58 protein-coding genes (2 of these 58 running past the window's edge) are annotated in these 57,671 nt (G+C 36.2%); 43 read left to right on the top strand and 15 right to left on the bottom strand.

Annotation, left to right across the window (positions count from 1 at the left end):
• The 5 genes from DQM45_RS07525 to DQM45_RS07505 form a co-directional block, all read right to left on the bottom strand.
• A protein-coding gene (locus tag DQM45_RS07525; RefSeq protein WP_003083809.1) for a FecCD family ABC transporter permease crosses the window boundary here: on the bottom strand, nt 1-669 show its 5' portion. 333 nt of this gene lie to the left of the window's left edge; 669 of the gene's 1,002 nt are visible here — the first part of the coding sequence; it begins with the start codon at nt 667-669; the stop codon falls past the left edge of the window.
• Nucleotides 666-1,685 carry a FecCD family ABC transporter permease gene (locus DQM45_RS07520; RefSeq protein ID WP_003085839.1) on the bottom strand — a complete coding sequence of 340 codons (1,020 nt, stop codon included), beginning with the start codon at nt 1,683-1,685 and terminating at the stop codon, nt 666-668. Before DQM45_RS07520 ends, DQM45_RS07525 begins: the two co-directional genes overlap by 4 nt.
• Nucleotides 1,686-1,699: 14 nt before the next feature.
• Nucleotides 1,700-2,629: an iron-hydroxamate ABC transporter substrate-binding protein gene (locus DQM45_RS07515; RefSeq protein ID WP_003083065.1), complete on the bottom strand. Its 930-nt coding sequence runs from the start codon at nt 2,627-2,629 to the stop codon at nt 1,700-1,702.
• 25 nt (nt 2,630-2,654) lie between these two features.
• Nucleotides 2,655-3,437 carry an ABC transporter ATP-binding protein gene (locus DQM45_RS07510; RefSeq protein ID WP_003085385.1) on the bottom strand — a complete coding sequence of 261 codons (783 nt, stop codon included), beginning with the start codon at nt 3,435-3,437 and terminating at the stop codon, nt 2,655-2,657.
• Between the two features lie 300 nt (nt 3,438-3,737).
• Nucleotides 3,738-5,195, bottom strand: a complete 1,458-nt coding sequence (locus tag DQM45_RS07505) for a UDP-N-acetylmuramoyl-L-alanyl-D-glutamate--L-lysine ligase (protein ID WP_003082548.1) — start codon at nt 5,193-5,195, stop codon at nt 3,738-3,740.
• An 86-nt stretch (nt 5,196-5,281) separates the two neighbouring features.
• Here DQM45_RS07505 and DQM45_RS07500 point away from each other — a divergent pair, with 86 nt between their 5' ends.
• The 17 genes from DQM45_RS07500 to DQM45_RS07420 all read left to right on the top strand — a co-directional run bounded on the left by DQM45_RS07500 (nt 5,282) and on the right by DQM45_RS07420 (nt 19,119).
• Complete coding sequence (locus DQM45_RS07500; RefSeq protein WP_003085017.1) at nt 5,282-6,916, top strand: putative polysaccharide biosynthesis protein; 1,635 nt, start codon at nt 5,282-5,284, stop codon at nt 6,914-6,916.
• 228 nt (nt 6,917-7,144) lie between these two features.
• On the top strand, nt 7,145-7,774 hold the full coding sequence (gene upp / locus DQM45_RS07495) for a uracil phosphoribosyltransferase (RefSeq protein ID WP_003084317.1): 630 nt from the start codon (nt 7,145-7,147) through the stop codon (nt 7,772-7,774).
• A 225-nt stretch (nt 7,775-7,999) separates the two neighbouring features.
• On the top strand, nt 8,000-8,590 hold the full coding sequence (gene clpP / locus DQM45_RS07490; protein WP_003083781.1) for an ATP-dependent Clp protease proteolytic subunit ClpP: 591 nt from the start codon (nt 8,000-8,002) through the stop codon (nt 8,588-8,590).
• Nucleotides 8,591-8,877: 287 nt separating this feature from the next.
• A complete protein-coding gene (locus DQM45_RS07485) occupies nt 8,878-9,354 on the top strand; it encodes a YlbF family regulator (RefSeq protein WP_003086116.1) in 477 nt (158 codons plus the stop codon).
• Complete coding sequence (locus DQM45_RS07480) at nt 9,324-9,572, top strand: DUF2129 domain-containing protein (protein WP_003082879.1); 249 nt, start codon at nt 9,324-9,326, stop codon at nt 9,570-9,572. The genes DQM45_RS07485 and DQM45_RS07480 overlap by 31 nt, the downstream gene beginning before the upstream one ends.
• Before the next feature lie 161 nt (nt 9,573-9,733).
• The gene (locus DQM45_RS07475; protein WP_003084401.1) at nt 9,734-10,906 is read left to right on the top strand and encodes an ABC transporter substrate-binding protein; all 1,173 of its coding nucleotides are present in this window, start codon (nt 9,734-9,736) and stop codon (nt 10,904-10,906) included.
• A 42-nt stretch (nt 10,907-10,948) separates the two neighbouring features.
• Nucleotides 10,949-11,818 carry a branched-chain amino acid ABC transporter permease gene (locus DQM45_RS07470; protein ID WP_003083303.1) on the top strand — a complete coding sequence of 290 codons (870 nt, stop codon included), beginning with the start codon at nt 10,949-10,951 and terminating at the stop codon, nt 11,816-11,818.
• A gap of 2 nt (nt 11,819-11,820) precedes the next feature.
• Complete coding sequence (locus tag DQM45_RS07465; RefSeq protein ID WP_003084871.1) at nt 11,821-12,774, top strand: branched-chain amino acid ABC transporter permease; 954 nt, start codon at nt 11,821-11,823, stop codon at nt 12,772-12,774.
• On the top strand, nt 12,775-13,539 hold the full coding sequence (locus tag DQM45_RS07460) for an ABC transporter ATP-binding protein (RefSeq protein WP_003084650.1): 765 nt from the start codon (nt 12,775-12,777) through the stop codon (nt 13,537-13,539). It begins immediately after the preceding gene.
• The gene (locus DQM45_RS07455; RefSeq protein WP_003084069.1) at nt 13,539-14,249 is read left to right on the top strand and encodes an ABC transporter ATP-binding protein; all 711 of its coding nucleotides are present in this window, start codon (nt 13,539-13,541) and stop codon (nt 14,247-14,249) included. Before DQM45_RS07460 ends, DQM45_RS07455 begins: the two co-directional genes overlap by 1 nt.
• 58 nt (nt 14,250-14,307) lie before the next feature.
• Nucleotides 14,308-14,970 carry a CBS domain-containing protein gene (locus tag DQM45_RS07450; protein ID WP_003085226.1) on the top strand — a complete coding sequence of 221 codons (663 nt, stop codon included), beginning with the start codon at nt 14,308-14,310 and terminating at the stop codon, nt 14,968-14,970.
• An 80-nt stretch (nt 14,971-15,050) separates the two neighbouring features.
• The gene (gene tmk, locus DQM45_RS07445; protein WP_003084222.1) at nt 15,051-15,680 is read left to right on the top strand and encodes a dTMP kinase; all 630 of its coding nucleotides are present in this window, start codon (nt 15,051-15,053) and stop codon (nt 15,678-15,680) included.
• 21 nt (nt 15,681-15,701) lie between these two features.
• Nucleotides 15,702-16,577 carry a DNA polymerase III subunit delta' gene (locus DQM45_RS07440; RefSeq protein WP_003082707.1) on the top strand — a complete coding sequence of 292 codons (876 nt, stop codon included), beginning with the start codon at nt 15,702-15,704 and terminating at the stop codon, nt 16,575-16,577.
• Nucleotides 16,574-17,374 carry a regulatory iron-sulfur-containing complex subunit RicT gene (gene ricT / locus DQM45_RS07435; RefSeq protein ID WP_003084825.1) on the top strand — a complete coding sequence of 267 codons (801 nt, stop codon included), beginning with the start codon at nt 16,574-16,576 and terminating at the stop codon, nt 17,372-17,374. The genes DQM45_RS07440 and ricT overlap by 4 nt, the downstream gene beginning before the upstream one ends.
• Nucleotides 17,375-17,417: 43 nt before the next feature.
• A complete protein-coding gene (gene yabA, locus DQM45_RS07430) occupies nt 17,418-17,693 on the top strand; it encodes a DNA replication initiation control protein YabA (protein WP_050791098.1) in 276 nt (91 codons plus the stop codon).
• Nucleotide 17,694: 1 nt separating this feature from the next.
• Nucleotides 17,695-18,564: a 16S rRNA (cytidine(1402)-2'-O)-methyltransferase gene (rsmI, locus tag DQM45_RS07425; RefSeq protein ID WP_003085138.1), complete on the top strand. Its 870-nt coding sequence runs from the start codon at nt 17,695-17,697 to the stop codon at nt 18,562-18,564.
• 153 nt (nt 18,565-18,717) lie between these two features.
• A complete protein-coding gene (locus tag DQM45_RS07420; protein WP_003083763.1) occupies nt 18,718-19,119 on the top strand; it encodes a DUF5684 domain-containing protein in 402 nt (133 codons plus the stop codon).
• A 118-nt stretch (nt 19,120-19,237) separates the two neighbouring features.
• Here the strand turns inward: DQM45_RS07420 and DQM45_RS07415 are convergent, their stop codons facing one another.
• Nucleotides 19,238-19,870, bottom strand: a complete 633-nt coding sequence (locus tag DQM45_RS07415; RefSeq protein ID WP_003085476.1) for a copper homeostasis protein CutC — start codon at nt 19,868-19,870, stop codon at nt 19,238-19,240.
• A gap of 124 nt (nt 19,871-19,994) precedes the next feature.
• Between DQM45_RS07415 and serC the strand changes: the two genes are divergently transcribed.
• The 5 genes from serC (at nt 19,995) to DQM45_RS07390 (ending at nt 23,805) form a co-directional block, all read left to right on the top strand.
• Nucleotides 19,995-21,089 carry a 3-phosphoserine/phosphohydroxythreonine transaminase gene (serC, locus tag DQM45_RS07410; protein WP_003083841.1) on the top strand — a complete coding sequence of 365 codons (1,095 nt, stop codon included), beginning with the start codon at nt 19,995-19,997 and terminating at the stop codon, nt 21,087-21,089.
• Between the two features lie 23 nt (nt 21,090-21,112).
• Nucleotides 21,113-21,664 (top strand): GNAT family N-acetyltransferase, encoded by a 552-nt coding sequence (locus DQM45_RS07405; protein WP_003082703.1) that lies wholly within the window; start codon nt 21,113-21,115, stop codon nt 21,662-21,664.
• 54 nt (nt 21,665-21,718) lie between these two features.
• Nucleotides 21,719-22,897: a phosphoglycerate dehydrogenase gene (locus DQM45_RS07400; protein WP_039984906.1), complete on the top strand. Its 1,179-nt coding sequence runs from the start codon at nt 21,719-21,721 to the stop codon at nt 22,895-22,897.
• A gap of 62 nt (nt 22,898-22,959) precedes the next feature.
• Nucleotides 22,960-23,439: a methylated-DNA--[protein]-cysteine S-methyltransferase gene (locus tag DQM45_RS07395; protein ID WP_039984904.1), complete on the top strand. Its 480-nt coding sequence runs from the start codon at nt 22,960-22,962 to the stop codon at nt 23,437-23,439.
• 12 nt (nt 23,440-23,451) lie between these two features.
• On the top strand, nt 23,452-23,805 hold the full coding sequence (locus tag DQM45_RS07390) for an arsenate reductase family protein (RefSeq protein WP_003083509.1): 354 nt from the start codon (nt 23,452-23,454) through the stop codon (nt 23,803-23,805).
• An 87-nt stretch (nt 23,806-23,892) separates the two neighbouring features.
• Here DQM45_RS07390 and DQM45_RS07385 read toward each other — a convergent pair whose 3' ends face one another.
• From DQM45_RS07385 to DQM45_RS07360, 6 genes are all read right to left on the bottom strand, one after another.
• The gene (locus DQM45_RS07385; RefSeq protein ID WP_003085653.1) at nt 23,893-24,309 is read right to left on the bottom strand and encodes a VOC family protein; all 417 of its coding nucleotides are present in this window, start codon (nt 24,307-24,309) and stop codon (nt 23,893-23,895) included.
• Between the two features lie 10 nt (nt 24,310-24,319).
• Nucleotides 24,320-24,703: a glyoxalase/bleomycin resistance/extradiol dioxygenase family protein gene (locus DQM45_RS07380; RefSeq protein ID WP_003082772.1), complete on the bottom strand. Its 384-nt coding sequence runs from the start codon at nt 24,701-24,703 to the stop codon at nt 24,320-24,322.
• Nucleotides 24,704-24,793: 90 nt separating this feature from the next.
• A complete protein-coding gene (locus DQM45_RS07375; RefSeq protein WP_003084607.1) occupies nt 24,794-25,738 on the bottom strand; it encodes a LacI family DNA-binding transcriptional regulator in 945 nt (314 codons plus the stop codon).
• A complete protein-coding gene (locus tag DQM45_RS07370) occupies nt 25,735-26,547 on the bottom strand; it encodes a Cof-type HAD-IIB family hydrolase (RefSeq protein ID WP_003082664.1) in 813 nt (270 codons plus the stop codon). Before DQM45_RS07370 ends, DQM45_RS07375 begins: the two co-directional genes overlap by 4 nt.
• Before the next feature lie 95 nt (nt 26,548-26,642).
• Complete coding sequence (locus DQM45_RS07365; protein ID WP_003084253.1) at nt 26,643-27,305, bottom strand: DNA alkylation repair protein; 663 nt, start codon at nt 27,303-27,305, stop codon at nt 26,643-26,645.
• A gap of 1 nt (nt 27,306) precedes the next feature.
• Entirely contained in the window at nt 27,307-28,134 is an 828-nt protein-coding gene (locus DQM45_RS07360) for an exodeoxyribonuclease III (protein WP_003083343.1), read from the bottom strand.
• Nucleotides 28,135-28,654: 520 nt separating this feature from the next.
• Between DQM45_RS07360 and DQM45_RS07355 the strand changes: the two genes are divergently transcribed.
• The 9 genes from DQM45_RS07355 to DQM45_RS07315 all read left to right on the top strand — a co-directional run bounded on the left by DQM45_RS07355 (nt 28,655) and on the right by DQM45_RS07315 (nt 45,770).
• Entirely contained in the window at nt 28,655-30,175 is a 1,521-nt protein-coding gene (locus DQM45_RS07355) for an L-lactate permease (protein ID WP_003085505.1), read from the top strand.
• Between the two features lie 127 nt (nt 30,176-30,302).
• Nucleotides 30,303-31,472, top strand: coding sequence for an L-lactate oxidase (gene lctO, locus DQM45_RS07350; protein ID WP_003083895.1), 1,170 nt, complete (start codon nt 30,303-30,305; stop codon nt 31,470-31,472).
• Between the two features lie 181 nt (nt 31,473-31,653).
• Entirely contained in the window at nt 31,654-36,573 is a 4,920-nt protein-coding gene (locus DQM45_RS07345; RefSeq protein ID WP_003086035.1) for a S8 family serine peptidase, read from the top strand.
• Nucleotides 36,574-36,709: 136 nt separating this feature from the next.
• Nucleotides 36,710-38,356, top strand: coding sequence for a hypothetical protein (locus DQM45_RS07340; protein ID WP_003084419.1), 1,647 nt, complete (start codon nt 36,710-36,712; stop codon nt 38,354-38,356).
• Between the two features lie 235 nt (nt 38,357-38,591).
• Nucleotides 38,592-39,311, top strand: coding sequence for a YoaK family protein (locus DQM45_RS07335; protein ID WP_003082857.1), 720 nt, complete (start codon nt 38,592-38,594; stop codon nt 39,309-39,311).
• A gap of 125 nt (nt 39,312-39,436) precedes the next feature.
• Nucleotides 39,437-41,440 carry a methionine--tRNA ligase gene (metG, locus tag DQM45_RS07330; protein WP_003085322.1) on the top strand — a complete coding sequence of 668 codons (2,004 nt, stop codon included), beginning with the start codon at nt 39,437-39,439 and terminating at the stop codon, nt 41,438-41,440.
• 110 nt (nt 41,441-41,550) lie between these two features.
• Complete coding sequence (locus DQM45_RS07325; RefSeq protein WP_003085191.1) at nt 41,551-43,200, top strand: phosphatidylglycerol lysyltransferase domain-containing protein; 1,650 nt, start codon at nt 41,551-41,553, stop codon at nt 43,198-43,200.
• A gap of 225 nt (nt 43,201-43,425) precedes the next feature.
• Complete coding sequence (brnQ, locus tag DQM45_RS07320) at nt 43,426-44,769, top strand: branched-chain amino acid transport system II carrier protein (protein ID WP_003086025.1); 1,344 nt, start codon at nt 43,426-43,428, stop codon at nt 44,767-44,769.
• A gap of 86 nt (nt 44,770-44,855) precedes the next feature.
• Nucleotides 44,856-45,770 carry a magnesium transporter CorA family protein gene (locus DQM45_RS07315; RefSeq protein WP_003083899.1) on the top strand — a complete coding sequence of 305 codons (915 nt, stop codon included), beginning with the start codon at nt 44,856-44,858 and terminating at the stop codon, nt 45,768-45,770.
• A gap of 402 nt (nt 45,771-46,172) precedes the next feature.
• Here DQM45_RS07315 and DQM45_RS07310 read toward each other — a convergent pair whose 3' ends face one another.
• Nucleotides 46,173-46,880 (bottom strand): hypothetical protein, encoded by a 708-nt coding sequence (locus tag DQM45_RS07310; protein WP_003084500.1) that lies wholly within the window; start codon nt 46,878-46,880, stop codon nt 46,173-46,175.
• A gap of 516 nt (nt 46,881-47,396) precedes the next feature.
• Between DQM45_RS07310 and DQM45_RS07305 the strand changes: the two genes are divergently transcribed.
• From DQM45_RS07305 to DQM45_RS07270, 8 genes are all read left to right on the top strand, one after another.
• Nucleotides 47,397-47,633 (top strand): DUF2829 domain-containing protein, encoded by a 237-nt coding sequence (locus DQM45_RS07305; RefSeq protein ID WP_003083234.1) that lies wholly within the window; start codon nt 47,397-47,399, stop codon nt 47,631-47,633.
• Nucleotides 47,626-48,324 (top strand): 3-oxoacyl-ACP reductase, encoded by a 699-nt coding sequence (locus DQM45_RS07300; RefSeq protein ID WP_003083952.1) that lies wholly within the window; start codon nt 47,626-47,628, stop codon nt 48,322-48,324. The genes DQM45_RS07305 and DQM45_RS07300 overlap by 8 nt, the downstream gene beginning before the upstream one ends.
• Before the next feature lie 33 nt (nt 48,325-48,357).
• The gene (locus DQM45_RS07295; protein ID WP_003082888.1) at nt 48,358-48,867 is read left to right on the top strand and encodes a GNAT family N-acetyltransferase; all 510 of its coding nucleotides are present in this window, start codon (nt 48,358-48,360) and stop codon (nt 48,865-48,867) included.
• A 13-nt stretch (nt 48,868-48,880) separates the two neighbouring features.
• Nucleotides 48,881-49,846, top strand: a complete 966-nt coding sequence (locus tag DQM45_RS07290) for a Gfo/Idh/MocA family protein (protein ID WP_003085419.1) — start codon at nt 48,881-48,883, stop codon at nt 49,844-49,846.
• A 97-nt stretch (nt 49,847-49,943) separates the two neighbouring features.
• Entirely contained in the window at nt 49,944-51,323 is a 1,380-nt protein-coding gene (gene glmU / locus DQM45_RS07285) for a bifunctional UDP-N-acetylglucosamine diphosphorylase/glucosamine-1-phosphate N-acetyltransferase GlmU (RefSeq protein WP_003083743.1), read from the top strand.
• Between the two features lie 23 nt (nt 51,324-51,346).
• Nucleotides 51,347-51,898: an NUDIX domain-containing protein gene (locus tag DQM45_RS07280; protein WP_003085342.1), complete on the top strand. Its 552-nt coding sequence runs from the start codon at nt 51,347-51,349 to the stop codon at nt 51,896-51,898.
• Between the two features lie 2 nt (nt 51,899-51,900).
• Entirely contained in the window at nt 51,901-52,158 is a 258-nt protein-coding gene (gene macP / locus DQM45_RS07275; protein WP_003083800.1) for a cell wall synthase accessory phosphoprotein MacP, read from the top strand.
• A 12-nt stretch (nt 52,159-52,170) separates the two neighbouring features.
• Nucleotides 52,171-52,860 (top strand): 5'-methylthioadenosine/adenosylhomocysteine nucleosidase, encoded by a 690-nt coding sequence (locus DQM45_RS07270; protein WP_003084894.1) that lies wholly within the window; start codon nt 52,171-52,173, stop codon nt 52,858-52,860.
• A 30-nt stretch (nt 52,861-52,890) separates the two neighbouring features.
• On the opposite strand, the gene DQM45_RS07265 is transcribed toward DQM45_RS07270, so the two are convergent.
• Nucleotides 52,891-53,538 (bottom strand): metal-dependent transcriptional regulator, encoded by a 648-nt coding sequence (locus tag DQM45_RS07265; protein ID WP_003083221.1) that lies wholly within the window; start codon nt 53,536-53,538, stop codon nt 52,891-52,893.
• Between the two features lie 144 nt (nt 53,539-53,682).
• Between DQM45_RS07265 and DQM45_RS07260 the strand changes: the two genes are divergently transcribed.
• From DQM45_RS07260 to DQM45_RS07250, 3 genes are read left to right on the top strand one after another with little or no spacing between them, the layout of a single operon-like run.
• A complete protein-coding gene (locus tag DQM45_RS07260; protein WP_003083941.1) occupies nt 53,683-54,615 on the top strand; it encodes a metal ABC transporter substrate-binding protein in 933 nt (310 codons plus the stop codon).
• A 57-nt stretch (nt 54,616-54,672) separates the two neighbouring features.
• Complete coding sequence (locus DQM45_RS07255) at nt 54,673-55,395, top strand: metal ABC transporter ATP-binding protein (protein ID WP_003082598.1); 723 nt, start codon at nt 54,673-54,675, stop codon at nt 55,393-55,395.
• Entirely contained in the window at nt 55,396-56,235 is an 840-nt protein-coding gene (locus tag DQM45_RS07250) for a metal ABC transporter permease (protein WP_003083511.1), read from the top strand.
• 52 nt (nt 56,236-56,287) lie between these two features.
• Here the strand turns inward: DQM45_RS07250 and DQM45_RS07245 are convergent, their stop codons facing one another.
• Nucleotides 56,288-57,100, bottom strand: coding sequence for a peptidylprolyl isomerase (locus DQM45_RS07245; protein WP_003085825.1), 813 nt, complete (start codon nt 57,098-57,100; stop codon nt 56,288-56,290).
• 95 nt (nt 57,101-57,195) lie between these two features.
• Between DQM45_RS07245 and DQM45_RS07240 the strand changes: the two genes are divergently transcribed.
• Nucleotides 57,196-57,671 carry the 5' portion of a DNA translocase FtsK gene (locus tag DQM45_RS07240; protein ID WP_003084255.1) on the top strand. The gene runs 1,930 nt beyond the window's last position, so 476 of the gene's 2,406 nt are visible here — the first part of the coding sequence; its start codon is at nt 57,196-57,198; its stop codon lies off the right edge, out of view.

Here is a 57,671-nt window from a genome sequence, read left to right as displayed (position 1 = left end):
TAGATTCATAAGATTTAACTGGTAAGCCTGCCAATAACTAATTAACCATAGAATAATAAGAAGAGGCAAGATAACTTTGAGAGTTGGCCAATCATCTCCAGTGATGCGTCCGCTTAACCAAGTGACGATATAGTCGGTTTTATAACGATTAACATTTCCAACTAAAGCAATCATAAGACTAGAGAGCATCATAGAAAGTCCAACGCCTGTAATGATTAGAGTCACTGGGTTTAGAGGTCTATTTTTGATGTGGGACATGTGATAGACTAGGGTCACAGAAAGGCCTGATCCGATCATCGCAAAAAAAGGTAAAGAATAAAGAGATGTCGACGTCTCTAGAAAACCAAAGGCAGTGAAAATAGCAATTACAATACCAGCTCCAGCATTAATTCCTAGAATGCCAGAATCTGCTAGAGGGTTCTTGGTTAGTGTCTGTAGAATATTACCAGATAGTGCTAGAGATGCTCCACCAAAAAGTGCTGCTAGCAGACGAGGTAATCGTATCTTTGTTAGAATAAATACTGTTGTCGAATCAGCTTTGCCTAAAATAAGATTGCTAATGCCTTTAAGTGAGAAGCTAGAATCACCAATTCCAAGAGTAACGATACTCAAGAAAATAACAAGCAAAGTTAAAAGCAGAATTAGCTGAACTTTATTAAGATGTTTCATGCCTTACCCCCTTTTCTAACTAGCCACAAAAATGCTGGGAATCCTAAAAAGCCAATAATTGCAGTAAGCGGTGTTTCGAAGGGAGGATTCATAGTCCGACAAATTAAATCAACAGCTAAGAGAAAAGTTGCTCCTGCAAAAGCAATCAAGGGCAAACTTAGTTGATAATTTTGGGGAAGATAATTTTTAATGAGATGTGGAATAATCAAACCAACAAAAGCGATACTTCCTGCAATAGCTACCGAAGCTGAAGCTAAGAGTAAGACTAATCCTAAAAAAATAATTGTGAGCTTAGTTGTTGATTGCCCAAGGGCTTTTGACTGAGTTTCACTTAAACTTAATATGGATAACTGATAAGCTAATAGTTGAACGGTAATTAAAGAAAGAAGGATGATTGGTGCAATATAGGCTAACATCTGCCAATTAGTTCCGACCAAACCTCCAGCTTGCCAACCAATAATCGCATTAGCTAAATGAAAATAATTAGTGATTGCTCGACCTAATGCTGACAATAGAGTTGATACCATAGCGCCAGCCAGTATTAATCTTAATTGTTGGTAACCTTTTCCCACCCGATAGGAGAGACTAAAGATAATGATGCTAGCAAGGATGGAACCTGATAAACAGACTAAGATAATGACTGAGTAATGGAGATGATGAAAGAGTGCGTAAGCAATGACAAGTGCTAGTCCAGCTCCGCTATTAATCCCCAATAAGCCTGGATCAGCAATGGGGTTCCGCGTAATAGCTTGCATTAAGGCTCCTGATACAGCCAAGGCCGCACCAACAAGAATGGCAGCAAAAATTCTTGGTAATCTCATATCCCATATGATAGTCACTTGCCTCTGGTTAGAAGATTGATGGAGTAAAACTTGCATCAATTCTTGATGAGTCATTGATTTAGCTCCAAAACGGAGGCTTAAATAAAGGATCACCAAAAAAGTGAAACTGATAAGGGTAAAAAGAAGGAAAAAGTCTCTTTTTTGTTGAGACATGCGTGAATTTTTCAAGGCCATTGCTCAACTTCCTTTTAGTTTTTGTTTTCGAGGATTGCTTTTTTAAGAGTTTTTAACTCATGTTCTAAAGATAGAGGGTCAGTGAAGTAGAAGGTGTTGGCATTAACTTTTATGACGTGTTTTGCTTTGACAGCAGGAAGGTTTTTCCACATATCACTCTCATAAAGAGCAGAACCTGTTTTTTTATCTTCGGCAGCTACTATTACATAATCTCCGATATAGTCAGGTAAAACTTCTTGAGAGATAGAGAGGTAACCTTTTGGAAAAACATCTTTTTCAACTTTAGCTGGAGCTTTATAGCCGAAGGCCTGATGAATGATTTCACCACCACGTCCCCAATCTTTTCCGAAAAGATAGATTTCTTTTTCAAAGAGTCCCATCACGGTAAAGGTAGCTTCTTTACCTGTTACAGCTTTGACCTCTTTAGCTAATTTTTTTGTTTTGTTAGTCCAATTCTTTAACCATTTATCAGTTTCTTTAGTTTTATTAAAAACTTTACCAAAGTCTGAGAAGACTTGCAGGTAATCATGTTTACGGTATTCTACTGAAATTAAAGGTGCAATTTGAGCCAGTTGGTCACGTTTTTCTTCATTTGAGCCGACAATAATTAAGTCAGGTTTTAAAGCTGTGATTGCTTCTAAATCAGTTGGGGAAACAACTTTCGCCCCTTTAATGTATTTTTTCAATACTGGATTTTTTTGATCGTAAGAAGTGATACCTACAAGGTTAATGTCCAACTTAGCCAAGTAACCTGTGTAAGTAGAAGCTAAACTGACTACTCGCTTAGGATTCTCAGGGACTTGACCTTTATAAGTAAAACCAGAAATTTTTGGCATTTGTGAGATTTTCAGTTTATCTTGATTAGCTTTTTCTGTTTGCGTTGAGCAAGCTACCATGAGTAAACAAGCAATTAAAAGGGGCAACAACCTAAAGATTTTTTTCATAAATACTATTCTCCTAGTACAAAATTTATATTAGTTGATAGGTCAACATAATAGGACAGTGATGGATAGGGTCTTCCACAATTTGAGCATCAATAGCGAATATATTTTCAATATTATGTGGCGTCATTATTTCTGAAACGCTACCTTGATTAATAATCTTGCCATCTTTCATAGCAATCAAATAGTCGGAATAACGTGCTGATAAATTTAAATCATGTAGAACCATAATAATGGTTTTATGTGAAGTAACTTGTAGTTCTTTTAGTAAGTCTAAAACCTCTAACTGATGATTTAAATCTAAATAGGTAGTTGGTTCATCCAAAAAAATGGTATCGGTATCTTGGGCTAGGGCCATAGCAATCCAAACCCGCTGTTTTTGGCCACCAGATAGGGCGTCAACGCAGTGATCAGCTAAGTCTGTTAACTTCGTCATTGACAAGGCCCAGTTAATAATACGATGGTCTTCTTGACTGAGATGGCCCATGTGATTAAGGTGTGGATAGCGACCGTAAGACACGAGTTCATAGACGTTTATACCTGGAGAAGCTTCTTGAGATTGAGGCAACAAGGCTAATTTTTTGGCGATCTCTTTGGTGGGAAGTGAACTAATGTCTTGGCCGTCAATCAAAACACTACCAGATGCATGAGGAAGAATCCTTGTAAGTGCTTTAAGCAAAGTTGATTTACCACAACCATTAGCACCAATAATTGTTGTCATTTTTTGAGTGACTAGATTCAATGATAATTCTTTAATAATTGTTTTTTGATCACATTGAACAGTCATATTTTTTGCCTGAATGGTTGACATCGGGACCTCCTTACTTTTCATATTTTTGCTGAAAGCTCTCTCATTATAGCATAGAAGAATGGCTTGACAAAGGCTTTTTTTATTGAAATTCTCTTTTTATTCTAAGAAATTTAATTGTTTAGAATGGTTAAAAAGAGTAGCAATAACCATTCTAATTTATCAAGTTTTAAATGATACTATCTGATAATAGTACAAAGTTAAGAAAGACTGATTATTAAAGTTGAAGGAAGTAAGCTTCGCTTTGAAGGGAATGTTAATAATGAAAGACAGTTCTTACTGATGAAGTAAGAACTGTCGAGCTTAGTTTAACGTTTTTATGAAAGCTTTAGCGATTGTATAATCACCGGCGTAGTCTGTTTTTTGGCCATTAACAATTTGGTAAGCATCTGCACCTTTACCAGCAATAATAAGGGCATCTTCTTCTTCTTGACATGATTGCAATCCAAGTTTGATAGCTTGTTCACGCTCTACTTCAATAGTAAGTTGACGAGAGACATAGCTGGCAATTTCTTCTGAAATAGTTTGAGGATCTTCAAAGTTAGGATCATCAGCTGTTAAAATAACTGATAAGTTTGGATGATTATTAATCACTTTGGCAAAATCAGCACGCCGGCTCTCCCCTTTATTGCCAGTGGAACCAATTATTAATGTAATCTGACCTTTTTGATGTTCTTCAACCACAGAAACAAGTTTTTCTAAGCTATCTCCATTGTGAGCATAGTCAACAAAAACTTTTGCACCGCAAGGATGGTTGAGGACTTCCATCCTGCCGGGGACAGTTGTCTGTGCTATCCCCTTTTGAATATCCTCGTGGCTTGCTCCTAAACGCAAGCAGGCTAAACCAGCAGCAATAGCATTTTCTTGATTAAAGCGTCCAATCAGGAGTGTTCTGTAGTTGCCTGCTAATTTACCAGTGGCCTTAAATGTAAAAGCCTGACTATCAGTGATACTATTATCAGATGCTTGTCCATAAAAGTCATGATCTTGTTTGGCTACTTGCTCTTTTAGGATGTGGAAATGATCCATATCGCTATTAATAATAACTGCACGGCTATTTTCCATCAAAAGACGTTTGTGGTAAAAATAGTCTTCAAAGTTAGGATGTTCAATTGGTCCAATATGATCTGGACTAATATTTAGAAAAACGCCGACATCGAAAGTCAGACCATAAACCCGACCAACCAGATAGGCCTGACTGGAAACTTCCATAATCAAGTGGGTCATACCATTAGAAACACATTCAGCCATCATTTTGAAGAGGTCCAAGCTTTCAGGTGTTGTTAATTGTGACTTGAAAAAAGTTTGTCCATCCAAAGTAGTATTCATTGTGGATAGCATTGCTGTCTTATGAGATTGCTTTAAAATATGGTAAGCAAAATAAGCTGAAGTCGTTTTGCCTTTAGTTCCTGTAAATGCTAGTAACTTAAGTTTATCTTGTGGATTATCATAAAAAGCCATCGCAATAATAGACATGGCATGCTTGATGTCATTAACAATAATTGCTGGAATACCGACTTCATAGTCCACTTCAGAAATATAAGCTTGTAAGCCCTGATTTAGTGCTGATTGTAGGTATTCTCCCTTAAAATTAGCTCCTTTTACAAAAAATAAGGTCTGATTATCTGCATCACGGCTATCATAACTGAGTTTTGAAAAGTTTAAACCAGTGTAATGATAGTAGTAGCTATCTTCTGCAATGACCTCACGAAAGTTTTTGTCACCCTTTAATAAATCAATAATTGTTTCAATTCTTATCATAATTCTTATTTTATCTTTTATGTTTCAGATTTACAAGTAACTAGCAAAAGTTTATAATATATCTATTATATGAAGAAAGAATAGTTATGGATAAGAATAAAAATAAACTGACACAAGAAGAATTAATGTTGCAGGGAACAGTTTGGTCCACAGCGAGCAACTTTATCAGTCGTTTACTTGGGGTTATTTATATTATTCCCTGGTTAATTTGGATGGGGCAACACGCCACTCAGGCCAACGCACTCTTTAATATGGGCTATAATGTGTATGCCTATTTTTTATTGATTTCAACAACAGGGTTGAATGTTGCCATTGCAAAACAAGTTGCTAAGTATAATTCCCTTAATCAAAAAGAACATAGTTACCAACTAATCCGAACAACCTTGAAATTAATGATTATTCTTGGTCTGATTTTTTCGGTTACTATGTATATAACGTCACCTTTCTTTTCAACCTTATCTGGGTCGGACGGTCAGCTGATACCAGTTATGCACAGCCTGTCGCTCGCTGTTTTTATATTTCCTGTCATGAGCGTTATCCGCGGTATCTTCCAAGGCCACAATAATATAAAACCTTATGCTCTTAGCCAAATAGCAGAGCAGATTATCAGGGTGATTTGGATGCTAACAGCTACCTTTATGATTATGAAGATAGGATCTGGCGACTACCTGCACGCAGTTACTCAATCGACACTAGCTGCTTTCATTGGTATGATTGCGAGTATGGCTGTTCTAGTTTTTTATTTAGCAAAAGAGGGGCTCTTAAAGGCTATTTTAGCTAAACCAAAGCAAGATGTTCCAATTGATGCTAAGGGCTTGTTATTGGAAACGTTGAAAGAGTCAATTCCTTTTATTGTGATAGGGAGTGCTATCCAAGCTTTTCAACTGATTGACCAGTGGACCTATTCCAATACGATGCTTCTTTTCACAAATTATACTAAAGAGCAACTCTTGATTCAATTTGGTTATTTTAATGCTAATCCTGCTAAAATTACCATGATTTTAATTGCCGTGGCAGCTTCTATAGGTGGTGTTGGGATTGCACTTTTGACAGAGAACCATATCAAAAAGGATAGTCGTGCATCGGCAAAATTGATTATTAATAATGTGGTTATGTTGATGATATTTCTTTTGCCGGCGTTACTAGGTGCTATTATCTTGGCTCGCCCCCTTTATTCTGTTTTTTATGGTTTCAGTGAAGTTGAGGCGATTAACTTATTTAGGGCAGTTCTTTTTCAAACAATTTTATTAGCTCTATATACCTTATTAGCTCCAATGTTACAAGCTCTTTTTGAGAATCGTAAGGCTCTCTATTATTTTGCTTATGGTATCCTTACTAAACTTGTTTTACAAGTACCATTGATTTATCTTTTCCACGCCTATGGTCCCATTATTGCCACCTCACTGGGCTTACTAGTGCCTATTTATCTGATGTATAAGCGTCTTCACCAAGTCACTAAGTTCAATCGAAAACTATTACTGAAACAGCTAACTTTAATTGCTCTACTAACAGCTATTATGGGAATTGTGGTAGCATTTGCTAATTGGCTTTTAGGATTTGTTTTTATTCCAACCGGACGTCTATCTAGTCTCCTTTATCTCTTGATTATTGGTTTGATTGGAATCATAGTATACGGTTATTTAACTCTTGCGACACATCAGTTGGATAAGTTAATTGGTCATAAGGCAGAAAAACTTAGAGCTAGGTTAAAAATGCCCTGAGACCGCAAAATGTACAGAACAGACTAGCACTTTATAGTGAATTCTAGCTGTTCTTTTTTTAGTCTTCTGGAGAAATTCTTTTGCAGCTCTGCTCCAAAGAAAGTTTGTTTGACAAAGCTGATTATATTTTAAAAAGAATTACCTAAATATGAAAAATTCCCCAGCAAAGACTAATGATTTTTGGTATAATGTGGAAGGTAAAAAATTTTTAGAAGGAAGTATGTTATCATGGGAAAATGTCAAGTTATTTCACATCCACTTATTCAGCATAAACTATCAATCTTACGCAGAGAAGACACTTCAACAAAGAATTTTCGGGAATTAGTCAATGAAATTGCGATGTTGATGGGGTATGAAGTATCACGTGATCTTCCGCTTGAAGATGTAGAGATTCAAACACCAGTGGCAAAAACAGTGCAGAAACAACTTACAGGTAAAAAATTGGCTATTGTCCCAATACTTAGAGCAGGTATCGGAATGGTTGATGGCTTCTTAAGTTTAGTTCCAGCTGCGAAAGTTGGACATATCGGAATGTACCGTGATGAAGAAACTTTTGAGCCAGTTGAATACCTTGTTAAACTTCCTGAAGATATTGATCAACGTCAAATTTTTGTTGTAGACCCAATGCTTGCGACAGGGGGATCTGCTATCTTAGCTGTGGATTCCTTGAAAAAACGTGGGGCAGCTAATATTAAATTTGTTTGTCTCGTAGCAGCACCAGAGGGTGTGAAAAAGTTACAAGAAGCTCACCCTGATGTTGATATTTATACAGCAGCCTTGGACGAAAAGTTAAATGAACATGGCTACATTGTACCTGGTCTTGGTGATGCTGGTGATAGATTATTTGGTACAAAATAAAAGTTCCAAATGCTTTGATTCAACTCAAGCTCATGAATAATTTTCTAACAACGATCTTTGCTAATATGAGAGAAGGCTTTCTAGTAAGGACTGGAAAGTTTTTTCAAAAGGAAAGTTATTATTTGACCTTATTTGACCAATAGATTATAATGAGGACAGTCATTAAAAGATAAATCTATTGAGACTTATATATTAATAGATATTTTATTTAGATTGGAGAATACTATGATTCCTGTAGTTATTGAACAAACAAGTCGAGGAGAACGTTCTTATGATATCTATTCACGTCTCCTAAAAGACCGTATTATTATGCTGACTGGACCAGTTGAAGATAATATGGCAAATTCTATTATTGCACAATTGTTATTTTTGGACGCGCAAGATAATACTAAAGATATTTACCTCTATGTAAATACACCTGGAGGTTCAGTTTCAGCTGGTCTAGCAATTGTTGATACTATGAACTTTATTAAATCAGATGTTCAAACTATTGTAATGGGTATGGCTGCCTCAATGGGAACTATCATTGCATCATCAGGTGCCAAAGGCAAACGATTCATGCTACCAAATGCTGAATACTTAATTCATCAACCGATGGGTGGTGCTGGCAGTGGTACGCAACAAACGGATATGGCAATTGTTGCTGAACAGTTGTTAAAAACACGGAAACGTCTTGAAAAAATCCTTGCTGATAATTCTGGTAAGACGATTAAACAAATTCATAAAGATGCAGAACGTGACTACTGGATGGATGCCAAAGAGACTTTAGAATATGGCTTCATTGATGAAATTATGGAAAATAATGAATTAAAATAAACTAATAAAAGAACCGAAATAACTGTTTTCGGTTCTTTTTTTAAATTGAAGTGATTTTTCTAGCAATTTATAAGTATTGATACTATTCTGCTATCTAGGAATATAAAAAAGTCGAAAGCCAAGTTATAATACCATAAAGATCTATCTAGAATGCGGTGGGTAAAAATTAGGGAAAGGCTACCTTTTTAGAAAGGTAAAGACTTTTTTTAAATATGGTTATGGATGGTGAGGATGATTTTAATTCATAAAAACATGGTATTAGCTCTGGTTTATGATATAATCATTTTATGTTAGTCATTAACGAAGATCTATTTGCTATTGAAGACGCTATTGACCATTTAATAGAAGATATTAAGAAAACAGGGGAATTTCAAACTTATCGAAAAGTCTACAATGAGTTTAAAAAAGACCAGCAACTGCAATACGAAATTGAACAGTTTCAGAGATTACTCACTGATGTAGCAGATCAAAAAGACTACTTAAGGTATCGTCCCGACAGTAAATCCATTAATAAAGAAATCTTGCGTAAAAAGAGAGAGCTTGATTTACACCCTAAAGTGGTTGCATTGCGAATTGCAGAGGTTGATTTACAAACAATTTTAGCAGAGATTGCAAAGAGCATTGCTGAAATTGTGTCTTCAACTATCTTTATTGATACAGGGTTACCATTAGCTGAACGACGAGAAAGAATTGCAAAAGGAATTTATCGAAATATAAAAGAAGGAAATAGCGCATGTTTGAAAGACAAAGTAGAGTTGGAATAATCGTCTACCTTTATTACAATCGTGATGCCCGTAAGATTCAAAAATTTGGTGATTGTCATTACCATTCAAGAAAATCACGCTATATTATTCTATATGTTAATAAGGAAGAACTTGCTGACAAAGTTAAAGATATTAGCAAATTGAAATTTGTTAAAGAAGTTAAACTCTCTGAGCTTGATGCCATTGATCGTGACTTTGTAGGAAATCTTTACCGTTAAAACAATTTAATAAAGAGTATCGTTTCTTAAAGAGGCTAAGTGGCTAGGAATTAATGTCCTAGCCTTTTTTACATTAAAAACCAGTTTAAACTATTGACAATTTTCTGATAATTCTGTATTCTTAGATACATATTACTTTAGACTAGATGAGGAAATGATTTATGCAAAAGAAAATTTTTGCCACAATAGGCACAGGACTCGCTTTATTTTCATTAGCAGCTTGTGATGCGGCTCCCCCCAGTAGTACATCAAATGCTGAAGGAACCAAAATTGAGAAAACGGTGAAAATTGGCCTAAACTTGGAGCTGACAGGACCAGTTTCTGCTTATGGCAGTGCAGAAAAAGTTGGGGCAATGATGGCTGTTGCTGAAATTAATAAAGCTGGCGGCATCAATGGTAAAAAGATAGAAGTCATTTCGAAAGATAACAAATCAGAAAATGCTGAGTCTGCTACTGTAACGACTAGCTTGGCAACGCAAAATAACGTTAATGTCATTATCGGACCATCTACTTCAGGAGCGGCAGCAGCAGCATCACCTAATGCCACACAAGCAGCAGTACCGTTGATTACGCCTTCTGGGACGCAAGATGACTTAACGATTGCAAAAGACGGAAAAACGTACGATTATATCTACCGAACAACTTTTATTGATTCTTATCAAGGAGATGTTTTGTCAACATTTGCCAGCGATCATTTAAAAGCTAAAAAAGTGGCTCTCTTTTATGATAACTCTAGTGACTACGCAAAAGGCATTGCCAAACGATTTAAACGTGTTTACAAGGGTAAAATTGTTTCTGAGTCTACCTATCAGTCAGGGGATACGGATTTCCAATCAGCATTGACAAAAATAAAAAATCAAGATTATGATGCTGTCATTATGCCGGGTTATTATCAAGAAACTGGAACTATTATTAAGCAGGCGCGTGAAATGGGGATAAAAGTACCCATTGTAGGTCCTGATGGCTTTGCTGATGCTAAGTTAGTTGAACTTGGCGGAAAAGATAATGTTACAGATGTTTATTATCTTTCTGGTTATTCTGCATCCATATCTAAAAAAGCGGCCACTTTTGCTAAACATTATAAAAAGAAATATGGCAAAGAACCATCAATGTTTGCGGCCTTAGCCTATGATTCTGTGTACATGGTAGCAGAGGCTGCTAAAGGAGCAAAAACCTCGAAAGATATTTCTAAAGGGATTGCGGCATTAAAGCAATTTGAAGGTGTTACTGGAACGATGACTATTGACCACAAACACAACCCTATCAAATCTGTGACAGTCATTGGTTTAACCAAGGGGAAAGAAAGTTCAGCAACCGTTATTGCGGCAAAATAAGAAAAAAGACTGTTTAAGAAATGTAGAAAGATTGGTAAATAAATGCTTCAACAACTTGTTAACGGCCTGATTTTGGGCAGTGTCTATGCCCTTTTGGCCTTGGGTTACACCATGGTTTATGGTATTATCAAATTAATAAACTTCGCACATGGCGATTTGTTCATGATGGGCGCTTTTATAGGTTATTACTTAATTAATGTTTTTCATCTCAATATCTTTGTAGCTCTCTTACTAACGATGGTGATTACAGCTTGCTTAGGTATGTTGATTGAATTTTTAGCCTATCGTCCCTTACGTCAATCTACCCGGATTGCGGCACTCATTACTGCTATCGGGGTATCGTTTCTCTTGGAGTATGGAATGGTTTATCTCGTCGGGGCAGAAGCTAGAGCTTTCCCTCAAGCTTTAAAAACGGTTAAATATTCACTAGGTCCGGTAAGCATCAGCAATGTCCAAATTATTATTCTAGTGGTTTCACTCCTTTTAATGATTAGTTTACAGTTCGTTGTTAAAAAGACCAAAATGGGAAAAGCAATGCGCGCGGTGTCTGTTGACAGTGATGCTGCCCAATTAATGGGAATTAATGTCAACTCCACCATCAGTTTCACTTTTGCCCTTGGCTCTGCATTAGCTGGAGCAGCAGGGGTTTTAATCGGTTTATATTATAATTCGATTAATCCTTTGATGGGGATGACGCCAGGAATTAAAGCTTTTGTTGCTGCCGTTTTAGGTGGAATTGGGATTATACCAGGCGCTGCCTTGGGAGGTTTCATGATTGGTCTTATTGAGACTATTTCGGTTTCCATTGGCTTCTCAAGTTATCGTGATGCTATTGTTTACGCCGTCTTGATTCTGATTTTATTAATAAGACCAGCTGGGCTATTAGGAAAAAATGTAAAGGAAAAGGTATAAGGATGAGAAAAAATAAAAAATCCCTTGGAACTTGGTTGATTATGATGACCTGTCTTTTTCTTGCCCTTAGTTTTTTAATTAACGGTGGTTTACTTGGTCCTTATCATGTACAAATTCTAATGGGAATTGGTATTTCAATTATTATGGCTATGGGGACCAATCTAGTTCTTGGTTTTTCAGGCCAGTTTCCGTTAGGTCAAGCAGGTTTTATGGCAATTGGGGCCTATGCTACAGCTATTTTCACTAATTATATGCCAACTTATCTCGGGTTTTATATTTCCATGTTATTAGGTGTTTTGGTAGCGGGCGTACTTGCAATTATAGTTGGCTTCCCAACTCTACGGCTTAAAGGTGATTATTTAGCCATTGCGACCTTGGGTGTTGCCGAAATTATTCGTATTGCAATAGTTAACGGAGGAGATATTACAAATGGTGCAGCTGGATTGACAGGAATCTTGCGTTATAGTACGTGGCCGGTTGTGTTTGTCTTTGTAGTTTTTATTGCAGTGGCAATGCTCAATTTCTTACGTTCGTCAGTTGGTCGTCAAGTTATCTCGGTTCGTGAAAATGAGATTGCTGCAGAATCAATGGGTGTTAATACGACGAAAATAAAAGTTTTAACCTTCGCTTTTGCTGCGATGACAGCAAGTATTGCAGGTTCTTTATACGTTGGTTATATTGGAACGGTTGTCCCTAAAGATTTCACCATTATGCGGTCTATTGATTACTTGATTATTGCGGTACTAGGAGGTTTGGGATCAATGACAGGTACGATCCTTGCTGCTATTGTCTTAGGAGTACTTAATATGTATTTACAAAGTTTCTCCGATATTCGGATGATTATTTATTCTATAGCTTTAATCTTAGTAATGGTTTTCAAACCTGGTGGTCTTATGGGAACTAAAGAACTTGTCTTATCAGGCTTATTTTTTGACAAAAAGAAGGAGGGCAAATAAATGGCACTTCTTGAAGTTAATCATTTAACCAAAAATTTTGGTGGTTTGACGGCTGTTGGTGATGTCACGATGGAATTAAACCAAGGAGAACTAGTAGGATTAATTGGTCCAAATGGAGCAGGAAAAACCACATTATTCAATCTTTTGACGGGAGTTTACCTTCGGAGTGAGGGGACAGTAACCTTAGATGGAACTTTACTGAATGGAAAAGCTCCCTATAAAATTGCTGCTCTTGGCTTATCACGCACATTCCAAAATATTCGTCTTTTTAAAGATATGTCAGTACTTGATAATGTCTTAATTGGCTTAGCCAATCAGGAAAAAGATAATCTTTTAGCAAGTATCTTACGCTTACCAAGTTATTATAAAAAAGAGGCTGAGCTAAAAGAAAAAGCTCTTAAGCTCTTAGCAATTTTTAAATTAGACCAAGAAGCTAATACCTTAGCTAAAAACCTTCCTTATGGGCAGCAGCGACGTCTTGAGATTGTGCGAGCATTAGCCACTAAACCCAAAATTTTATTTTTAGATGAACCAGCAGCTGGAATGAATCCTCAAGAAACAGCAGAATTAACAGCATTAATTCGTCAAATTAAAAATGATTTTGGTATTACGATCATCTTAATAGAACACGACATGAGTTTAGTAATGGAAGTAACAGAAAGAATTTATGTTTTAGAATATGGTCGTTTGATTGCTCATGGGACGCCGCAAGAGATTAAAAATAATAAACGGGTCATCGAAGCCTATTTAGGAGGAGAACTGTAATGCCTATGTTATCAGTTGAAGACTTATCAATAAATTATGGTGCAATTGAGGCTGTTAAAGACATTTCTTTTACTGTTGAAGAAGGAGAAGTTGTTACTCTTATTGGAGCAAATGGAGCAGGAAAAACTTCCATTTTACGTACTATCTCTGGTTTGATCAAGCCCAGTAAGGGTAACATCTCTTTTTTAGGTCAATCCATTGAGAAGTTACCAGCACGAAAAATTGTAGCCCAAGATTTATCTCAAGTGCCAGAAGGTCGGCATGTCTTTGCTGGATTAACGGTGATGGAAAATTTAGAGATGGGAGCTTTCTTGATAAAGGATAAGACAGAAAATCAACGAACTTTAAAAATGATTTTTGACCGTTTTCCACGTCTCGAAGAACGTAAAAATCAAGATGCCGCCACTTTATCTGGTGGGGAACAACAGATGCTTGCAATGGGAAGAGCCTTGATGAGTAAACCCAAATTGTTACTTTTAGATGAGCCTTCTATGGGATTAGCACCTATTTTTATTAATGAAATTTTTGATATTATCCAAGATATTCAAAAACAGGGAATGACTGTCTTGTTGATTGAGCAAAATGCCAATAAGGCCTTATCAATAGCTGATCGGGCCTATGTTTTGGAAACTGGAAAAGTAGTTTTATCTGGTTCAGGTTCAGAATTGTTAGAATCAGATCAAGTAAAAAAAGCTTACCTAGGCGGTTAGAATGGTAAATCACCTAAGATATGTTATCTAAATAAAAAAGAGATTATGAGGAGTTGTTATGGCTGTTAAAGATTATATGACAAAAGATGTCGTCACTATTACACCCAATACAGGTGTGGCTCAGGCTGCTGATATTATGCGAGATCAAGGTATTCGAAGACTTCCTGTTATGGAAGATGATAGGTTAGTTGGTCTTGTCACTGCAGGGACTATGGCTGAAGCAACACCGTCAAAAGCGACCAGTTTATCTATTTACGAAATGAATTATCTCCTTAATAAAACAAAAATTAAGGATATCATGTTAAAAAAAGTGATAACGATCACACCAGAAGCTAGTCTCGAAGATGCTATTTATTTAATGCTAGAGCATAAAATTGGTGTATTACCAGTTCTTGATAATCATCAACTCTGTGGGATTATTACAGACCGAGATGTTTTTAAAGCCTTTCTTCATGTTTCTGGTTATGGAACTGAAGGAGTACGTGTTGTTTTAGAGGCTGATAATGTTGTTGGAGTCTTAGCTAAAGTAGCAGAATCTATTTCTAAAGCAAATCTTAATATTGGTCGTATTGTCGCTGATACACGAGCTACAGGCAAAACAGTTGTGGAACTCCAAATTGATGGAAATATAGATCGGTCTATCTTAACTGAAAAATTACAAGCTACAGGTGTGACAGTTATTTCAGTAGAGGCAACCCATCTTAAAGCAAACCTAGACTAATCTTTTACTGCCTTGACGAAAGGCAGTGTTTTTTTGTTTAAATTTTGGTAAAATAGTAACAGAAATGAAAAGGAACAGATATGGCAAAAGGTAAATTAATTACATTTGAAGGGCCAGATGGTGCTGGAAAAACGAGTGTTATAGAGGGACTAATTCCTCTCTTAAAAAATATAAATCAGACTGAAATGGTAGTGACGCGAGAACCAGGAGGAGTGGCAATTGCTGAGAGTATCAGAGAAGTTATTTTAGATATCCAAAATACGGCTATGGATCCTAAAACAGAACTCTTGCTCTATATTGCTGCCAGAAGGCAGCATTTGGTTGAAAAGGTACTACCTGCTTTAAATCAAGGCCAAATAGTTCTGATAGATCGCTTCATTGACAGCTCTGTTGCCTATCAAGGAGCAGGTAGAGGACTCTCAAAAAAGGATATTCAATGGTTAAATGATTTTGCAACAGATGGGGTCAAACCTGATTTAACCCTTTACTTTGATATTAGTCCCGAAATTGGTTTAGCTCGGATTGCAAAAAACAAAAAGCGTGAGATTAATCGTCTTGATATGGAAAAAATTGAGATGCACCAGCAAGTACGAAAAGGGTATTTAGAGCTAGCTAGTGAAGCTCCTGATAGAATTGTGACGATTGATGCTTCCAAGGCTCTAGATGACGTTATTGCGCAAGCTTTTGGCATTATCAAAGAAAAAATCTAAAGATAAGGAAAGGATGATTGGATGTCTATTGAAGAATTGGCCCCCCAAGCCTATAGATCTTTTCAAACTATATTAGCAAAAGAGCGTCTAAATCATGCTTATTTATTTTCAGGTGATTTTGCAAATTTTGAGATGGCCTTATACTTAACAAAAGCTATCTTTTGTCAGGATTTAAAAGACAAGCTTCCTTGTGGCCGATGCCGTTCTTGTCAACTGATTACAAAAAATGAGTTTCAGGACCTTACAATTTTGGAACCAACTGGACAAGTTATTAAAACAGAATCTATTCGAGAGATGTTAAAAAATTTTTCTCGGACTGGTTATGAAGGGGAGCAGCAAGTTTTTATTATTAGAGATTGCGAAAAAATGCATGTAAATGCTGCTAATGCTCTCTTGAAGCATATTGAAGAACCACAAAGTGCTTCTTATATCTTTTTATTGACTAACGATGATAACCAAGTTTTACCCACGATCAAAAGTAGAACTCAGATATTTCGTTTTCCTAAAAATGAAGATTATTTATCTAGGCAGGCTCAAAAAGCCGGACTACTGAAAAATCAAGCTGATTTAATGGCAAAATTAGCTAAAAGCCCTGATGACTTAGACAAACTCATTAAGGATTCTAAGATTTTAGAGTTTATAACTTTAAGTCAAAAATTTACAAAAAATCTACTAAGTAATCAGGAAAAAGCATATTTAGAAGTAAGTCGTTTAGCGACTTCGGCGCTAGACAAAAAAGAACAAGATATCGTTTTAAAACTTATTACCTATCATTTGGCCAATGATTATAATCAACCAAAAGCAATCCATTACCTGGACGGGCTCTATTTAGCAAGACAGATGTGGGAGAGTAATGTCTCCTTTCAAAATTCATTAGAATACATGGTGCTATCATGACAAGTACAATAGGTGTTAAATTTGTAGATTCGCCTGTAACAAGGTATGTTATATCAGAAAAAGATTTTCCACTTGGGACTTGGCTTGTAATTCAAAGTAGTAAGGGAGACCAACTTGGTCAAGTTACCCGTACTTTAAAAGAATTTAAAGAGACCCAATTACCCAAAGAGATGCCTCATGCTTTGCGTCAAGCAAATCAAATGGATATAAAGGCTTTTGTCACTAACAAAGATTTAGCCGAAAAATCAAAGGACAAAGTACGTGCTTTAATTGCCCAAAATCATTTAAATATGAAGCTAATTGATATCTTTTTTCCGTTAGATCGGAATTATGTCATGATTACATTTTCGGCGGAAGAACGTGTGGATTTCCGTCAACTCTTAAAAGACTTAGCGACATTATTTAAGACACGTATTGAGTTAAAGCAGTTAAATAGTCGAGAAGAAGCTAAGGTTTTTGGAGGTATTGGACCATGTGGCCGTCCACTTTGTTGTTCTAGTTTTTTAGGAGAATTTCCAACAGTGTCCATTAAGATGCTAAAAAATCAAAGTTTGTCATTGAACTCCGGAAAAAATTTAGGTTATTGTGGTAGACTTTTATGCTGCTTGCAATATGAAGATGACTTTTATAGTGAAAGTAAAAAGAAATTTCCAGATTTTGGTAGTATAGTCATGACAAATAATGGCCCAGCCCGTGTTCTTTCAATCAACATTTTTAGTGAGAGTTTAAAAGTCATTTTAGAAGATAAACAAACTGTTTTAACCTATCTATTAGAGGAGGTAACCATTGGTAAATAAAAGAGAACTATTTGATGCATTTGATGGATTTTCTCAGAACTTAATGATCACCCTAGCTGACATTGAAGCTATGAAAAAGCAAGTCCAAGGCTTAGTTGAGGAGAACACGGTCTTACGCCTTGAAAATACTAAATTGCGAGAGCGCCTCAGTCAACTAGAAAATGAAACTCTTGCTAAGACACCTTCTAAACAAGGAAATGAACATTTAGAAGGTATTTATGATGAAGGTTTCCACATCTGCAATTTCTTTTATGGCCAGAGGCGTGAAAATGATGAAGAATGCATGTTTTGCCGTGAATTATTAGACAGAAAGTTGTAATATGCAGATTCAAAAAAGTTTTAAAGATATCAAAACGACAGGTAGCTTGTACCTAGTACCTACACCGATAGGTAATCTTCAAGATATGACTTTTCGAGCAGTCGAAACCTTAAAAACAGTAGAATTTATTTGTGCTGAGGACACGCGTAACACGGGTATTCTTCTCAAGCATTTTGGAATTAATACAAAACAAATTTCTTTTCATGAACATAATGCTTTTGAGAAAATTCCACAACTAATAGAATTATTAGAAGATGGTCATTCGCTGGCTCAAGTATCTGATGCAGGTATGCCTTCAATTTCTGATCCTGGTCATGATTTAGTTAAAGAGGCTATAGCTCATAAGATCAGTGTCGTTGCCTTACCGGGAGCTTCAGCTGGGATAACGGGGTTAATAGCGAGCGGCCTTGCTCCACAACCACATCTTTTTTATGGTTTTTTACCACGAAAGGCAGGGCAGCAAAAAGCTTTTCTTGAAGAGAAAAAAAACTATCCGGAGACACAGATTTTTTATGAATCACCTTATCGTGTCGCCGATACCCTTTCCCATCTCTTAGAGGTTTATGGTGATCGTCAGGTTACTTTGGTCAGAGAGCTTACCAAGGTTTATGAGGAGTATCAAAGGGGATTAATATCTCAACTGCTAGAATATATCATTCAAAAGCCTTTAAAGGGAGAATGTCTTCTCATTGTTTCGGGTTATGATGCGAATCAGGATATAGATCAAGAAAAAGACGTTGACTATGTAGCTTTAGTGCAAGAAGAAATCAATCAAGGCTGTAAGCCAAATCAAGCAATAAAAAGAATTGCTAAAAAATATCAGCTTAGCCGTCAGGAACTTTATCAGACTTTTCACCAAAATCGAAGCTAATCCTACTTAGTTAGCCCTATTTATTAAAAAATGTATGGGTTTAGAATATTAATATAAAAGAATTATACTATTTTTACGGAAAACGTTTTTTGTTATAAAGGCTTTCAACATCAATACAAAAGTAAAATAAATTAAGGTATGAGGTGATCTAGGATGAGTCAAGATGAAGCAGTAGGATACATTTTTTTAGCAATTTACGGAGTTATTTTTATTATCGGAATGGTATCGCTTGTGATGTCTGCAATTGGGAACTGGCGCTTATTTCAAAAAGCAAATCAACCCGGGTGGTTTGCTCTGATTCCGATATTAGCTGGTTTTACCAAACATAAGATTACATTTGGTCAAGAGAACAGGTGGCTCTATTTTATAGGCTGGGTCATTTCTATCTATTTTTATTATACGCGCTTTTGCTTTGTTAGAGCTTTTGGTGGTTCAAGAGGACTAGCAGTTTTGAGTTTGTTTTTCCCAGGAGTTACAACTTTAATACTTGCTTTTGGCAAAGGATATCAACACAATACTTATCAACCGATTTTACATTTTTTGAGTAACAATTAAAAAAGCTAGTGGTGGGCGACTTTGCATTTGTTGCCTTACCACTGGCTTTTGTTATAAATCTTACTTGGGGTCTAAATTAACAGCGAATAGGAATTTGTGTGAACAAATGAGCAACCTCTTAAGCAATTTTAGTGCCATGAACAATAACAGTTCCTATTTTTTGGCTGAGGTCAAGAGCATTCTGAGCTGTAACACCGCCACCGATCATGATTTCAATTTTAGAAGCAGCATAAGAAACAATTTTCTTTAGGTGATTTATATTATCATAGATATCATTAGCTTCCATAGAACCATGCGTCAAAATTCTGACAAAACCGTAATCAATTAGCTGATCTATAGCATCAAATTGATCTTTTTCTGGAATATGATCAAAAGCCATGTGAAAAACTAAGGGTAGTCCCTGTGTCGCAGGTAGGAGTTGTTCAATAGCTTCAGTATCAAGTTGTCCCTCTTCAGTTAGTAAGCCCAAAACCAAGGCGTCTGAACCGGCTTCAACTGCTTTTATAATATCTTCTTCCATAGCTCTAAGTTCAATGTCATTATAAACAAAATTACCAGCTCTTGGCCTAATCATGGTTGCGACTGAAATAGACTTATCATGAAGTAAGTTACAAGCTTCTTTAATAATGCCAAAAGAAGGTGTCGTCCCACCGACAGCCAAGTTATCGCAAAGTTCAACACGATTAACCTCTAATCCATGTAATTGGTTTAAACTGGTTAGATTTTCTGCACAAAATTCTTTTATTAACATAACGTCCTCCTCTATCTATCTCAATTATATCATTTTTAGGAATAGGAAATAAGTTGGAAAAATCTTTGTAAAATTCTGAAAATTATGCTATACTCTGTATTATTATTCGATTCGGAGGTGTTTTATGACAATTTATAATTTCTCTGCAGGGCCTGCAGTCTTGCCAAAACCTGTACTGGAAAAAGCTCAAGCTGAAATGCTTGATTACCGATCCAGTGGCATGAGTGTTTTGGAATTGTCACACCGCTCCAAAGAATTTGAAGCAATCATTACAGAAGCAGAAAGCTTGCTTAGAGAACTAATGGGAATCCCTGATGATTATAAAGTTCTTTTTTTGCAGGGAGGAGCTTCAACACAATTTTCAATGATTCCTATGAACTTGGCCAAGGATAAGAAGGCTTATTATCACATAGCTGGTTCTTGGGGTAAGAAAGCTTACACAGAAGCGCTGAAACTAGCTAAAACAATTCCTTTTGAGCCTTTATTACTAGCTTCTTCGGAAAAAGACCATTTTACTAATATTCCCTTATATGATAAAGCGGTGATTGATCCTGAAGCTGCCTATGTTCACATCACAACAAATAATACTATTGAAGGAACAGCTATTTATGATTTACCAGATACAAATGGCGTGCCTATTGTTGCTGATATGTCTTCAAATATCTTGGCTGTTAGATACCAAGTCGAAGAGTTTGGAATGATTTATGCTGGCGCGCAGAAGAATATTGGACCAGCTGGTGTCACAGTTGTGATTATTCGTGACGATTTATTGAATCAAGAGCCGATGTTATCAAGCATGTTGGATTATAAGGTACATGTGGAGGCACACTCTTTATATAATACACCTCCTGTTTATAGCATCTATATTGCTAAAATGGTTTTTGAGTGGATCAAAGAGTTAGGAGGCTTAGATCAGATGGAACTTATTAACCGCGAAAAATCGGGCTTACTCTATACTTTTATTGAACAGTCATCCTTTTATAATAACCCAGTAAAAAATCCTAAGGAACGCTCGTTGTCAAATATACCTTTCACAACACCTTCTGAAGCTTTAGATCGTCTATTTATCAAAGAAGCTGAAAAGGCAGGCTTTAAAAATATTAAAGGTCATCGTAGTGTTGGTGGTATGAGGGCAAGTATTTATAATGCTTTTCCTAAAGAAGGCATTGTTGCTTTAGTCGACTTTATGGCTCAATTTGAAGCTCAAAATAGCAAGTAAATCGAGATGAAAAGAGGCAAAATATGGATATCAGACTAGCCTTTCCTAATGAAGTTGGTCCTATTATGGCAATTATTGAAGATGCTAAGACAGTACTGGCATCTTATGGAAGTGATCAATGGCAGGATGGCTATCCTACTGCAGATGTCATTATAGCCGATATTATTGATGGGGTTGGCTATGTGGCCTTAGAAGATGGTGACATTATTGCTTACGCAGCAGCAATTTTTGGCAATGAAGAAGCCTATAATGCTATCTACGATGGGGAATGGTTAACAGATAACAGACACTATGTTACCTTTCATCGTATTGCAGTTGCTAAAGACATCCAAGGGCAAGGTATAGCACAAACTTTTGTAGAAGGATTGATTGAGGGGTTTGATTATGACGATTTTCGTTGCGATACTCACGAGAAAAATTTAGCTATGCAAGCTATTCTGTCAAAATTAGGCTTTCACTTTTGTGGAAAAGTTCCCTTGTCTGGAGTGCGTTTAGCATATCAGAAACTCAAAAAAGAAGATGAAAAGGCGGTAAAATACCAAGAAATTGATGAAGACCGTCGTTACGATTTTTAGAAGCATAATCAGGAAGGAGTGCTGGAGAAGCAAGCCTTCCCAGTAAAAATAGATATGGTTTATAGTGTAAAAACTTTTAATAACATTAACCAAATTGGTTTAAAAGAACTTGGAAACCAATTTCAAATTGATGGTGATTTAGCAAACAATCCGGATGCCTATATTCTAAGGAGTGAGCAATTACACGGGCAGTTCTTTCCAAGTAATTTAAAGGCAGTAGCCAGAGCTGGTGCGGGAACAAATAATATTCCAGTTGACCAGGCTAGTTCAGAAGGGATTGTCGTTTTTAATACGCCTGGAGCAAATGCAAATGCAGTAAAAGAAGCAGTATTGGCAGCTATCTTAATGGCTGCTCGAGATTATATTTCTGCTAATCACTGGGCTAATCGATTACAAGGTGCTGATCTTGGTAAGCAAGTTGAAACTGGCAAGAAACAGTTTGCTGGAACAGAGATTAGTGGTAAAACGCTTGGAGTTATTGGTCTAGGTGCAATTGGGGGTAGAATCGCTAATGATGCCTATCGTTTAGGAATGAATGTTTTAGGTTATGATCCTTATGTCTCTATTGAGACTGCTTGGAGTATTTCAAGTCATGTTCAAAGGGTTAACGACCTCAAAGAAATATTTGCTAAATCTGATTATATAACGGTTCATGTCCCACTGACCCAAGAGACAAAAGCAACCTTTAATGCTGAGAGTTTTGCAATGATGTCAAAAGGAACAACTATTATCAATTTTGCGCGTGCAGAGTTAGTTGATCATCAAGCTTTGCTTGATGCAATTGAGACAGGCGTCGTTAAACGTTATATGACTGATTTTGCAAGTCCAGAACTTTTAAACAGGGAAAAAATTACTGTTTTTCCTCATGTTGGCGGTTCGACTAAGGAAGCCGAATTAAATTGTGCCATCATGGCAAGTCAAACCATTAGACGTTTTATGGAAACAGGGGAAATTACAAACTCAGTTAACTTTCCCAATGTTCACCAAGCCCTATCTGCTCCTTATCGGATTACTTTAATCAATAAAAACGTCCCTAACATTGTCGCGACCATTTCAACAGCAGTATCAGCTTTGGATATTAATATTGATAATATCATTAACCGCTCAAAAGGTGACTATGCTTACACCTTAATTGATTTAGACGAGGGCGACTTAGATAAGGTTAAGCAATTAGTAGAAGATTTTAAAGCTAGTGAGAATATTATTCGTGTGCGGTTGATTAAGAAGCCTTAAGATAAGTTCCTTGACCGTTGATGTTAAGGGATAAATTGAAACAAGGAATGGTTAGAAAAGTGATGAGCTTATCAAAAATAATTTATCATTCTCCCATTGGAGATATGTCCTTAATAGCAGATGAAGTAGGGTTAATTGGTGCTTGGTTTCAGGATCAAAAGTATTTCGAAGCCGGTATCTGTGAGGCTTCGCAACTTCAAGAGACTGTCGTGTTAAGGGAGGCATGTCAGTGGTTAGATACTTATTTCTATCAAACTCCACCCACAAAAGCTGATTTTCTTTCCATAAAGGGTTCAAACTTTCGTCAGAAGGTTTGGCGTTGCTTACAAGAAATTCCTTATGGAGAAACAAGAAGCTATAAAGAAATCGCAGAGATGGTTAATTGTGCTTCAGCACAGGCCGTTGGTGGTGCTGTCGGCCATAATCCCTTTAGTATTTTTATTCCTTGTCATCGAGTAGTAGGATCAGATGGACAGCTAACCGGATATGCTGGTGGTCTGGATAAAAAAATCTGGCTATTAGAGCATGAACAAGGTTTTTAGAAAGGATTCATTATGTACACTTTTTATGAATACCCTAAATGTTCCACTTGTCGTAAAGCAAAAGCTGATTTGAAGCAGTATCTATCTGATTTTGAGACAGTGGACATCAAGTCTAATCCTCCTAAGGCTGGGCTTTTGAAACAGTGGATGGAGAATTCAGACTTTACGATGAAGAATTTTTTTAATACTAGTGGCCATTCCTACAGAGAACTTGGTCTAAAAGATAAAATAGATCGTTTGACTCTAGAAGAGGCAACGCAGCTCCTTGCACAAGATGGTATGTTGATAAAGAGACCAATCCTAGTTAAGGATGGTAAAGTTCTTCAAATTGGTGCAAAGCAATCTTATGAGCGTTTTTTTAAATAAGAGTTGGGGAAGAAACTAACTCTTATCTTGACATTAAAAAAAGACCAAGTATTGAGTATATACTCAATACTTGGTCTTTTTTGGTCATTAGCTTGGTAATTCAGTGTTGATTTGCCACATGATACCGAATTGGTCGATAAAGTTAGCATAGGCTGGACTCCAGAACATTTCTTGGAGTTCCATAACAATTTCTTGGGCATTGACGGACAGTTTAGCATACAGGTCTTGAGCTTCTTCGATGCTATCAACAATAATTGCAGCAGACATGTTACCACCTGCTTTATACTCAAAGTCAGGATTTTCATCAGATAATTGAAGACGAATACCATTGAACTCCATTTGTGCATTCATCACGAGGTTTTCACGGTCTTTTGGACAATCTGGCACACCATCTTTCCAAAAGATTAAATTAGTGATTTCAGCTTTAAAGGCATTTTTGTAAAATTCAACAGCTTCTTTTCCGTTACCATTTGTAACTAAGTAAACATTCAATGCAGTAACCATTTTTTTCTCCTTAATTCAACGAGCTTGTTTGACGAATAGCGATGTAATGACCCTCGTTATCAGTGAAAGTGAAGTGAACCATACCTTGATATTCCATAATTGGGTTTGTATTAACCCCATTTTCAGTCAGGGTTTGGTACTCAGCTTCTAAATCATCAGTTTCCATCAAGAGTGAAGGAAATTCAAGGTTCATTCCAGGATTTGCCTGTGCTACTAAATCCTTATTGTGGATTCCAAATTTAGCAGCGGCATCATGTGAAGGTGCTACTTCATAAGATTTTATACCTTCAACATCTGTTTGATCAGTTATGACAAATCCCATCTTTTCTGTCCAAAAAGTCATTGCAGCTTCAGTGTCATTAACATAAAGCATTGTTGTTGATTTAGCAATCATTTTTTCTCTCCATTAATAATATATAGTTTTAGGTTATTATAGCCCTACTTTGGTAAATTAACAAAAAATTCGACTTGAAAACCTAGAATTTCAGTAACGTTTTTCTAGAAATTTTGATTTTATAACCTTATGTTTAACTGTTGAATCAATAGCCAAATGGAATGCTTGATACCCAAGCTGGAAGCTATGGTTATCAATACTGGGAAGATTTAAGATTTTTCCAGAGATTTGAGCCTCTTGGCTGACGACTAATGGTATCTTTTTTTTCTGTTGTTGGTAATATTGGATAACTCCTACGGCCACATCATCGCTATTAGTAATGATAGCATCAATCGTTTTATCCCCGAGAAAGTGTTTTGTAGCTTTATAGCCATCTTCATAGCTGGAAATATTGCCTAGACTATCAAAAGAAGAAGTATTGCCGAAGATGGACTCATAGGCAACTTTTGTTGATGTAAACGTTGCACTACTTTTTTCATTTCGTGTAAAGAGAAAGATAGGATGCTTTATGGGTTGGTTATGTTTTTTTAGAAACATCATCAGTTGAGAAAGCCCTATTTGACGGTCAATCGAAATACTTGAAAGAAAGGGTGAGTCTGTTTTTTCAAGCAGAACAATCTTACCGTACTTATGATAGGGTGCAATTTGGCTTATATCAAGATTTCGCGATGTAAAAATCAAAGCGTCAAATGCTTTGGCTCTGAGGCTATCAAGGTAAGCTAATTCTTTCTCTTTAAGATAATGTGAAGGAAGGAATTGCAGCTGGTAGTGGCTATCAAAAGCGGCTTCCACTAGACCTTTGATGATTTCAATAAAGTAAGGATGTTTTGTATGAGGAATAACCACTCCAACACGACTTGTTTTACCCCTGCTTAAATTTTGAGCATTTTGGTTAGGGTGATAATCAAGTTCTGCGATTGTTTTTTCAATCTTTTCTGCTGTTTCTTTGGAAACATAACCTGAATGATTGAGGTAGCGGGAGATAGTTGACGGTGCGACGCCAACAATTGTTGCAATGTCACGAATAGTTGTCATCGTTTTCCTTTCAAGTACTGCCATATACCATATGCTACACCATCTTGATCATTGGACTTTGTTACCAATTTAGCTTTTTTACGAATGTGTTCAGAAGCGTTGGCCATAGCAATGGCTGTTCCAACTTTTTCAAACATAGGTAAGTCATTATGACCATCTCCAAAAGCAGCAAGCTGGTGAGTTTGAAGATTTTCCAAATGTATAATATAGTCAATTCCCTTTGATTTTATAGCTTCTCTGCTAGTTATTTCTAAGTAGGCATGCCCGGACTGTTGAATCGTAATAGCCTCCAAACCTAATTGTATCAAATTTTCTCTCACAAGTTGCATTTCAAAAGGATCAAAGGTAATTAACATGATTTTAAAAATATTTTCGTTGGGATTTAAATACTTTTCTATTGGTAAAATTGAGGGTTTGAGCTGTGTTAATTGACTTTCAAAATCCAAGCCAGCATCAGTTTTAAAGCTGATCCAGTCATTTTTAAAATAATAAGATTGGCTAAGGTTGGGAAACTTTTCTTGAAGATATTTAATGAGGAAGTTGGCCTCAGTTTTTGGGATGTGCTCTTCTGAGAATGTTTCTAATTGGTCATTATGATAACGATAGATTAATCCTCCGTTAAAGCCAATTTGTAAGCCTTTCAATTCTAACGAGTCAATAGCTTCTTTCATCTCCATAGGCGCACGAGCAGAAACAAGAGTAATAGGAATTTCAGCCTTAAGAATAGCTTGAGCATTTGTTTCTGAGATGCGTCCTCTAGAATTAAGTAGTGTTCCATCCATATCTAAAAAAATTTTTGAGATTGTCATTTAGTCGTCCTCCAGAGATAATTTTTTTTTAGTATAATTTATGGAACCCATTCCATGTCAAGCTCAAAATAAAAAAAGAAGATTGTCTCTTCTTTTTAAAGATATTTACTGGCTTCTCGTATAGAAAGTGGAGCTAGTTTTTCCTGATGTTGTCTAAGAAAACCTCTAACCCAGTCAGGATTAGTTTTTGAATAATCTCTGAGGCTCCAGCCAATAGCCTTGTTAATGAAGAATTCTGATGTACCCAGATTATTTAAAATAATAGCTGCCAAGAGTTTGTGATTGGTTTTTTCTCTTTTTCCCAGTTGATGGTCGATGGCGATGCGTCTGATCCAAAGATCGTCAGACTGTGAGAAAGTGATCATTAATTCATCCCGTCTGGGATCAGAAATGCTGCCAAAAATATGATCAAAATGGTCTATGGTATCCCACCATTCATTACTGGAAGCATAAGCTAGCAATTTAGGCACATGGTCAAAGCTTAGCCATTTTTGCATAGCCTTAAGGTAATCACAGACAAAATAATGCATCTCCCGTTTAGGGTTTTTCCAAGCTAAATCTAGCAGTTCCCAATCAATGTTTTGAGCTTTTTTATCCTCTTTAATGATTTCTTTATAAATGAGCCGACGTGAGCTAGCTGGAATCCCGTAAAATACAAAATGATTTTTCATATAGGCTGCCATCTTTTGAGCTTGTTCAGGATTTGCCAAGGCTTGCATGTTTTCTTGTAAATGTATAAATCTTTCTTTTGAGGTCATTTTAGAGATCAATTTCAAGGAGAATTGGTGTATGGTCTTGACGAGCTCCAGAGTCAAGCATTTCGGATTTTAGGACCTTATCAGCTACTCTGTTTGACGTTAACCAGTAGTCAATTCTCCAGCCGGTGTTGTTCATTTTACTAGTCTTGCTTCGTTGGGCCCACCAAGTGTAGACATTTGGGATATCTCCGTGAAGATGACGGAAAGTATCCGTGAAGCCTTTTTCTAAAAGTGCGGTAAAGCCAGCTCTTTCTTCATCAGTGAAACCTGGAGAGCGACGGTTACTTGCTGGGTTGGCCAAGTCAATCTCTTTATGAGCGACATTATAGTCGCCTGTAGCTAGGACAGGTTTTTGAGCATCTAATTGCGCCAAATACTCAGCATACTTGATATCCCATTCTTGACGATCGGCTAGTCGTCTTAGGCCGTCACCAGCATTTGGTGTGTAAACTTGGGTAACAAAGAAGTCGTCGAATTCTAACGTAATAATGCGTCCTTCAGAATCCATGGTTGTTGGTGCTCCAATTTCTGGGAAAGTAACCACTGGATTTAGTGTTTGCTTATAAAGGAACATGGTTCCTGCATATCCCTTACGTGCGGGTTCAACAGAAGAACGCCAAACATGTAAGTAATTTGGAAAGTAATTTAAGATGCTTTCTAAGTGTTTTTTAGTAGGACCAGTGGCTGATAGTTTTGTCTCCTGGATAGCAATAATGTCAGCATCTTCACTGACTAGACGGTCAATAACGGCACGTGATAGTAGTGCACGTGGTGATTCTCCTGTTAAGGCAGCATTTAAGGAATCAATATTCCATGAGATGAGTTTCATATAATTCTCTTTCTGTAATTAAGTTAAGTCTATTTTAGCAAAAAATAGGCTAGCAAGCTATTTTTTTCAATCTCAAAACTATTTTAATCAGATTGGATAGACTTTGAAAGTAAATGGTTACTTAGATTATGACAATTTTTATACGGGATAAAAATCTAGATGCTTATTTTAAAAATTAATTTTTAAGTTTCACTCCACTTTTATAGTGTTTACGTTGAAAGTTGTGAAGCTGTTTGCTGAGCCAATGTTTACAAGAACAATGATATGATATATTCTTATTTTCTTCTCTAAATTGCTGTTCATATATAAAAAATTCACAAAGTTTTTTTCTAACATATTAAATAAACACTGTTAAGACAAGCTTTATATGGTCTTTTTATTATAAAAAGAAAAAGTTTGTGAAAAAATAAAGAGAATTTTCTTGACAGGTAGGTCTAATATTTATATAATATTAATATAAATTGAAAGCGCTAACAAATTATATTGATTTTATCTTGTAAAAAGAAAGGTTTTAGACTATATGTTTCAAGCAACATTAGCCGTTATTCCTATTTTATGGTTGATTCTATCTTTAGCAGTTTTCCGGATCCGAGGGGATTTGGCCTGTTTCATAGGATTAATCATCACACTTCTAACCAGTATTTTTGGTTTTCAGTTTAGCGTTGAGGATAGTTTAACCGCTGCTCTAGAAGGAGCGGTAATGGGCTTTTGGCCTATTATCTATATTATAGTAGCTGCTGTATTTACTTATAATTTGACCACAGCTTCAGGTGGAATGACTGTTATCAAACGTTTATTAATGACGATTACAGAAGATAAACGCGTTTTGGTGCTTATTTTAGCCTGGGGGTTTGGAGGCTTTCTTGAAGCTATAGCAGGATTTGGCACTGCGGTAGCTATTCCAGCAAGTATACTAGTAGCATTAGGAATGAAACCTTTACGGGCTGCATTGATCTGTTTAATTGCTAATACAACTCCCACGGCTTTTGGAGCTATTGGATTGCCTGTGACAACTTTGGCACAAGTCACTGGACTAGAGGTTAGGCAACTGTCAGTAATTGTTTCCTTGCAGCTCTTTATTTTGATTGTAGCTATTCCTTTTGTGCTCGTGGCTTTAACTGGGGAAGGTAAAGCGCCTATTAAAGGGGTGTTTAGTTTAACTTTAGCATCTGGCTTAGCTTTTGCTCTTCCTCAAGTTTTAGTTTCCCATTATTTAGGTGCAGAACTTCCTTCAATTATCGGCTCTCTCTTTTGTATCTTGGTCACTATTTTAATGGTGAAATATAGAGAAAGAGGAAGTCAGGCTAAGGTGGTAGATGAACCAGTTGCTCTAAAAGAGGGTTTTAAAGCATCCTTACCATTTATTCTTGTTTTTGTATTTATTATGCTGACCTCCTCACTGTTTCCAGCTATTAATAATGTGCTAGCCAAAGTTTCAACCACGTTATCTATTTATACCGGTGAACACGCAAAACCCTATACAATCAAATGGCTGACTTCACCAGGAACAATGATAATTCTGGCCACCTTTTTAGCAGGATTATTACAAGGCATGTCTTTTGGAGAAATTTTAAGAATTCTAGGAAACAGTATCAAACAGTTAACCAAAACGATGTTGACAGTAGCCTCAATTGTAGCTCTATCTAAGGTTATGAGCTACAGTGGAATGATCAATACAATCGCTATAAGCTTAGTGGCTGTAACAGGTGGTTTCTATCCTTTTATTGCGCCAGTTATAGGTACTCTAGGAACTTTCATTACTGGTAGCGATACCTCTGCTAATGTTCTCTTTGGTGAGTTACAGGTAAAAGCTGCTAATAACCTTAATATGAATCCCTATTGGATGGCTGCGGCCAATATGACGGGAGCGACAGCGGGTAAGATGATTTCCCCACAAAGTATTGCTGTAGCAGCAGTGGCTATTGGTTTAGAAGGTCAAGAAGGAAAGCTTTTAAAAGAAGTTATTAAGTATTGTGCACTCTATATTATACTAACTTGCTTTGTTGTTTTTGCTATTGGAAAAATGCTAGGATACTTATAATCAAACATGAGATTAATCTATTCCTAATAAAAAATAAGTGAGCATATATTTTGACATTAAAAAAGTGTTTTAATATAATTTAGTTATAATTTGTAAGCGTTATCAATTATTAAAAAGGAGAATATTAATGACAGATAATATTGAAATGGCAAATGCGGGTATTGAATTTAAAACGAGTAGTGCTGAAGGAAACGTTGACTTTGTGAATGTTTTTGATCTTGAAAAGATGGCGCAGAAAGTAATTCCTAAAGGGGCCTTTGGCTATATAGCAAGTGGAGCAGGTGACACTTTCACATTACATGAAAATATTAGATCATTTAACCATAAATTAATTGTCCCTCACGGATTAAAAGGTTTTGAAAATCCAAGTACGGAGGTAACTTTTGATGGAGATACCTTAACTTCTCCAATAATTATGGCACCTGTTGCAGCTCATAAATTAGCTAATGAGCAAGGAGAAGTTGCTAGTGCAAAAGGGGTTAAGGAATTTGGTACAATTTATACCACAAGTTCTTATTCGACTACTGATTTACCGGAAATTTCACAAGCACTAGGAGATTCACCACATTGGTTCCAATTCTACTATAGTAAAGATGATGGTATCAACAGACATATTATGGATCGCTTGAAAGCTGAAGGCGTGAAATCAATTGTTTTGACAGTTGATGCTACCGTTGGAGGAAACCGTGAAGTAGATAAGCGTAATGGTTTTGTTTTCCCCGTTGGCATGCCTATTGTTCAGGAATATCTCCCAGATGGTGCAGGTAAAACGATGGATTATGTTTATAAATCAGCTAAGCAGGCTTTATCACCAAAAGATGTTGAGTACATTGCTCAATATTCAGGTCTACCGGTCTATGTTAAAGGTCCACAGTGTGCAGAAGATGCCTTTCGTGCACTAGAAGCAGGTGCTTCAGGTATCTGGGTGACTAATCATGGTGGACGCCAATTAGACGGTGGTCCAGCAGCTTTTGATTCACTACAAGAAGTTGCAGAAGCAGTTGATCGTAGGGTACCAATTGTATTTGACTCAGGAGTCAGACGTGGTCAGCATATCTTCAAAGCTTTAGCTTCTGGAGCAGACCTTGTAGCTCTTGGCCGGCCAGTTATTTATGGTCTAGCAATGGGAGGTAGTGTTGGAACTAAGCAAGTGTTTGAACACTTAAATGATGAGTTGAAAATGGTGATGCAACTTGCTGGTACGAAGACAATTGATGACATTAAACATTTTAAATTGAGACATAATCCTTACGACTCTTCTATTCCATTCAGTCAGAATGCTTTAAAATTAGATTAAAATTCAACCTGCCCCTTTTTAAACGGGGCATTTTTTTAAACTCTATTAAAAAAATTGCCTTAGAACTTTGGCTACTATTCTCCGAAATCGATTGCATTTCCCTTAAATTTGTGATTAAATAAAAATTAATGTTCTATTGGAAAAATGATAGAAAAATATTAATTCAGGAGTTTAATTACAAGTGGAAAAGAAAGAACGATTTTCGTTAAGAAAATATAAATCAGGGACTGTATCTGTCTTAATTGGAACAGTCTTTTTTGTAGGAACGAGCCATGTTTCTGCAGAAGAAGCCTCAAGGATAACAACAGAGGAAATGCCGCAGTCACTGATTGCAAAAGAGTTAGTTCATTCAGATGAGCTTTCTAGTAATGAGGTTGGTGAAGAAGAACAACTTAAGGTTCTGACAGATGTTGGAACAGAAGGTTCAGACACTCAGGAGCTTAATCCAGAAAAAAGTGAAGTGCCTATAGAGGGCATTGAGCAAGAGTTACCTGCTTCTATTGAAGAGACTCCAATTAACACTGATACTCATGATTGGACGCAAGTGACAGGGGCTTGGGAAAAAGGCTATAAAGGGCAAGGTAAAGTGATTGCAATTATCGATACTGGAATTGATGCTAATCACAAAGCCATGAGAATTAGTGATATTAGCCGAGCAAAGTTCAAAGATGAAGAATCTATGAATCTACAAAAAGCTAAGGCAAACATTAACTATGGGAAATGGCTTAATCAAAAGGTTGTTTTTGCACACAACTATGTTGAAAATAATGATAAGGTTAAAGAGGTTAAATTTGACTTTGATTTAGACGATGCTTCTTTCCTAGATTCTATTGAGAGTACTATTATTCAAAGTGTAGATAAAAGAAGACGCCGTGTTTATCCGAGTTCAACTAGTGATAAACCTAAAGAAACAGTGATTCAAATTAATCCAGACGATTTTAGTCAGTTCATTGATTGGACAAGTGAAGATGATGATAGTCAGTATGAGTCTCATGGGATGCATGTTACCGGTATTGCTACCGGAAATCCCCTTGAATCATCGCCTACAGGAGAACGTTTCTTAGGGGTGGCGCCAGAAGCTCAAGTTATTTTTATGCGCGTCTTTGCTAATGACTTAATGGGGACAGGGGAAGCACTCTATATTAAAGCTATTGAAGACGCAGTAGCTTTAGGTGCTGATACTATTAATCTTAGTTTAGGTGGACCTAATGGTTCTTTCTTAGGAGGTAATGCTTCCTTAATGGCTGCTATTGAAAAAGCTAAAAAATCCGGCGTTTCGGTTATTGTAGCAGCAGGCAATGAGCGTTTATTTGGTTCTGATCATGCAGACCCTTTTGCGAGCAATCCGGACTATGGTATTGTTAACTCACCTTCAACGGGAAGAATTCCAACCTCTGTTGCAGCTGTTGATAACAAAATTGTAATTGAACGCTTAATGAAGGTTGAAGGTTTAGAAAATCGTGCTGATTTAGATCATGGAAAAGCCCTTTATACAGAATCGACAGATTATAAAAAAATCCAAGAAGAACTTTCTTTTGATAAAAATTATGATTTTGTTTATATTAATCAGCCAAGTGACGAAGCTTATGAAGGAAAAAACGTTACCGGTAAGATAGTCCTTATTGAGCGTAATCCTAAATATCTTTATGTGGAATTGATAGCACAAGCTAAAAAGCATGGTGCAGCTGGTATTCTTATTTTTAATCATATACCAGGTCAATCTAATCGTAAAATGCAACTAAGTAAAGAAGGACAAGTTCTCCCATCGGCTTTTATTTCACATGAGTTTGGTAAAGCGATGTCTCAACTAAATGGCTCTGGGACAGGACGCTTGAGTTTTGAAAGTAAACTATCAAAAGCAAGCAACCAAAAAGCTAATCAAATGAACCATTTCTCTAGCTGGGGTTTGACATCAGATGGCTATTTGAAACCAGATATCACGGCGCCTGGAGGAGATATTTATTCTACTTATAATGATGATCATTATGGCAGTCAAACTGGAACAAGTATGGCGTCTCCTTATATTGCAGGAGCAAGTTTACTTATCAAGCAATATCTTGAACAAGAACACCCAGATATTAAAGCAGAAGAAATGTCGGACCTTATTAAGAATTTGTTAATGAGTAATGCAAGCATTCATAAAGATCCTAAGACCGAATTAATAACGTCTCCACGTCGTCAAGGTGCTGGAATTATAAATGTGGATGCGGCCATAACAAGTGGCCTTTACATAACTGGTGATGATCATTATGGCAGTGTTTCTTTGGGGAATGTTGGAGAGAAAATCAGCTTTACAGTAACTGTACATAATATTTCCAATCAGGCTAAGAAGCTTCGTTATGTAACGGATCTAATGACAGATAAGATTGTCGACGGTCGTTTTGACTTAAATTCAGTACTTTTGAAATCATATCAAGGTCATATTATTGAAGTTCCTGCTAAGGGGAGACAGTCTGTTACGATTTCTATAGATGTTTCTGAGTTTACGAAAGCACTTACTGAACAGATGCCTAATGGGTACTTCCTAGAAGGTTTTGTGCGTTTTGAAAATGCTGAAAATCAAGTGAAAGATAAGATAAATATTCCATTTGTTGGCTTTAAAGGAGAATTCCAAAACTTAGCAGTTATTGAGGACTCTATTTATGACTTAAAAGCTAAGGGAGAAAAAGGTTTTTATTTTGAAGAATCTGAAACTCCTGACGAGGTATATGTTGGAAAACATTATACAGGCTTAGTGACCATTGGTGCAGATACTAATGTCTCAACCAAAACAATTTCTGACAATGGTCTTCATACTCTTGGAACATATCGAAATAAAGATGGCAAGTTTATCTTGACAAAAAACCAGTCTGGGAAAGTTGTTCTTGCAATTTCTCCAAATAGTGATAAAAATCAAGATTTTGTTGCCTTTAAAGGTGTCTTTTTAAGAAAATATAAGGGACTAAAAGCAAGTGTTTATCGTGCTGATGATCAGCAACGTCAGAACCTACTGTGGACAAGTCAACCACATAATGGTGATAAGAATTATAACAGTGATATTCGTTTCCCTAAATCGACAACCTTATTGTCAACTGATTTTTCGGGTAAAACTTTAAGTGGTGAGGATTTACCAGATGGCAAATATCAATACGTCGTTTCTTATTACCCAGATATCATCGGAGCAAAACGTCAAGAAATGGTGTTTGACATCATTGTCGACCGTGCAAAACCTTTACTGAAATCTGGTAGTTTTAATCCAAAAACAAGAGAATTCAAAGTTCTTGATGTTACTGATCGTGGTCAATCGGGTATACTTAGAGAAAGTGTTTTCTATTTAGAAGAAAAAGATGGCAAACCATATACTATTTCAATAAACCAGGGCTTTAAGTATGTATCTGTATCTGATAATAAAGTCTTTGTAGAAAAATCGAAAAATGGTGGCTTTATATTACCGCTTGATAAGGCAAAATTAGCTGATTTTTATTATATGGTAGAAGATTTTGCGGGTAATACTGCCATTGCAAAACTTGGTCAACAATTACCAGATCAGATTGGTGACGATATTATCACTATCCCGCTAAAAGATGGTAATTATCAAAGCATAGAAGATAATTTGGTGATGACTGATGGTGATTCTGGCTTAATCACTAATCAATCAGATATTATGATTACTAATCGTAATCGATCGCTTAGTCGTTTAGCTAAGGCTAATCAGGCTAAGATTATTCTGTCACCTAATGGTAAAGGTAATAGAGATTTCATCGCCTTTAGAGGGCTACCAGGTAAGGTTTATCGTGATCTAAGTGTAAGTGTCTATAGAGCGGATGATAAGGTAAATAGCTCTGCTATTTGGACAGCGCCTCAAAATGCTTCAATTGATGATTTAAGCACAACAAGCTGGAGTGGTCAAACGCAGTTAGGTGAGAAAGTTCTATCGGGTGCTTACCGTTACGTTATCACTTACCGTGATGCTTCAGGCCAACTCATAAAGCAAGAGCATGAGGTGTTTGTTAGTCATGAGGAACCTATTATTACTAAAGCTATTTTCCGTAAGGACGGTGACAAGGAGTTCTTTAAACCAGGGAAAGTCTTCGAACCTAACAATGTTGGCATAGCTCGAGAAGAAGTTTTCTATGTGTTAGAAAAAGATGGGCGTAAATATGATATTGATACAAGTAAAGATATTGTATCTATTAGTGATCGTCGTGTCCTTATTCCTAGAAATGAGGACGGTAGCTATACTATTCCTAAAATTGAAGGTGTAGCCGCAGCCGATTTTTATTATTTAGTTGAGGATAAGGCTGGTAATATTGTTTATTCAAGCTTGTTGCCAATGAGAAGTGTTTCTGATGGTCATGGTATTCTAGATATTTCTTTAGTTTATAATAACAGTGTTGATAGACCAAAAATTCCTATTACCTATCTAGTGAGAGATGAAAAAGGTCAAGCTCTTGATAAATTAACTTATTATGACGATCGCTCCCAAGTGCTGATATTACCTTTTGGCAAATATAGTTTGGAATTATTAACTTATGATCAAAATGTAGCAGAACTTATTTCTCCAAAAGTATTTACGTTTGAATTAAGTCAAAGTAATGACTTTGTTCATCACGCCTTTATCACAAGGAAATCTGAGTCTGGAATGGTTAGAGTCATTTTTGATAAGTTGTTACCAAAAGGAAGCAGTGTTTCCTTACAATCAGAAAATGGTCAACTTATAAATCTAGATCAATCATTATATGTGCCAACTGCCTACGGGGCTTCCGTTAGGGACGGTCATTATAACATTATTGTGACTTTACCAGAAGGCTACCAAATAAGTGGAACTACAAGTATTAAGGCTCTTCAAAATGACGTTATTGAAACGCATTTGCAAATCATGTCTAAGAGATCTCTTGTAACTGGTGGAACACATTTTGAGCTTCCAAATGAAGTATCTAAGCCGACTATTCAAAATAGGGTAGAAGCAGGTCAAAATACGGAGAAAGCTTCGCAAGCTAATGGGACAACTTGGCAGCTACCAACAACGGGAGATAAGCAATCTTTCCTAGCTATGCTGATGGGAATTATCCTTCTTTGGATGGCTAAGTTAGGCCTTTCTAAAAAAATGAAAGAAAAATAAAAAGTTTAACTAAATAGTCTATAAAAGGCTGGCATATTGCCAGTCTTTTATACTGCTTAATGCAGTAAACTTTCTGCAGGTATGGTATAATAAGATTCATGATAGTTTATCATTAAAAAATATTTAGGAGAATGAGATGAAAAAACAGGTTCAATCTTTAACGGGGTTACTCTCTCTACTAATCATTGTAGTCTATTACTGGGTAAAACTGCCTCCAATTAATCCCTTGAGTGGCGATTTTTGGGTCTTTCTTATTTTCCTTCTGTTTCTTTTAGCTGTTAATATTTTTGTCATGTCACTTACTAAAGGGTTGACAGAGCTATTTCAAAGGAAATATTCCCAAAATCAAGCTAAAGATGTCACTCGATATTTTAATTTCTTCTCAGGGACTGTGCGCTGGCTCATCCTTATTATCTTAGCTATCGCTATGGGGTTGGCCTTGATATCAGTGCTAAACTCAAGAGTTTTGCGGGCGAAGAGTTATGCTAAGGTGATTAAGGTTAAAGATGCTGATTTCAAAACAGATTTTCCAGAAAGTGATATTTCAACTTTAGCACTCTTAGATAGAGAGTCTGCAGAAAAAATTGGAGATACCTATTTAGGAACTATTGATAAAGTTTCACAATTTGGTATTTCAGATGAATACCGTCAGATTACTATTGGAAAGCAACCTTTTCGAGTATCCCCATTGGAATATAAAAGTTTTTGGAAATGGGTGACAAATCGTCAAGAGGGGATTAGTTACTATGTCAAAGTCAATCAAACTACTGGTAAAGCTGAGCTAGTAAAATTATCAAAACCGATGAAATACTCAAATTCTGAATTCATGTTCCGCGACACCATGCGTCATTTACGTTTTAGTCATCCATTTACTATTTTTTCTGATCCATCTTTTGAAGTAGATGATGATGGAAATCCCTTCTATATTGCAACCACTTATGCTCCAAAATTTGGGTTATCATCAATGGATCCAAATGGTGCAATCATTCTTGATGCTGTGACAGGAAAATCGCGTTACTATAGTTTAAAAGAGATTCCTAAGTGGGTTGATCGTGTCTACTCCGCTGAAAATGTTATCAAACGGGTAAATGATCATTATACCTATCAAAATGGTTATTGGAATACCATTTTTAGCCAGTCAGGTGTGAAAAAAACAACTGATAGTTACAACTATATTACAATAGGATCAGATATCTATTTATATACAGGAATTACTTCTGCTACAGCCGATTCCTCAAACCTTGGCTTTATCCTAGTTAATATGAGAACACGCCAAATTACTAATTACAGATTAGCATCGGCTACAGAGACTTCTGCCATGAAGTCAGCAGAAGGTGAAGTTCAAGAAAAGAACTATAAGGCAACTGCGCCAACACTTGTTAAATTGAATAATAAAGCCTTTTATCTTATTCCGCTGAAAGATGATGCTAGTTTGGTCAAATCTTATGCCTTAGTAGATGCAGAAGATTATCAGCAAGTAACTGTTAATAACGATATTTCGAGCTTAATTGCCCAATTTACAGACCGAGATACAAGCGGATTAACTTCCCTAGGAAGTTCGACTAAGAAAGTAAAAGTAATTCAAGGCCAAGTCCAAGAGGTAGCAAGTCAAATTGTCTCAGGAACAAGTATTTACTATTTGATTTCTGATGGAAAAATTTATAAAGTAAAAGCAAGTAGGGAAAGTTCAGATCAGCTTCCATTTCTTAAGGTTGGAGACCGCTTTAAAGCAGAGTTGGGAGAAGAGAACTTCTTGCAAAACTTCAAGATTGTCGAAAACTAATAGCAATCAAGGTGGATGAATTTTTCATCCACTTTTTCTGAAAATTTATCCTCAAGCTAATTGTTTTCTAAAATTAGCTGTGCTATACTAAATTTAATCTTATAAAAGCTTTCGGTATTTATCTAAAGAAAGAACTATGAAAGCTATTTGGGCTGAAAAGTGCCTCATATTCAAAACTTGTAAAAATACTGGCTAACAGTATTTTTATTTTGTTATTTGTGAAACGGAAGGGAAAATGTCAAATCAATCACGAAAAAACAAACGGAAAAGACACCAAGTCTATGAAGGAATTCGCTGTGCTTCAGCTTTGACTTTTATCAGTGGATATGTTAATACTTTCACATTTATGACTCAAGGAAGACGCTTTGCAGGTGTTCAAACTGGAAATGTGATGTATTTAGCTATTCGTATAGCCGAAAAAAACTACCTTCAGGCCTTGGATTTTTTAGTACCTATTTTCTTCTTTATGTTGGGACAGAGTTTTGCTTACTTTGCTCATAGATGGTCCAACAAACATCATCTGCATTGGCATTTACTGGCTAGTGCGACGCTTACTACCATAGCCTTAGTGACAAGTCTAGTGACGCCATTTACAAGCCAATTTATAACCGTAGCTGCACTGGCTTTTTTTGCATCAATCCAGGTGGACACCTTTAAGTCTTTACGAGGAGCCAATTATGCCAATGTCATGATGACGGGCAATATTAAAAATGCAGCTTATATATTAACTAAGGGGCTATATGAAGGAAATAAAGAGCTCATTCTTATTGGGCGTAATACTTTGATTATCATTATGACTTTTATTTTAGGAGTTATTTGCTCAACATTTTTATCTTATCAATTTGGTGAGCTGGCACTTATAGCCATGTTGCTTCCTTTAAGTTATGTCAATTATTTACTCTTAGCAGAGCATCTCTATATTCAACGAAAAATCAAACCAATTGTTGGCAGATAAGTTCCTGGACTTGGTTTTTTTGCCAATTAGAATATGCTATAATAAATTAATATCTCTTGAGAAGGTCGCTAAAACCGGTTAGAGAAGAAATTGATAAGGTTTCATTAGCCTTGAAAGGAAATCAAATGACTGATAAAAAACCATTTTATATTACAACACCTATTTACTATCCATCAGGAAAATTACATATTGGTTCTGCCTATACAACTATTGCTTGTGATGTTTTAGCTCGTTATAAGCGTTTGATGCATCATGATGTCTTTTATCTAACAGGACTTGATGAGCACGGTCAAAAAATTCAAACTAAAGCAGAAGAAGCAGGAATAACACCACAAGCATATGTTGATGGTATGGCGAGAGATGTTAAGAAACTTTGGTCTTTACTGGACATTTCTTATGATAAATTTATTCGCACGACAGATTCTTATCATGAAGAAGTAGTGGCTCAAGTTTTTGAAAAATTATTAGCCCAAGATGATATTTATTTAGGAGAATATTCAGGGTGGTATTCTGTATCAGATGAAGAATTCTTTACTGAAAGTCAATTAGAAGAAGTTTTCCGAGATGAAAACGGTAAAGTAATTGGTGGTATTGCTCCTTCTGGACACAAAGTTGAGTGGGTATCAGAAGAGTCTTACTTTTTACGTCTGAGTAAATATGCTGATAAGTTAGTAGCTTTCTTTAATGAACACCCTGAATTTATTCAGCCTAATGGTCGGATGAATGAAATGCTTAAAAACTTTATTGAACCTGGTTTGGAAGATTTAGCTGTCAGTCGGACAACTTTTACCTGGGGAGTCAAAGTGCCATCAAATCCAAAACATGTGGTTTATGTCTGGATTGATGCGCTTCTTAACTATGCAACGGCCCTTGGTTATGCTCAAGAAATGCATGAAGATTATGACAAGTTCTGGAATGGTACTGTCTTCCACATGGTTGGTAAGGACATCCTGCGTTTCCATTCCATCTATTGGCCAATTCTCCTCATGATGTTGGATATGAAATTGCCAGAACGCTTGATCGCCCATGGTTGGTTTGTCATGAAAGATGGTAAAATGTCTAAATCTAAGGGCAATGTTGTCTATCCAGAAATGTTGGTTGAACGTTATGGGTTAGATTCTCTTAGATACTACCTAATGCGTAGTTTACCTGTTGGTTCTGATGGTATGTTCACACCCGAGGATTATGTTGGACGGATTAACTATGAGCTTGCTAACGACTTGGGTAATTTACTAAACCGTACCATTGCTATGATTAACAAATACTTTGGTGGTCAAATTCCAACCTACCAAGCAGGTGTGACGGATTTTGACGCTGATTTAGAAGCAATTGTAGCTGCACAAATTGAAGAATACCATGTGCAAATGGAAGCAGTTGACTATCCTCGTGCTTTAGAAGCTGTTTGGACTATTATTTCTCGAGCTAATAAATACATTGATGAAACAGCTCCTTGGTTACTAGCTAAAGAAGATGGCAATAAAGAAGATCTAGCATCTGTCATGGCTCACTTGGCAGCAAGTCTGCGCGTAGTTGCACACTTGATTCAACCATTCATGATGGAAACCTCTAATGCTATCATGACTCAACTTGGTTTAGAAGCGGTAGCAGACCTAGAGGATCTTTCATTAGTTGGTATTGCGGCTCAAACCACAGTTATTTCTAAAGGCCAACCTATTTTCCCACGCCTTGATATGGAAGAGGAAATTGCTTACATCAAGGAACAAATGGAAGTCGGCTCTGTGCTTCCTCAGGAAAAAGAATGGATTCCTGAAAACGTTGAACTCAAAGCGGAAAAAGAGGAAATTAAATTTGAAACATTTGATGCTGTTGAGATTCGCGTAGCTGAAGTCAAGGAAGTTTCTAAGGTCGAAGGTTCGGATAAATTGCTACGCTTCCGTCTTGATGCAGGAGATGGAGAGGATCGTCAAATTTTATCTGGCATCGCTAAATTTTATCCTAACGAGCAAGAATTAGTTGGGAAAAAATTGCAAATCGTTGCTAATTTGAAACCTCGTAAAATGATGAAAAAGTATGTCAGTCAAGGAATGATCTTATCAGCGGAGCATGGTGATCGTCTGACTGTCTTGACAGTTGATCCGCAAGTTCCAAATGGGTCGGTGATTGGTTAAGTTGCAAGTCAAAAAAACTATTTCCAACTAGCAATGGTTGAAAATAGTTTTTTCTTAAGCATTCTTTAACCTTAAGCCGGTAGACTAAGCAAAAACTATAGGGAGTGAGTATGCCTATTTTTCGTAAATTTCAGTTCTTTAAGAATAAAAATAATTATCTTGTTTTGGAACTCATTAGAGCTGTTTTCTTTTATGTCATGGTTGGGCTTTTTTATCTATCTGGAATTATCTTGATATTGATGGTAACAAGTCATGATGCCATTATCAATCTACCTATTATCAAAGATCGTTTTTACGGTTTAGCCAGCATGGCCCTTATCCGTCAGGTTCCTAGTTTACTTTTAGGATTCTCGCTACTTATTTGTGGGCGAGCGATTGGAAATAGGAGTACTAAAGCTTTCTTTCCAACTCTGATTTTTCTGTGTTTAGCTATTTTATATACTATCTTTTTTTATAGAAGTTTTGCGCCAACGGCAGTCCTGATTTTTCTGGTGATATTACTCTGTATTAGTCGACCAAATCTCTATCGTCATCAGCTTATTATTAGTCATGAAGATGCTTTTCTTGATGGGATTATCTGGTCTTTTTTGGGGCTCTCCTATTTTATTTTAGGTTATACTAATTTGGTAGATGCACATCATAGATCGCGTATTTCTTTAGAAAAGCACTTTTCTGTCCCTACGTTTCATTGGTGGTTGATGGGCTTATTAACTTTATTTTTGATTACGATTAGTTTAACTGCTTTAATACTATTTTTAAAGTACCGAAGAGTCGAAATTGGGCAACCTTTTGATAAAGAGCGCTTTGAGCAAATTCTTAAAAAGGGTGATCATCATTATACTGGACTGGCTTACCTTCAAGACAAAAGAATTTGGTATTATCAGGCTCAAGGACAGGATCAAATAGCTTTGCAATTCAGATCGCAAGGAGATAAACTTCTCGTTATGGGAGATTTTTTTGGCAATCGTGATTATTTTGACGAAGCATTAGAATCCTTTATGAATGAGGCGGATTTGTATAATTATCATCCTGTATTTTATGAGGTGTCTGAAAAAGAAGTCATGGCAATTCATGACCATGGCTTTGATTTCATTAAATTAGGGGAAGAAGGAATTGTTGATTCAGTTCAATTTTCACTTTCAGGTAAGAAAAAGCAAAATTTAAGGTCAGTATCTAATCAGGTTGAAAAGGCTGGCTATAACTTTTCTGTTCTTGAGCCCCCTTACTCTAAGGAATTGATATCATCCTTAAAGGTGGTTTCTGATGAATGGCTAGCCGGTCGAAAAGAAATGGGATTTTCACTTGGTTTCTTTGACGACTTTTACTTAGGTCATAGTGATATTGCTATTTTAGAATCAATGGAGGGTGAAATTGTTGCTTTTGCTACTATTGAAAAATCTGATACAGAAAAGATGCTCTCAGTTGACTTAATGCGTTATTTGAATAAGGCTCCAAAAGGTGTTATGGATGCTCTTTTTATAAGATTAATAAACCATGCTAAACTAAAGGGAGTTGACTATTTTAATATGGGGATGTGCCCTTTGTCTAATGTAGGAAAAAATCGTTTTAGTTTTCTTAATGAAAAGTTGGGCTATTTACTCTATCAGTACGGCTCTCAAATTTACTCTTTTGATGGGCTAAGGCACTACAAGCAAAAATTCGCCCATAAATGGGTTCCTTACTACATAGCTTATCCTAAACAATGTTTGTTTTTATTTGTTATAGTTGCCTTAGTTCAAGTCTCCTATCGACAGAAATAGCTATTGTCATCTTGAAAGTAGAGAAAACTATTTACATAAAAATAAGGCCTTTAGGCCTTATTTTTATGTAAATAGTTAGAAAATTTTGAAAAAGGGCTAGTATAATCAAGCTTTTTTGTTATAATAGAAAGCACTTATTTATGGGGCAAGAATTAACAGATAGTTGACCCTTTAACAAAAAAATTAGAGGAAAGGTGTAAATTTAGGTTTACATAGAGGCACTTTATGATAAAAAAAGGATTTTTAACAGGATTGCTATTATTTGGCATTTTTTTTGGAGCTGGCAACCTCATTTTCCCACCGGCTTTAGGTGTGGCTTCGGGTCATCATTTCTGGCCAGCTATTTTAGGATTTTGTTTGTCCGGAGTTGGCCTAGCTATCATCACTCTATTAGTGGGAACTTTGACTAACGGAGGTTTTAAACATGAAATGGATCTTAAGTTTAGCCCTTGGTTCTCGCTCAGCTTTTTGGTTATTCTTTATTTAACTATTGGTCCGCTTTTTGCTATTCCAAGGACGGCTACAGTGTCTTTTGAAGTTGGTCTATCACCTCTTGTTGGTAATAGCCAGATGGCTCTCATGATTTTTTCTTTTTTCTTTTTCTTGGCTGCTTATCTACTTGCTAGTCATCCGACTAACATAATGGCTAGTGTAGGTAAGGTTTTGACTCCTATGTTTGCTTTGCTTATTCTCTCATTAGTAGTTGTAGGAGCATTTAAATATGGTCAAGCTGACAGTGGTACAGCTAGCGCCGAATACCTTACTAATGCTTTTGGTGGTGGCATTTTAGCGGGCTATAATACAATAGATGCTCTAGCCGCAGTTGCTTTTTGTTTAGTAGCAACTGAGACCTTAAAACAATTTGGTTTTGCTAATAAAAAAGAGTATTTATCAACGATATGGGTAGTTGGAGTAGTGACCAGCCTAGCTTTTAGCATTCTCTACATTGGTTTAGGCTACCTAGGTAACAAATTTTCTGTTCCAGAAAATGTACTGACTGATCCTTCAATCAATAAAGGGGCTTATGTTCTAGCGCAGGCTTCTTATCAGCTATTTGGTTCCTTTGGACGCTACTTCCTTAGTGTCATGGTCATTTTAACCTGTTTTACCACTACGGTCGGTTTGATTGTTGCGGTGTCTGAATTTTTTGCTAAACATTTTACCAAGCTATCATACAAAGTTTATCTCAGCCTCTTTACCCTTATTGGTTTTCTAATTGCCAACTTAGGGTTGAATGCCGTTATTGCTTTTTCGCTTCCAGTACTTTCTCTCCTTTATCCAATTGTTATCGTTTTAGTAGTCATTATCCTACTTAATAAGCTAATACCTTTGTCTAAAAGAGGCATGTCTTTGACCATAGTCATTGTGACCATCATTTCCTTTTTAGAAGTTTTAGCAGGCTTAATGCCTAAAACAGCTCTTGCGACTTTTGCTGATTATTTACCGCTTCACGCTATGTCAGTGGGTTGGTTATTGCCAACAATGTTTGGTCTTGTTATTGCTATGCTGTTACCAGATAAGATAAGAGGAGAAGTTTTTGATTTGAAGCAATTTGAAAAGGAAGCTTAACGGGAATTAGGGATAATCCCAATGAGAGCCATTTGGCTCTTTTTTTGATATACTGACAGGTAGTATAGACTGAAGGAGTAGAGGTTTTGAAAGAGATAAGTAAAGAAAAATTTAGCCTGTATATGGCAAATGCTGACAATTCAAAAGACCTTCTTTATCTGAAACATGAGCTGAAAATTGATTCTGAGATTCTAACTTATGCTGCAGATAAAAATGAGTTGTCCCATTTAGAATATGATCGTGACGAAAAAACCTTATTGTTGATTTATAATGTTTTAGATATTTATAAGCAGGATTACCATTATCAGACCGTTCCAATTACTTTCTTTGTTTATGGAAATCATCTCATTACAATTTATAAGGATAAAAGCAGTTATATTGTCAAACAAATGGAGAATTTGCTAGAGAAAAACAAGACCTTATCACTGTATAAATTTTTGTTTACAGTCCTTTACCTCATTTCCAAAAATTATTTTCCCACAGTGGACAGCCTTAATTCGGAACGAAATCGATTGAATAATCTATTGCGAGAAAGAACGAGTAAGAGAGAACTTTTGCAATTGTCAGACTTAGAAACGGGCTTAGTTTATATAGTCTCAGCCAGCAAACAAAATGTCCTCTTAATTGAGCAACTAAAAAGCCATCTCTTGTATCTTAGCCTTAATGATGTTGAAGAGGAACAATTAGATGATGCCTTGATTGAGGCGCGGCAGTTAGTAGAAATGGCACAATTATCTGCACAAGTTTTGTCACAATTAGAAGGTACCTATAATAATGTCTTAAATAATGAGCTGAATGACACCATGAAAATTTTGACCTTATTATCTATTCTGTTAACTATTCCAAGCATTGTGACAGGATTTTTTGGTATTAACGTACCTTTGCCACCCCTTTTAACTCAACATCCTTTGGGGTGGTTAATGGTGATAGGGATTTCGGTCATCCTTTGGTTTGTTATGGCATTTATCTTAAAACTAATGATGAACTATAAACGTAAATAAAGATATTGGTTGGAACACTAATAGGCTATCTCACTAGCACTTCTTAATCAACTTTTATTATTTTAGAGAAATACTAAGAAAATCCTTATTGTAAATAAAAAAATAAGTTAGTTTACCTAGTGGGGTGAAATAAGTTTAGATACAAAAAGTACTTTAGCAACCTCTTAATTACTGGTGTAACAACATTTATAGGACTTTTCAATATCTTTAAATATTCCCTCAATGTTTACGTTTGTACTAAAAAGGTCATCAAATCAACATTCGATAACCTAAAAAGTAATATAAGGTGAATATATTGTTAATGAATTCATCAAGAACGAACTAGCACCCCGAAAAGGTGCTTTTTAGTTTGGCTTATTGATTTACTATAACATGCTTAGCACTACTAGGAAAAAGAGGAAGTTAATTTTTCAGCCAATCTTTGAAATTCCACAATTGGTCTTGAAGGCCGTCTCTTAAGCGTTTGTGCCAAGGTTGGTTATTGTCATATTCAATATATTTTAGATAAGCTTCTTCAGCAATTTTTTGTTCTTCTTGTTGTTTAAGCCTCTCTTTCTCAGACTTTTCTTTTTTAAGAGTTTCTGAATCTTTTAATTTTGAGCTCCCTCCATAAAAGCCAGTATCTGCACGGTAACGTAGTGTTAATTCATCTCCTTCTTGTGGTGATTGTAGAGTTACAGTGATTGGGAGTCCTGCCTCACCTTTATTGTCATTATATATAAACGATAGTTCTTTATTATTGTCTCCTTTTAGGAATACTCGAGGACTAGTGTTAGGTTCCTTACCCACTCTATCATTTGTTCCATTCTGTCTAGTAGAAGAGTCATCATAATAGCTAAGATCTTTATCATTTACTTTTAGTGGATTATAAGCACCCTTGTTTTTTAAAAATGACACTGACCAACCTTTAGGTAATGTTATTGTTAGATTATTGTTATCAATAGTAACAGGTATATTGTTTTCGTTATTATACTGATTTGGGTCTAACTCCCATTTCAGATTTTCCTGTGAGGTTTCTTTATTAATTTGGTTGACTTCTTCCTCCGCTATCACATTAGGTGCTATTCCAAGAGAAAAGAGCGCTATGGCTAATAGTAATACTTTTTTCACTTTATATCTCCGTTTCTAGAATTAAAATCTAATTTGATTATAACGCTTTCAATCAGAGAGATATAGAGCATTTTTTTAGATAAATTTTAAAGAATGACCAAAACTATGTTTTGCAGTGAATAGTGTGTTATAGATACGAATCAGCTATAAAAACTATTAATTTATTGAGGGTTTTCATAAAGTGTGATACTATACTGTACGAAGTGAGCTGTATTGGTTTTCAAATTCCAAAGGAGAGGTATTTTTAAATTCTTCTACGAATCGGTGTATTGATTGATGCATAGAAAAGAGACTGTAGGGAGTTAATAAAATAGATTTTCCTATTTTTGACCTTTAGATAACTCGCTAATTTTAGTTAGTCATTTTTTGCTCATTATACCTATGCTAATTCTGTTAAAAACAAGTATCAAGCGTAGTTTTTAAAAAGTATTATGAGCAAAAACGCGGACAATAATTTATATTTTCAATAAAAAAGCCTAGCTATATCAACATTTATAGAGAACAAAGGAGAAAAACATGACATTTGAAGAAATTTTACCAGGGTTAAAGGCCAAGAAAAAATATGTGCGAACTGGCTGGGGTGGTGCCGAAAATTATGTACAACTCTTTGATGTTATTGAACAAAATGGCCAACCGTTAGAAGTGACTCCTTATTTTTTAATCAATGTCTCAGGTGCTGGGGAAGGTTTTTCGATGTGGTCGCCAACACCATGTGATGTTTTAGCTAGTGATTGGATTGAAGTCAATGACTAAAAAAGTTCTCGTTACGGGTGTAGCGTCAGGAATTGGTAAGGCCCAAGCAGAGTTATTTTTAAATAAGGGTTATCAGGTTTATGGTGTTGATATCAAACCTAAGCCAGACTTATCAGGTAACTTCCAATTTTTGCAAATAGATCTTTCGTCAGATTTAGCTCCCCTTTTTCAATGGCTACCATCAGTTGACATTCTCCTCAATACGGTTGGGATATTAGATGCTTATAAACCTCTCCTAGAAATAGATATGGCAGATTTTGAAAAACTATTTGCACTTAACTTTTTTTCAATGGTTAAGCTTACACGTTTTTATTTGGAGAAAATGCTGGTGCAACAAAGGGGGATTATTATTAATATGTGCTCCATTGCTAGTTTTCAAGCTGGCGGAGGCGGTGCTGCTTACACAAGCAGTAAACATGCTCTTGCTGGTTTCACTCGCCAATTAGCTCTGGATTATGCTAGAGCAGGGATTCAAGTCTTTGGTATAGCACCAGGTGCTGTTCAAACAGCTATGACAGCTAGTGATTTTGAAAAAGATGGTTTGGCTGATTGGGTAGCACAAGAAACCCCAATTGGAAGGTGGACTCAGGCTGAAGAAATAGCAGACCTAACTTATTTTTTAGCCTCTGGTAAAGCTGCATCTATGCAAGGGGAAATTGTTAAAATTGACGGTGGTTGGACCCTTAAATAGCTCTATTATTAACAAAACTGAATGGAACTAGAGATGATTATTAGACAAGAAGAAAAAGAGGATTTTAAGGCTATCTACCAGTTGGTGACAGAAGCTTTCGCTTCGGCAGAACATAGTGATGGTACTGAACAAGACTTAGTTGAAGCCTTACGTGAGGGCGATTCCTATATAGCAGAGTTGGCTTTGGTTTTAGAAGTTGATCAGCAACTGCGAGGCCATATCATGTTTACCAAAGCAAAAGTTGGCCAGCATGAAGCTTTAGTTTTAGCACCTTTGAGTGTTGCTCCTTGCTATCAAAAGCAGGGTTATGGCGGTGCCTTGATTGATAGAGGCCATCAAGTAGCAAAAGACCTTGGTTATGATTTGATTTTAGTATTGGGTAGTGAACGCTATTATCCTAAGTTTGGCTATCAACCAGCGGAGTTTTTTGGCATCAGTTTGCCAGAAGGTTTCCCTCCAGAGAATTTTATGGCCTTATCATTATGCGGGAATCATCATTTCTTAGGCCAAGTCAGCTTTGCTAAGGAATTTGGAATAGATTAAGGAGAAGAAGTAGATGAAATTAACAGTTATTGGAACAGGAAAGATCGTTGAAGAAGCTCTACCAGTTTTATCAGAAACCAAAGGGATAGAACTTAAAGCAATTGTTTCGACTAAAAGAAGCCTTGATAAAGCCAAAATGTTTTCTGACTTATACGAGATTCCTCACTTTTTTGATGATTTAGAGGAAGCATTAGCCGATAGCAATAGTGATACTGTCTATATTGCTACGCCCAACCATTTACATTATGAAATGGCAAAGGCTGCTATTTTGGCTGGAAAACACGTTATCTGTGAAAAGCCTTTCACTTTGAAACTATCACAAGCACAGGAGTTGGCAGAATTAGCTAAACAAAAACAGTTAATGCTTTTAGAAGCTATTACCAATCAGTATTTAGAGAATTTCAGTTTTATTAAAGAACATTTGTCTGAACTCGGTGACATTAAAATTGTTGATTGTAACTATTCTCAATATTCTTCGCGCTACGATGCTTTTAAAGATGGTGTGATTGCGCCAGCTTTTGATCCTGAAAAAGGAGGTGGAGCGTTAAGGGATTTAAATATCTACAATATCCATTTGGTGGTAGGTTTATTTGGAGAACCTGAGCAGGTAACTTACCTGCCGAATATGGAGAGAGGTGTTGATACATCGGGGATTTTGCTTTTAGACTATGCTAATTTCAAAGCAGTTTGTATAGGAGCTAAAGATTGCAGTGCTGAAATCAAATCAACAATTCAGGGGAATAAGGGATCTCTTGCGATTCTTGGTGCTACAAATACTCTGCCTGAAATCCAAGTGACAAAGAATGGTGAATCGCCACAACAATTTAATACGAATCAAGGAAATCATCGTATGGTTGCGGAATTCCAAGTCTTTCAAGAAATAATTGATTTCAAAGATTTTGCCCGTGCTCAAGCTGCATTAAATCATAGCTTATCAGTTATGAAAGTTCTTGAAAAAGCCAGTGAAAGCCTGTCATAAGTGATTGAGATTGACACGGTCAATCTCTTTTTTGCTACACTTCACTTGTAAATATGCTATAATGAGTTGATATTGAATTTAGGAAAAAGGAAAAGATATGACAAATTATGCAATCATTTTAGCTGCTGGTAAGGGAACTCGTATGAAATCGGATTTACCCAAAGTGCTTCATAGAGTATCAGGCCTGACGATGCTAGAGCATGTTTTTAGAAGTGTTGCTGCGATTCAGCCAGAAAAAAACGTAACAGTTGTCGGGCACAAGGCTGAATCAGTAAAAGAAGTATTAGCTGGACAATCAGAATTTGTCTTGCAAACGGAGCAGTTGGGAACTGGACATGCTGTCATGATGGCTGAAGCAGAATTGGCTGGCTTAGAAGGGAACACTTTGGTTATTGCAGGTGATACCCCACTTATCACTGGAGATAGTCTTAAAAATTTAATTGATTACCATGTCAACCATAAAAATGTTGCGACTATTCTGACTGCTAAAGCTGAAGATCCCTTTGGTTATGGTCGTATCATCCGCAACAGTGATGGAGAAGTGACAAAGATTGTTGAGCAAAAAGATGCTAATGAGTACGAGCAAAAAGTTACTGAGATTAACACTGGTACCTACGTTTTTGACAACAAACGCCTTTTCGAAGCTCTAAAAAACACCAATACGAACAATGCGCAAGGTGAATATTATCTAACAGATGTTATTTCTATTTTTAGGGAAAATCGTGAAAAAGTTGGAGCTTATGTTCTTCGTGATTTCAACGAAAGTTTAGGAGTTAACGACCGTGTAGCGCTTGCTACTGCTGAATCTGTTATGAGACGACGTATCAATAAAATTCATATGGTTAATGGTGTTACCTTCCAAAATCCGGATGCCACTTATATTGAAAGTGATGTTATTATTGACCCTGATGTGCTATTGGAAGCAAACGTGACCTTAAAAGGAAATACAAAAATTGGTGCAGGTACTATTCTGACTAATGGAACGTGTCTTATAGACGCTCAGGTAGGTCAACGTGTTGTCATTACAAGTTCCACTGTTGAAGAGTCAACGTTAGCTGATGGAGTTACTGTTGGACCCTACGCCCATATCAGACCAGGTTCGACCTTGGCTGAAAAGGTTCATGTTGGAAACTTTGTTGAGGTTAAGGGATCATCAATCGGGCAAAATACTAAGGCTGGTCACCTAACTTATATAGGTAATGCGGAAGTAGGCTCAGATGTTAACTTTGGTGCTGGTACCATCACAGTTAACTATGATGGGCAGCATAAATTCAAAACTATCATAGGTAATAATGTCTTTATCGGTAGTAATTCAACATTGATTGCGCCACTTGAAATCGGTGATAATGCTTTAACTGCTGCTGGCTCTACCATTTCAAAAAATGTAGTGGCTGATAGTATCGCCATTGGTAGAAGTCGTCAAGTGACAAAAGAAGGCTATGCTAAACGTCTACCCCACCATCCTGAAAATAAATAAAACGGATATAAAGGAGAAGAAGCATGGAATTTGAAGAAAAAACGATTGCTCGACAAACAATTTATGAAGGGGCTATTTTCGATGTCGTTGTTGATGATGTTGAATTACCCAATGGTTTGGGTCAAGCTAAGCGAGAATTAGTTCTCCATCGAGGTGCCGTTTCTATCCTAGCAGTCACTCCAGAAAATAATATTCTTATTGTAAAACAGTACCGTAAAGCTATTGAGGCTGTTTCTTATGAGATACCAGCGGGAAAATTAGAAATCGGTGAAGAAGGTTCTGAATTAGAAGCCGCTAGTCGTGAACTAGAGGAAGAAACTGGTTATAAAGGGCAATTAGAGCAAATCTCTGAATTTTATACGGCAATCGGTTTTTCAAATGAAAAGATAAGATTGTACCTTGCAAGAGATTTACAAAAGGTTGAAAATCCGAGACCACAAGATGATGATGAAGTTCTTGAAGTATATGAGTTGTCTTATCAAGACTGTTTAGATCTGATTGCTATGGGACAAATTGTAGATGCCAAAACTATAATTGCTATCAATTACTTTGGCCTATATCTAGGAGGTAGCTAATAATGGGCAAATCCTTATTAACTGACGAAATTATTGAAAAAGCTAAACGTGGAGAGTATATCGAAGAGGATTTTGAGGTAGATTCTGAAACAAAGATTGTTAGTTTTTCAGAGGATACGGAAGATAATTCTGAGCGGATTTATAAAAGTCGACGCATAGAAAATGCCAAGCGTCATCAATTTCAGTCAAAGTTGAATATGTTATTGATTGCCTTGGTTCTTTTAATTGCTTTTCTTATTTACGCCATATTTAACTTATAAGAAGGATAACAAATGAAAATCGGAATAATTGCCGCAATGGAAGAAGAATTGCGCTTGTTAGTGGAGCAATTAGCTGACAAAGAAAGTCATAATATTTTAGCGAATACCTATTATACTGGTAAGATTGCTGGACAAGACATCATCTTAGTTCAATCAGGTGTTGGCAAAGTTATGTCTGCAATGACAGTCGCTATTTTAGTTGAATACTTTGAGGTTGATGCCTTGATTAATACAGGTTCTGCAGGTGCAGTTGCACCACATTTGCAGATTGGTGATGTGGTCGTTGCAAACCAATTAGTTTATCATGATGTTGACCTAAGGGCATTTGGTTACGATTACGGACAGATGTCCATGCAGCCACTTTATTTTGAGAGTCACCCTGATTTTGTGACTGTTTTTAAAACAGTTTTAGATCAAGCAGAGTGCAATAGTGCTATTGGTCTTATTGCTACGGGGGATTCGTTTATTGCAGGACCTGAGAAACTCAAGGTAATTAAAGACCATTTTCCAGATGTTCTAGCTGTGGAGATGGAAGGTGCAGCAATTGCTCAAGCAGCATACGCCTGCGGTAAACCTTTCATTGTCATTAGAGCTATGAGTGATACTGCAGCACATGATGCCAATATTACCTTTGATCAATTTATTGTAGAGGCTGGTCGAAAATCTGCTCAAGTTTTACTAGCATTTTTAGAAGCATTATAAAAAACGATTGGAATAAGACCAATCGTTTTTTTACGCTTCTGAAATATAAAGTCGTTCTGCAATAATTTCTGGAATGGTTAATGACTTGTTGTTGTAACTTATGGTATAGGTTTTAGCAAAGTTATCAATCTGTTGCAGGTCAATAAGGGTATTTAATCTTAAGTCATGCTGCTCCAAATAATTGATTAATTCAATGTGATCATGGATTCGAGCTAACTTATAGGTCCCTGGTGAGGATAGTTGGCTTAGAGTTTGATGGTTAATCTCTTTGAGGGGTTCGTTCTTACGCGGAATGGTCCCACCATGGGGACAAAAGGTAGGAAACCCTAAATTTTCATCAAGCCGATCAATAAAAGTATTAGAAACGGTATGTTCTAAAATTTCCGCTTCTTGATGAACTTCCTGAGGACTATATCCTAATTGATTGATTAAAAAGACTTCAATAAGGCGGTGTTTGCGGTATAGATTTGCAACAAGGTCACTCCCTTTGTCTGTCAATACATAACCTTTCTTGGTATCTTTTTGAATCCATTCTTGATTAATCATTTTTTTGAGCATCTCAGATACAGCAGGGGGAGATACCTGCATTTTCTCCGCTATCATTTTATTAGAAATTTTAAGTTGAATTTGTCCTAGTTCGTGGATACATTTAAGGTAATCTTCTTTATTAGGCGTCATAGGGCTATGCCTTTCTGTTATTTATAATGATTATTATAACAAAATATTTCAGAAAAATCTTGACAAAAGATGTTTTGTAATGTACATTAATAATATAATTAACTATACCTAATTAATTAAATAAACTAATTTAAGGAGAGTCTTATGTTTAAGAAGCTAAGTCTAATTGTGACAGCTTTTCTATCCATTATTGTCTTAACAGCTTGTTCAGGAACGGGTTCTAAAGCTGCTAAAAATGAAAAACTGAATGTGGTCGTTACTAACTCTATTATTGCTGATATGACGAAAAATATAGCTGGAGATAAAATTAATCTTCACAGCATTGTTCCGATTGGTAAAGATCCACATGAGTATGAGCCATTACCAGAAGATGTTGAAAAAACCAGCTCTGCTGACTTAATTCTTTATAATGGTATTAACTTAGAAGATGGTGGTCATGCGTGGTTCACTAAATTGGTTAAAAATGCAAATAAGAAGAAAAATAAGGATTACTTTGCTGTTTCAGATGGGATTGATGTCATTTATTTAGAAGGCCAATCTGAAAAAGGTAAAGAAGATCCTCATGCTTGGTTAAATTTAGAAAATGGGATGATTTATTCTAAAAATATTGCTAAGCGTTTAAGCCAAAAAGATCCTAAAAATGAAGATTATTATCAAGAAAATTTAGATAAATACTTGGCTAAGCTAGAAAAATTAGATAAAGAAGCTAAATCTAAATTTGATAAAATTCCAGAAAACAAGAAAGTTATCGTGACAAGCGAAGGATGTTTTAAATATTTCTCAAAAGCATATAAGGTACCATCTGCTTATATTTGGGAAATTAACACAGAAGAAGAAGGAACGCCTGACCAAATATCAAGCTTGATTGAAAAATTAAAAGCTAAAAAACCGTCAGCTCTCTTTGTTGAATCAAGTGTGGACAGCCGTCCGATGAAATCTGTTTCTAAAGATAGTGGTATTCCAATTTATTCTGAAATTTTTACAGATTCTATTGCTAAAAAAGGTCAAGACGGCGATAGTTACTACGCTATGATGAAGTGGAATCTTGATAAAATTTCTGAAGGATTAGCAAAATAATAGCTGAAGGCACATGGTCAAGCTGGTTGTGTGCTTTCTTTTATTTTAGGAGGAGAAATGATAGAGATAAAAGACTTAAAGGTTAGCTATGATGGTAACAAAACAGTCTTGAGTAATGTTGATCTACAAATTAGTGAACCTGGGATTATCGGAATTATAGGACCTAATGGGGCTGGAAAGTCAACTCTAATGAAGGCAATTTTAGGCTTAGTTGATTATGATGGTAAAATTATTATCAATCATGATTTATCCTCAGCTTATAAAGCGATTGCTTATGTTGAACAACGAAGTCAGATTGACTTTAATTTTCCTATTACTGTTGAAGAGTGCGTTTTGTTAGGGACCTATGGTAAGTTGGGTTTATTTAAAAATGTGAAGAGTAAAGAAAAGGAAATGGCACAGAAAGTTCTGGAAGATGTAGGATTAACTGACTATGCCAAAAAACCAATAAAAGCTTTATCTGGTGGTCAATTTCAACGTATGCTGTTAGCTCGTTGTTTGATACAGGATCAAGAATATCTGTTTCTTGATGAACCTTTTGTTGGTATTGATTCTCTGAGTGAAACCATTATTGTTGATTTGCTCAAAAAACTTAAAAATCAGGGACGAACAATATTAATTGTTCATCATGACTTAAGTAAGGTTGAAGATTATTTTGATCAAGTCTTATTGATAAATGGTCAGGTTGTTGCTTTTGGTTCGGTTTCTGATGTCTTTACAATTGACAATCTTTCTAAAACCTATGGAAATGAGTTGATTGTGAAAGGAGGAGATGCTTAAATGTTTGATAAGTTTATAAATGGCTTCTTGTCATATCATTTCCTTCAAAATGCCCTAGTTACGGCAGTTGTTATTGGAATTGTTTCAGGTGCTGTTGGCTGCTTTATTATTTTACGGTCGATGTCATTAATGGGAGATGCTATTTCCCATGCTGTATTGCCGGGTGTAGCTCTCTCTTTTATTTTAGGGATGAACTTTTTCATTGGTGCGATTATTTTTGGACTGTTGGCATCGATATTGATTACCTTTATAAAAGAAAATAGTGTTATTAAAGGAGATACCGCTATTGGTATTACTTTTAGTTCTTTTTTAGCGTTAGGTGTTATTTTGATTGGTGTGGCTAATAGTTCCACAGATTTATTTCATATCCTTTTTGGTAATATTCTAGCTGTACAAGATAGTGATAAATGGATTACCATTTTTGTTTCTGTACTAGTACTAGGTTTAATTATCCTATTTTTTAAAGAGTTACTCCTAACTTCTTTTGATCCTATTTTGGCCAAAACAATGGGAATAAACGTTTCATTTTATCATTATTTATTAATGGTTTTGCTGACTCTTGTTTCAGTAACAGCGATGCAAAGTGTGGGTACTATCTTAATAGTAGCTATGTTGATAACACCGGCTGCGACTGCTTATCTCTACGCTAATAGTCTTAAAACGATGCTGATAATGTCTTCTACGCTAGGAGCTCTGACATCAATTTTAGGTCTGTTTTTGGGCTATACTTTCAATATTGCAGCGGGTTCAAGCATTGTGTTAACCTCCTCTATTATTTTTGCTATTAGTTTCTTCTTTTCACCGAAGCAAGTTCGAAAACTTAAGAAAAAACAATTATAAAAAAAACAGTTCTAACTGTCTAAGGACAATTGGAACTGTTTTTTAATCTTACTTATTTCTTGCTTTTTGCTGGCATGTCCTTTTGAACAGTTACGGTAAGAATAGTAATATCTTGGGTTGGTTTATCACTGCTATCAACAACAGCTTTGGCAATTTTATCTACTGTATCCATGCCATCAATAACTTGACCAAAGACAGTATAAGCGCCATCTAAACTAGGGTTTCCCCCTTCCCTATAGGCATCGATAATTGGTTTGGGATAATGGTTTTCAGATAATTTTTTAGCCTGATTACCAGGATTTTGGTTGATAAAGAATTGGCTACCATTGGTATCTGCCCCTGCGTTAGCCATTGCTAGAGCGCCACGGATATTGTAGAGGTAAGGACTAATTTCGTTTGCAAAGCCATTTCCAGCATCAATCTTTGTATTTTTCCCATTCCAAATGGACTCACCACCTGTGCCATCACCCTTAGGATCACCAGATTGAATCATGAAATTGGTAATAACACGGTGAAAAGTTAGATTATTATAATAACCTTCTTTAGCATGAGTTAGGAAGTTTTCAACAGCTAAGGGAGCATATTTAGGGAAAAGTTTTAAAGTAATATCTCCTTCGCTAGTTTTAATTAATACTTTAGCTTCATCCTTAGCGACTTCTTTTGATAATTGTGGAAACTGATATTTATCAGCGTTTAAGGCTTTCTCGATTTGAGCCTCATAAGCTTTAGTTGCTGCAGAAGATTCTTCTTTGGCAATTTTATCGTCAACATATTTATCACCTTTGATTAGACGATCAATTGACTCACATGCAGTAAGACTTACTAGGCTTAAAGCAAGAAGCGATATGGTCAGAACTTTCTTCATGGTTTCTCCTTAGATTGATTTTCCTTTATTTTATCATAAAGTCCGCTCCTTGATAAGTATATTTCTTTCTCTTTAAAAAATGGTATAATAAATCTATGGCTATAAGAAAACAACATAAAAAAGGAACTAAAAAGAGACGTTCCACAAAGGCAGAGATTGAAAAGCAAAGAGCCATCAAACGAATGATTTTTTCATTCTTACTAGCTCTTGTTTTGATTTTTGCCGCGATTCGACTAGGGATATTTGGGATTACAGCATATAATGTTATTCGTTTTATGGTAGGTAGTTTGGCTTACCTTTTTATTCTTGCTGTTTTTTGCTACCTATTTTGTTTTAAATGGTTACGAAAACAAGAAGGTTTGATTGCTGGTTTTATCATTTTTTTCATGGGGTTACTGATTGAATGGCATGCTTATTTATTTACCTCTCCTAATCTTAAAAATCATGAGGTTTTCACTTACACAACTCGATTGATTACTCAAGATCTCTTGGGATTTAAAGTGCAAAACTTCCTTGGTGGTGGTATGCTTGGTGCTTTAATCTATAAACCAGTATCGTTCCTTTTTTCTAA

It is taken from the genome of Streptococcus porcinus (assembly GCF_900475415.1).
Classification (GTDB): Bacteria; Bacillota; Bacilli; order Lactobacillales; family Streptococcaceae; genus Streptococcus; species Streptococcus porcinus.
The sequence above is the reverse complement of the archived record's forward strand: the minus strand, read 5'-3'. Positions and strand labels throughout refer to the sequence as shown.

Bases quoted from the DNA above. Each gene is read 5' to 3' on its own strand.
- DQM45_RS07520 (WP_003085839.1), bottom strand. From the start codon at position 1,685: ATGGCCTTGAAAAATTCACGCATGTCTCAACAAAAAAGAGACTTTTTC.
- DQM45_RS07515 (WP_003083065.1), bottom strand. From the start codon at position 2,629: ATGAAAAAAATCTTTAGGTTGTTGCCCCTTTTAATTGCTTGTTTACTC.
- DQM45_RS07510 (WP_003085385.1), bottom strand. From the start codon at position 3,437: ATGTCAACCATTCAGGCAAAAAATATGACTGTTCAATGTGATCAAAAA.
- DQM45_RS07505 (WP_003082548.1), bottom strand. From the start codon at position 5,195: ATGATAAGAATTGAAACAATTATTGATTTATTAAAGGGTGACAAAAAC.
- DQM45_RS07500 (WP_003085017.1), top strand. From the start codon at position 5,282: ATGGATAAGAATAAAAATAAACTGACACAAGAAGAATTAATGTTGCAG.
- upp (WP_003084317.1), top strand. From the start codon at position 7,145: ATGGGAAAATGTCAAGTTATTTCACATCCACTTATTCAGCATAAACTA.
- clpP (WP_003083781.1), top strand. From the start codon at position 8,000: ATGATTCCTGTAGTTATTGAACAAACAAGTCGAGGAGAACGTTCTTAT.
- DQM45_RS07485 (WP_003086116.1), top strand. From the start codon at position 8,878: ATGTTAGTCATTAACGAAGATCTATTTGCTATTGAAGACGCTATTGAC.
- DQM45_RS07480 (WP_003082879.1), top strand. From the start codon at position 9,324: ATGTTTGAAAGACAAAGTAGAGTTGGAATAATCGTCTACCTTTATTAC.
- DQM45_RS07475 (WP_003084401.1), top strand. From the start codon at position 9,734: ATGCAAAAGAAAATTTTTGCCACAATAGGCACAGGACTCGCTTTATTT.
- DQM45_RS07470 (WP_003083303.1), top strand. From the start codon at position 10,949: ATGCTTCAACAACTTGTTAACGGCCTGATTTTGGGCAGTGTCTATGCC.
- DQM45_RS07465 (WP_003084871.1), top strand. From the start codon at position 11,821: ATGAGAAAAAATAAAAAATCCCTTGGAACTTGGTTGATTATGATGACC.
- DQM45_RS07460 (WP_003084650.1), top strand. From the start codon at position 12,775: ATGGCACTTCTTGAAGTTAATCATTTAACCAAAAATTTTGGTGGTTTG.
- DQM45_RS07455 (WP_003084069.1), top strand. From the start codon at position 13,539: ATGCCTATGTTATCAGTTGAAGACTTATCAATAAATTATGGTGCAATT.
- DQM45_RS07450 (WP_003085226.1), top strand. From the start codon at position 14,308: ATGGCTGTTAAAGATTATATGACAAAAGATGTCGTCACTATTACACCC.
- tmk (WP_003084222.1), top strand. From the start codon at position 15,051: ATGGCAAAAGGTAAATTAATTACATTTGAAGGGCCAGATGGTGCTGGA.
- DQM45_RS07440 (WP_003082707.1), top strand. From the start codon at position 15,702: ATGTCTATTGAAGAATTGGCCCCCCAAGCCTATAGATCTTTTCAAACT.
- ricT (WP_003084825.1), top strand. From the start codon at position 16,574: ATGACAAGTACAATAGGTGTTAAATTTGTAGATTCGCCTGTAACAAGG.
- yabA (WP_050791098.1), top strand. From the start codon at position 17,418: ATGATCACCCTAGCTGACATTGAAGCTATGAAAAAGCAAGTCCAAGGC.
- rsmI (WP_003085138.1), top strand. From the start codon at position 17,695: ATGCAGATTCAAAAAAGTTTTAAAGATATCAAAACGACAGGTAGCTTG.
- DQM45_RS07420 (WP_003083763.1), top strand. From the start codon at position 18,718: ATGAGTCAAGATGAAGCAGTAGGATACATTTTTTTAGCAATTTACGGA.
- DQM45_RS07415 (WP_003085476.1), bottom strand. From the start codon at position 19,870: ATGTTAATAAAAGAATTTTGTGCAGAAAATCTAACCAGTTTAAACCAA.
- serC (WP_003083841.1), top strand. From the start codon at position 19,995: ATGACAATTTATAATTTCTCTGCAGGGCCTGCAGTCTTGCCAAAACCT.
- DQM45_RS07405 (WP_003082703.1), top strand. From the start codon at position 21,113: ATGGATATCAGACTAGCCTTTCCTAATGAAGTTGGTCCTATTATGGCA.
- DQM45_RS07400 (WP_039984906.1), top strand. From the start codon at position 21,719: ATGGTTTATAGTGTAAAAACTTTTAATAACATTAACCAAATTGGTTTA.
- DQM45_RS07395 (WP_039984904.1), top strand. From the start codon at position 22,960: ATGAGCTTATCAAAAATAATTTATCATTCTCCCATTGGAGATATGTCC.
- DQM45_RS07390 (WP_003083509.1), top strand. From the start codon at position 23,452: ATGTACACTTTTTATGAATACCCTAAATGTTCCACTTGTCGTAAAGCA.
- DQM45_RS07385 (WP_003085653.1), bottom strand. From the start codon at position 24,309: ATGGTTACTGCATTGAATGTTTACTTAGTTACAAATGGTAACGGAAAA.
- DQM45_RS07380 (WP_003082772.1), bottom strand. From the start codon at position 24,703: ATGATTGCTAAATCAACAACAATGCTTTATGTTAATGACACTGAAGCT.
- DQM45_RS07375 (WP_003084607.1), bottom strand. From the start codon at position 25,738: ATGACAACTATTCGTGACATTGCAACAATTGTTGGCGTCGCACCGTCA.
- DQM45_RS07370 (WP_003082664.1), bottom strand. From the start codon at position 26,547: ATGACAATCTCAAAAATTTTTTTAGATATGGATGGAACACTACTTAAT.
- DQM45_RS07365 (WP_003084253.1), bottom strand. From the start codon at position 27,305: ATGACCTCAAAAGAAAGATTTATACATTTACAAGAAAACATGCAAGCC.
- DQM45_RS07360 (WP_003083343.1), bottom strand. From the start codon at position 28,134: ATGAAACTCATCTCATGGAATATTGATTCCTTAAATGCTGCCTTAACA.
- DQM45_RS07355 (WP_003085505.1), top strand. From the start codon at position 28,655: ATGTTTCAAGCAACATTAGCCGTTATTCCTATTTTATGGTTGATTCTA.
- lctO (WP_003083895.1), top strand. From the start codon at position 30,303: ATGACAGATAATATTGAAATGGCAAATGCGGGTATTGAATTTAAAACG.
- DQM45_RS07340 (WP_003084419.1), top strand. From the start codon at position 36,710: ATGAAAAAACAGGTTCAATCTTTAACGGGGTTACTCTCTCTACTAATC.
- DQM45_RS07335 (WP_003082857.1), top strand. From the start codon at position 38,592: ATGTCAAATCAATCACGAAAAAACAAACGGAAAAGACACCAAGTCTAT.
- metG (WP_003085322.1), top strand. From the start codon at position 39,437: ATGACTGATAAAAAACCATTTTATATTACAACACCTATTTACTATCCA.
- DQM45_RS07325 (WP_003085191.1), top strand. From the start codon at position 41,551: ATGCCTATTTTTCGTAAATTTCAGTTCTTTAAGAATAAAAATAATTAT.
- brnQ (WP_003086025.1), top strand. From the start codon at position 43,426: ATGATAAAAAAAGGATTTTTAACAGGATTGCTATTATTTGGCATTTTT.
- DQM45_RS07305 (WP_003083234.1), top strand. From the start codon at position 47,397: ATGACATTTGAAGAAATTTTACCAGGGTTAAAGGCCAAGAAAAAATAT.
- DQM45_RS07300 (WP_003083952.1), top strand. From the start codon at position 47,626: ATGACTAAAAAAGTTCTCGTTACGGGTGTAGCGTCAGGAATTGGTAAG.
- DQM45_RS07295 (WP_003082888.1), top strand. From the start codon at position 48,358: ATGATTATTAGACAAGAAGAAAAAGAGGATTTTAAGGCTATCTACCAG.
- DQM45_RS07290 (WP_003085419.1), top strand. From the start codon at position 48,881: ATGAAATTAACAGTTATTGGAACAGGAAAGATCGTTGAAGAAGCTCTA.
- glmU (WP_003083743.1), top strand. From the start codon at position 49,944: ATGACAAATTATGCAATCATTTTAGCTGCTGGTAAGGGAACTCGTATG.
- DQM45_RS07280 (WP_003085342.1), top strand. From the start codon at position 51,347: ATGGAATTTGAAGAAAAAACGATTGCTCGACAAACAATTTATGAAGGG.
- macP (WP_003083800.1), top strand. From the start codon at position 51,901: ATGGGCAAATCCTTATTAACTGACGAAATTATTGAAAAAGCTAAACGT.
- DQM45_RS07270 (WP_003084894.1), top strand. From the start codon at position 52,171: ATGAAAATCGGAATAATTGCCGCAATGGAAGAAGAATTGCGCTTGTTA.
- DQM45_RS07265 (WP_003083221.1), bottom strand. From the start codon at position 53,538: ATGACGCCTAATAAAGAAGATTACCTTAAATGTATCCACGAACTAGGA.
- DQM45_RS07260 (WP_003083941.1), top strand. From the start codon at position 53,683: ATGTTTAAGAAGCTAAGTCTAATTGTGACAGCTTTTCTATCCATTATT.
- DQM45_RS07255 (WP_003082598.1), top strand. From the start codon at position 54,673: ATGATAGAGATAAAAGACTTAAAGGTTAGCTATGATGGTAACAAAACA.
- DQM45_RS07250 (WP_003083511.1), top strand. From the start codon at position 55,396: ATGTTTGATAAGTTTATAAATGGCTTCTTGTCATATCATTTCCTTCAA.
- DQM45_RS07245 (WP_003085825.1), bottom strand. From the start codon at position 57,100: ATGAAGAAAGTTCTGACCATATCGCTTCTTGCTTTAAGCCTAGTAAGT.